Annotated in this window: 70 protein-coding genes, 1 tRNA gene and 1 pseudogene; 60 read left to right on the top strand and 12 right to left on the bottom strand. The window is 29.8% G+C overall.

Features of this window, described 5'->3' with window-relative positions:
- Positions 1 to 24: 24 nt before the first annotated feature.
- Both FGQ49_RS02645 and FGQ49_RS02640 read right to left on the bottom strand, forming a co-directional pair.
- A complete protein-coding gene (locus FGQ49_RS02645; RefSeq protein WP_138268362.1) occupies positions 25 to 1,515 on the bottom strand; it encodes a DUF4041 domain-containing protein in 1,491 nt (496 codons plus the stop codon).
- A 35-nt stretch (positions 1,516 to 1,550) separates the two neighbouring features.
- Positions 1,551 to 2,159, bottom strand: coding sequence for a LexA family protein (locus FGQ49_RS02640; RefSeq protein WP_138268361.1), 609 nt, complete (start codon positions 2,157 to 2,159; stop codon positions 1,551 to 1,553).
- Positions 2,160 to 2,351: 192 nt separating this feature from the next.
- Between FGQ49_RS02640 and FGQ49_RS02635 the strand changes: the two genes are divergently transcribed.
- Entirely contained in the window at positions 2,352 to 2,546 is a 195-nt protein-coding gene (locus FGQ49_RS02635; protein ID WP_243112209.1) for a helix-turn-helix domain-containing protein, read from the top strand.
- A gap of 147 nt (positions 2,547 to 2,693) precedes the next feature.
- Here FGQ49_RS02635 and FGQ49_RS02630 read toward each other — a convergent pair whose 3' ends face one another.
- A complete protein-coding gene (locus FGQ49_RS02630) occupies positions 2,694 to 3,059 on the bottom strand; it encodes a hypothetical protein (RefSeq protein ID WP_138268360.1) in 366 nt (121 codons plus the stop codon).
- A 114-nt stretch (positions 3,060 to 3,173) separates the two neighbouring features.
- Here FGQ49_RS02630 and FGQ49_RS02625 point away from each other — a divergent pair, with 114 nt between their 5' ends.
- The 42 genes from FGQ49_RS02625 to FGQ49_RS02435 all read left to right on the top strand — a co-directional run bounded on the left by FGQ49_RS02625 (position 3,174) and on the right by FGQ49_RS02435 (position 30,061).
- On the top strand, positions 3,174 to 3,362 hold the full coding sequence (locus FGQ49_RS02625) for a helix-turn-helix transcriptional regulator (RefSeq protein WP_138268359.1): 189 nt from the start codon (positions 3,174 to 3,176) through the stop codon (positions 3,360 to 3,362).
- A 134-nt stretch (positions 3,363 to 3,496) separates the two neighbouring features.
- Positions 3,497 to 3,775, top strand: a complete 279-nt coding sequence (locus tag FGQ49_RS02620; protein WP_138268358.1) for a helix-turn-helix domain-containing protein — start codon at positions 3,497 to 3,499, stop codon at positions 3,773 to 3,775.
- Between the two features lie 59 nt (positions 3,776 to 3,834).
- Positions 3,835 to 4,047, top strand: a complete 213-nt coding sequence (locus FGQ49_RS02615) for a hypothetical protein (RefSeq protein ID WP_138268357.1) — start codon at positions 3,835 to 3,837, stop codon at positions 4,045 to 4,047.
- Between the two features lie 202 nt (positions 4,048 to 4,249).
- A complete protein-coding gene (locus tag FGQ49_RS02610) occupies positions 4,250 to 4,498 on the top strand; it encodes a hypothetical protein (protein ID WP_138268356.1) in 249 nt (82 codons plus the stop codon).
- A gap of 162 nt (positions 4,499 to 4,660) precedes the next feature.
- On the top strand, positions 4,661 to 5,425 hold the full coding sequence (locus FGQ49_RS02605; RefSeq protein WP_171020565.1) for a DUF4373 domain-containing protein: 765 nt from the start codon (positions 4,661 to 4,663) through the stop codon (positions 5,423 to 5,425).
- Between the two features lie 17 nt (positions 5,426 to 5,442).
- Complete coding sequence (locus FGQ49_RS02600; protein WP_138268354.1) at positions 5,443 to 5,646, top strand: hypothetical protein; 204 nt, start codon at positions 5,443 to 5,445, stop codon at positions 5,644 to 5,646.
- Positions 5,646 to 5,816 carry a hypothetical protein gene (locus FGQ49_RS10500; RefSeq protein ID WP_195323102.1) on the top strand — a complete coding sequence of 57 codons (171 nt, stop codon included), beginning with the start codon at positions 5,646 to 5,648 and terminating at the stop codon, positions 5,814 to 5,816. Before FGQ49_RS02600 ends, FGQ49_RS10500 begins: the two co-directional genes overlap by 1 nt.
- A 1-nt stretch (position 5,817) precedes the next feature.
- Complete coding sequence (locus FGQ49_RS02595; protein WP_138268353.1) at positions 5,818 to 6,165, top strand: hypothetical protein; 348 nt, start codon at positions 5,818 to 5,820, stop codon at positions 6,163 to 6,165.
- A 178-nt stretch (positions 6,166 to 6,343) separates the two neighbouring features.
- A complete protein-coding gene (locus FGQ49_RS02590; RefSeq protein WP_138268352.1) occupies positions 6,344 to 6,760 on the top strand; it encodes a hypothetical protein in 417 nt (138 codons plus the stop codon).
- Between the two features lie 55 nt (positions 6,761 to 6,815).
- Positions 6,816 to 7,082, top strand: a complete 267-nt coding sequence (locus FGQ49_RS02585; protein WP_138268351.1) for a hypothetical protein — start codon at positions 6,816 to 6,818, stop codon at positions 7,080 to 7,082.
- Between the two features lie 54 nt (positions 7,083 to 7,136).
- Complete coding sequence (locus FGQ49_RS02580; protein WP_138268350.1) at positions 7,137 to 8,186, top strand: DNA cytosine methyltransferase; 1,050 nt, start codon at positions 7,137 to 7,139, stop codon at positions 8,184 to 8,186.
- Positions 8,173 to 10,152 (top strand): BbrUII/HgiDII family restriction enzyme, encoded by a 1,980-nt coding sequence (locus tag FGQ49_RS02575; RefSeq protein WP_138268349.1) that lies wholly within the window; start codon positions 8,173 to 8,175, stop codon positions 10,150 to 10,152. The genes FGQ49_RS02580 and FGQ49_RS02575 overlap by 14 nt, the downstream gene beginning before the upstream one ends.
- 200 nt (positions 10,153 to 10,352) lie before the next feature.
- Complete coding sequence (locus FGQ49_RS10285; protein ID WP_171020564.1) at positions 10,353 to 10,517, top strand: hypothetical protein; 165 nt, start codon at positions 10,353 to 10,355, stop codon at positions 10,515 to 10,517.
- Between the two features lie 369 nt (positions 10,518 to 10,886).
- On the top strand, positions 10,887 to 11,093 hold the full coding sequence (locus FGQ49_RS02570) for a hypothetical protein (protein ID WP_138268348.1): 207 nt from the start codon (positions 10,887 to 10,889) through the stop codon (positions 11,091 to 11,093).
- Positions 11,094 to 11,175: 82 nt separating this feature from the next.
- The gene (locus FGQ49_RS02565) at positions 11,176 to 11,553 is read left to right on the top strand and encodes a KGG domain-containing protein (RefSeq protein ID WP_138268347.1); all 378 of its coding nucleotides are present in this window, start codon (positions 11,176 to 11,178) and stop codon (positions 11,551 to 11,553) included.
- Positions 11,540 to 12,793, top strand: coding sequence for a PBSX family phage terminase large subunit (locus FGQ49_RS02560; RefSeq protein WP_138268346.1), 1,254 nt, complete (start codon positions 11,540 to 11,542; stop codon positions 12,791 to 12,793). Before FGQ49_RS02565 ends, FGQ49_RS02560 begins: the two co-directional genes overlap by 14 nt.
- Positions 12,793 to 14,145 (top strand): phage portal protein, encoded by a 1,353-nt coding sequence (locus FGQ49_RS02555; RefSeq protein WP_243112208.1) that lies wholly within the window; start codon positions 12,793 to 12,795, stop codon positions 14,143 to 14,145. Before FGQ49_RS02560 ends, FGQ49_RS02555 begins: the two co-directional genes overlap by 1 nt.
- Positions 14,126 to 15,703 (top strand): minor capsid protein, encoded by a 1,578-nt coding sequence (locus FGQ49_RS02550; RefSeq protein WP_138268345.1) that lies wholly within the window; start codon positions 14,126 to 14,128, stop codon positions 15,701 to 15,703. The genes FGQ49_RS02555 and FGQ49_RS02550 overlap by 20 nt, the downstream gene beginning before the upstream one ends.
- The gene (locus FGQ49_RS02545; RefSeq protein WP_138268344.1) at positions 15,700 to 16,008 is read left to right on the top strand and encodes a hypothetical protein; all 309 of its coding nucleotides are present in this window, start codon (positions 15,700 to 15,702) and stop codon (positions 16,006 to 16,008) included. Before FGQ49_RS02550 ends, FGQ49_RS02545 begins: the two co-directional genes overlap by 4 nt.
- Before the next feature lie 21 nt (positions 16,009 to 16,029).
- On the top strand, positions 16,030 to 16,212 hold the full coding sequence (locus FGQ49_RS02540; protein ID WP_138268343.1) for a hypothetical protein: 183 nt from the start codon (positions 16,030 to 16,032) through the stop codon (positions 16,210 to 16,212).
- Positions 16,213 to 16,223: 11 nt separating this feature from the next.
- Entirely contained in the window at positions 16,224 to 16,481 is a 258-nt protein-coding gene (locus FGQ49_RS02535; RefSeq protein ID WP_138268342.1) for a thioredoxin family protein, read from the top strand.
- Entirely contained in the window at positions 16,462 to 16,680 is a 219-nt protein-coding gene (locus FGQ49_RS02530) for a ribosomal-processing cysteine protease Prp (RefSeq protein ID WP_138268341.1), read from the top strand. Before FGQ49_RS02535 ends, FGQ49_RS02530 begins: the two co-directional genes overlap by 20 nt.
- A gap of 124 nt (positions 16,681 to 16,804) precedes the next feature.
- Entirely contained in the window at positions 16,805 to 17,398 is a 594-nt protein-coding gene (locus FGQ49_RS02525; RefSeq protein ID WP_171020563.1) for a DUF4355 domain-containing protein, read from the top strand.
- Positions 17,399 to 17,402: 4 nt separating this feature from the next.
- The gene (locus FGQ49_RS02520) at positions 17,403 to 18,311 is read left to right on the top strand and encodes a hypothetical protein (protein WP_138268339.1); all 909 of its coding nucleotides are present in this window, start codon (positions 17,403 to 17,405) and stop codon (positions 18,309 to 18,311) included.
- A gap of 9 nt (positions 18,312 to 18,320) precedes the next feature.
- Positions 18,321 to 18,659 carry a phage head-tail connector protein gene (locus FGQ49_RS02515; protein ID WP_138268338.1) on the top strand — a complete coding sequence of 113 codons (339 nt, stop codon included), beginning with the start codon at positions 18,321 to 18,323 and terminating at the stop codon, positions 18,657 to 18,659.
- On the top strand, positions 18,656 to 18,970 hold the full coding sequence (locus FGQ49_RS02510) for a hypothetical protein (protein WP_138268337.1): 315 nt from the start codon (positions 18,656 to 18,658) through the stop codon (positions 18,968 to 18,970). Before FGQ49_RS02515 ends, FGQ49_RS02510 begins: the two co-directional genes overlap by 4 nt.
- Positions 18,957 to 19,169: a hypothetical protein gene (locus FGQ49_RS02505; protein WP_138268336.1), complete on the top strand. Its 213-nt coding sequence runs from the start codon at positions 18,957 to 18,959 to the stop codon at positions 19,167 to 19,169. The genes FGQ49_RS02510 and FGQ49_RS02505 overlap by 14 nt, the downstream gene beginning before the upstream one ends.
- A 117-nt stretch (positions 19,170 to 19,286) precedes the next feature.
- Positions 19,287 to 19,913 carry a hypothetical protein gene (locus FGQ49_RS02500; protein WP_138268335.1) on the top strand — a complete coding sequence of 209 codons (627 nt, stop codon included), beginning with the start codon at positions 19,287 to 19,289 and terminating at the stop codon, positions 19,911 to 19,913.
- Positions 19,914 to 20,127: 214 nt separating this feature from the next.
- A complete protein-coding gene (locus FGQ49_RS10280) occupies positions 20,128 to 20,280 on the top strand; it encodes a hypothetical protein (RefSeq protein ID WP_171020562.1) in 153 nt (50 codons plus the stop codon).
- A gap of 1 nt (position 20,281) precedes the next feature.
- The gene (locus FGQ49_RS02495) at positions 20,282 to 20,689 is read left to right on the top strand and encodes a DUF5072 family protein (RefSeq protein WP_138268334.1); all 408 of its coding nucleotides are present in this window, start codon (positions 20,282 to 20,284) and stop codon (positions 20,687 to 20,689) included.
- Between the two features lie 11 nt (positions 20,690 to 20,700).
- On the top strand, positions 20,701 to 21,501 hold the full coding sequence (locus FGQ49_RS02490; protein ID WP_138268333.1) for a phage major tail protein, TP901-1 family: 801 nt from the start codon (positions 20,701 to 20,703) through the stop codon (positions 21,499 to 21,501).
- 4 nt (positions 21,502 to 21,505) lie between these two features.
- A complete protein-coding gene (locus tag FGQ49_RS02485; protein ID WP_138268332.1) occupies positions 21,506 to 21,814 on the top strand; it encodes a hypothetical protein in 309 nt (102 codons plus the stop codon).
- Between the two features lie 212 nt (positions 21,815 to 22,026).
- A complete protein-coding gene (locus tag FGQ49_RS10590; RefSeq protein ID WP_207734404.1) occupies positions 22,027 to 22,236 on the top strand; it encodes a hypothetical protein in 210 nt (69 codons plus the stop codon).
- Between the two features lies 1 nt (position 22,237).
- Positions 22,238 to 24,874, top strand: a complete 2,637-nt coding sequence (locus FGQ49_RS02475) for a tape measure protein (RefSeq protein ID WP_138268330.1) — start codon at positions 22,238 to 22,240, stop codon at positions 24,872 to 24,874.
- Position 24,875: 1 nt separating this feature from the next.
- The gene (locus FGQ49_RS02470; protein WP_138268329.1) at positions 24,876 to 25,733 is read left to right on the top strand and encodes a hypothetical protein; all 858 of its coding nucleotides are present in this window, start codon (positions 24,876 to 24,878) and stop codon (positions 25,731 to 25,733) included.
- Positions 25,727 to 26,716: a siphovirus ReqiPepy6 Gp37-like family protein gene (locus tag FGQ49_RS02465; RefSeq protein ID WP_243112207.1), complete on the top strand. Its 990-nt coding sequence runs from the start codon at positions 25,727 to 25,729 to the stop codon at positions 26,714 to 26,716. The genes FGQ49_RS02470 and FGQ49_RS02465 overlap by 7 nt, the downstream gene beginning before the upstream one ends.
- Positions 26,717 to 27,595 (top strand): hypothetical protein, encoded by an 879-nt coding sequence (locus FGQ49_RS02460; RefSeq protein WP_138268328.1) that lies wholly within the window; start codon positions 26,717 to 26,719, stop codon positions 27,593 to 27,595.
- The gene (locus FGQ49_RS02455; protein ID WP_171020561.1) at positions 27,595 to 27,879 is read left to right on the top strand and encodes a DUF2977 domain-containing protein; all 285 of its coding nucleotides are present in this window, start codon (positions 27,595 to 27,597) and stop codon (positions 27,877 to 27,879) included. The genes FGQ49_RS02460 and FGQ49_RS02455 overlap by 1 nt, the downstream gene beginning before the upstream one ends.
- Positions 27,869 to 28,318, top strand: coding sequence for a hypothetical protein (locus tag FGQ49_RS02450; protein ID WP_138268326.1), 450 nt, complete (start codon positions 27,869 to 27,871; stop codon positions 28,316 to 28,318). The genes FGQ49_RS02455 and FGQ49_RS02450 overlap by 11 nt, the downstream gene beginning before the upstream one ends.
- Positions 28,319 to 28,773: 455 nt before the next feature.
- On the top strand, positions 28,774 to 29,052 hold the full coding sequence (locus tag FGQ49_RS02445; protein WP_138268325.1) for a hypothetical protein: 279 nt from the start codon (positions 28,774 to 28,776) through the stop codon (positions 29,050 to 29,052).
- The gene (locus FGQ49_RS02440; protein ID WP_138268324.1) at positions 29,052 to 29,777 is read left to right on the top strand and encodes a peptidoglycan-binding protein; all 726 of its coding nucleotides are present in this window, start codon (positions 29,052 to 29,054) and stop codon (positions 29,775 to 29,777) included. Before FGQ49_RS02445 ends, FGQ49_RS02440 begins: the two co-directional genes overlap by 1 nt.
- Before the next feature lie 17 nt (positions 29,778 to 29,794).
- Positions 29,795 to 30,061, top strand: a complete 267-nt coding sequence (locus tag FGQ49_RS02435) for a phage holin (RefSeq protein ID WP_138268323.1) — start codon at positions 29,795 to 29,797, stop codon at positions 30,059 to 30,061.
- 174 nt (positions 30,062 to 30,235) lie between these two features.
- On the opposite strand, the gene FGQ49_RS02430 is transcribed toward FGQ49_RS02435, so the two are convergent.
- Positions 30,236 to 30,321, bottom strand: a tRNA-Leu gene (locus FGQ49_RS02430).
- Between the two features lie 111 nt (positions 30,322 to 30,432).
- Here FGQ49_RS02430 and FGQ49_RS02425 point away from each other — a divergent pair.
- The 6 genes from FGQ49_RS02425 to FGQ49_RS02400 all read left to right on the top strand — a co-directional run bounded on the left by FGQ49_RS02425 (position 30,433) and on the right by FGQ49_RS02400 (position 37,104).
- Positions 30,433 to 31,176, top strand: coding sequence for a murein hydrolase activator EnvC family protein (locus FGQ49_RS02425; protein ID WP_138268322.1), 744 nt, complete (start codon positions 30,433 to 30,435; stop codon positions 31,174 to 31,176).
- A gap of 19 nt (positions 31,177 to 31,195) precedes the next feature.
- Entirely contained in the window at positions 31,196 to 31,864 is a 669-nt protein-coding gene (locus FGQ49_RS02420) for a site-2 protease family protein (protein ID WP_171020560.1), read from the top strand.
- Between the two features lie 67 nt (positions 31,865 to 31,931).
- A complete protein-coding gene (locus FGQ49_RS02415; protein WP_138268320.1) occupies positions 31,932 to 32,936 on the top strand; it encodes a deoxyguanosinetriphosphate triphosphohydrolase in 1,005 nt (334 codons plus the stop codon).
- 8 nt (positions 32,937 to 32,944) lie between these two features.
- Positions 32,945 to 34,762, top strand: a complete 1,818-nt coding sequence (dnaG, locus tag FGQ49_RS02410; protein ID WP_138268319.1) for a DNA primase — start codon at positions 32,945 to 32,947, stop codon at positions 34,760 to 34,762.
- The gene (rpoD, locus tag FGQ49_RS02405) at positions 34,762 to 35,946 is read left to right on the top strand and encodes an RNA polymerase sigma factor RpoD (RefSeq protein WP_138268318.1); all 1,185 of its coding nucleotides are present in this window, start codon (positions 34,762 to 34,764) and stop codon (positions 35,944 to 35,946) included. Before dnaG ends, rpoD begins: the two co-directional genes overlap by 1 nt.
- A 111-nt stretch (positions 35,947 to 36,057) precedes the next feature.
- Entirely contained in the window at positions 36,058 to 37,104 is a 1,047-nt protein-coding gene (locus tag FGQ49_RS02400; RefSeq protein WP_138268317.1) for an NADH:flavin oxidoreductase, read from the top strand.
- Positions 37,105 to 37,127: 23 nt separating this feature from the next.
- Here the strand turns inward: FGQ49_RS02400 and FGQ49_RS02395 are convergent, their stop codons facing one another.
- Positions 37,128 to 37,499: a hypothetical protein gene (locus FGQ49_RS02395; protein WP_138268316.1), complete on the bottom strand. Its 372-nt coding sequence runs from the start codon at positions 37,497 to 37,499 to the stop codon at positions 37,128 to 37,130.
- A 132-nt stretch (positions 37,500 to 37,631) separates the two neighbouring features.
- On the opposite strand from FGQ49_RS02395, the gene FGQ49_RS02390 reads away from it, so the two are divergent.
- Entirely contained in the window at positions 37,632 to 38,984 is a 1,353-nt protein-coding gene (locus FGQ49_RS02390; protein WP_138268315.1) for an ATP-dependent metallopeptidase FtsH/Yme1/Tma family protein, read from the top strand.
- A 25-nt stretch (positions 38,985 to 39,009) separates the two neighbouring features.
- On the opposite strand, the gene ehuA is transcribed toward FGQ49_RS02390, so the two are convergent.
- From ehuA to rsmG, 5 genes are all read right to left on the bottom strand, one after another.
- The gene (gene ehuA / locus FGQ49_RS02385; RefSeq protein ID WP_138268314.1) at positions 39,010 to 39,771 is read right to left on the bottom strand and encodes an ectoine/hydroxyectoine ABC transporter ATP-binding protein EhuA; all 762 of its coding nucleotides are present in this window, start codon (positions 39,769 to 39,771) and stop codon (positions 39,010 to 39,012) included.
- Between the two features lie 9 nt (positions 39,772 to 39,780).
- A complete protein-coding gene (locus FGQ49_RS02380; RefSeq protein ID WP_138268313.1) occupies positions 39,781 to 40,434 on the bottom strand; it encodes an amino acid ABC transporter permease in 654 nt (217 codons plus the stop codon).
- An 80-nt stretch (positions 40,435 to 40,514) separates the two neighbouring features.
- Complete coding sequence (locus FGQ49_RS02375) at positions 40,515 to 41,351, bottom strand: substrate-binding periplasmic protein (protein ID WP_138268312.1); 837 nt, start codon at positions 41,349 to 41,351, stop codon at positions 40,515 to 40,517.
- A 174-nt stretch (positions 41,352 to 41,525) separates the two neighbouring features.
- On the bottom strand, positions 41,526 to 42,371 hold the full coding sequence (locus FGQ49_RS02370) for a transporter substrate-binding domain-containing protein (protein ID WP_138268311.1): 846 nt from the start codon (positions 42,369 to 42,371) through the stop codon (positions 41,526 to 41,528).
- A 124-nt stretch (positions 42,372 to 42,495) separates the two neighbouring features.
- Complete coding sequence (rsmG, locus tag FGQ49_RS02365; RefSeq protein ID WP_243112206.1) at positions 42,496 to 43,206, bottom strand: 16S rRNA (guanine(527)-N(7))-methyltransferase RsmG; 711 nt, start codon at positions 43,204 to 43,206, stop codon at positions 42,496 to 42,498.
- Between the two features lie 131 nt (positions 43,207 to 43,337).
- Between rsmG and polA the strand changes: the two genes are divergently transcribed.
- From polA to FGQ49_RS02330, 7 genes are all read left to right on the top strand, one after another.
- Positions 43,338 to 45,989, top strand: coding sequence for a DNA polymerase I (polA, locus tag FGQ49_RS02360; RefSeq protein WP_138268309.1), 2,652 nt, complete (start codon positions 43,338 to 43,340; stop codon positions 45,987 to 45,989).
- Positions 45,989 to 46,612 carry a dephospho-CoA kinase gene (coaE, locus tag FGQ49_RS02355; protein WP_138268308.1) on the top strand — a complete coding sequence of 208 codons (624 nt, stop codon included), beginning with the start codon at positions 45,989 to 45,991 and terminating at the stop codon, positions 46,610 to 46,612. Before polA ends, coaE begins: the two co-directional genes overlap by 1 nt.
- 34 nt (positions 46,613 to 46,646) lie before the next feature.
- Positions 46,647 to 47,684, top strand: a complete 1,038-nt coding sequence (argC, locus tag FGQ49_RS02350; protein WP_138268386.1) for an N-acetyl-gamma-glutamyl-phosphate reductase — start codon at positions 46,647 to 46,649, stop codon at positions 47,682 to 47,684.
- Between the two features lie 59 nt (positions 47,685 to 47,743).
- Entirely contained in the window at positions 47,744 to 48,964 is a 1,221-nt protein-coding gene (argJ, locus tag FGQ49_RS02345) for a bifunctional ornithine acetyltransferase/N-acetylglutamate synthase (protein ID WP_138268307.1), read from the top strand.
- A complete protein-coding gene (argB, locus tag FGQ49_RS02340) occupies positions 48,964 to 49,818 on the top strand; it encodes an acetylglutamate kinase (RefSeq protein ID WP_138268306.1) in 855 nt (284 codons plus the stop codon). The genes argJ and argB overlap by 1 nt, the downstream gene beginning before the upstream one ends.
- 6 nt (positions 49,819 to 49,824) lie before the next feature.
- Positions 49,825 to 51,006, top strand: a complete 1,182-nt coding sequence (locus tag FGQ49_RS02335) for an aspartate aminotransferase family protein (RefSeq protein WP_138268305.1) — start codon at positions 49,825 to 49,827, stop codon at positions 51,004 to 51,006.
- A 147-nt stretch (positions 51,007 to 51,153) separates the two neighbouring features.
- Positions 51,154 to 51,690, top strand: coding sequence for a cell division protein ZapA (locus tag FGQ49_RS02330; RefSeq protein ID WP_138268304.1), 537 nt, complete (start codon positions 51,154 to 51,156; stop codon positions 51,688 to 51,690).
- Positions 51,691 to 51,727: 37 nt separating this feature from the next.
- On the opposite strand, the gene FGQ49_RS10275 is transcribed toward FGQ49_RS02330, so the two are convergent.
- Together FGQ49_RS10275 and FGQ49_RS02325 are read right to left on the bottom strand one after the other, a co-directional pair.
- On the bottom strand, positions 51,728 to 51,904 hold the full coding sequence (locus FGQ49_RS10275; protein WP_171020559.1) for a hypothetical protein: 177 nt from the start codon (positions 51,902 to 51,904) through the stop codon (positions 51,728 to 51,730).
- Between the two features lie 147 nt (positions 51,905 to 52,051).
- Positions 52,052 to 53,416 carry a leucine-rich repeat domain-containing protein gene (locus FGQ49_RS02325; RefSeq protein WP_138268303.1) on the bottom strand — a complete coding sequence of 455 codons (1,365 nt, stop codon included), beginning with the start codon at positions 53,414 to 53,416 and terminating at the stop codon, positions 52,052 to 52,054.
- Positions 53,417 to 53,611: 195 nt separating this feature from the next.
- Here FGQ49_RS02325 and FGQ49_RS02320 point away from each other — a divergent pair, with 195 nt between their 5' ends.
- From FGQ49_RS02320 to FGQ49_RS02310, 3 genes and pseudogenes are all read left to right on the top strand, one after another.
- Entirely contained in the window at positions 53,612 to 53,986 is a 375-nt protein-coding gene (locus FGQ49_RS02320) for a GntR family transcriptional regulator (RefSeq protein WP_138268302.1), read from the top strand.
- Positions 53,979 to 54,676, top strand: a pseudogene (locus FGQ49_RS02315) (ABC transporter ATP-binding protein). Before FGQ49_RS02320 ends, FGQ49_RS02315 begins: the two are co-directional and overlap by 8 nt.
- Positions 54,670 to 55,494, top strand: coding sequence for a hypothetical protein (locus tag FGQ49_RS02310; RefSeq protein WP_138268301.1), 825 nt, complete (start codon positions 54,670 to 54,672; stop codon positions 55,492 to 55,494). Before FGQ49_RS02315 ends, FGQ49_RS02310 begins: the two are co-directional and overlap by 7 nt.
- The last annotated feature ends 82 nt before the right edge of the window (positions 55,495 to 55,576 follow it).

The following is a 55,576-nucleotide window of genomic DNA, read 5'->3' as shown; positions in this document are numbered from 1 at the left end:
CGTTGCTATATTTCATTCCATCTTTTACTTAATACGAATTGATTGTCTGTATTGCTCCGCCTGTGCAATTTCCGTAAATTCAACGGTTTTATCATAATTTTCTTTTACTACTTTTTCTATTTCTTCAAGTTTTGTTTTATAAAATTCTTTTCTGTTGTTTAATTTGTTTATTCTGTCATTAAAGAAATGTTCATGTAGTTTGCTTTCAAGTTTTGGTGCATCTTCTGAGAATATTAGAGCATGAACATCAAAGGAAAATGGAACGGATGCGTCCCCAAGTTCTTTTATTCTATCCATTGGTTCGAGTCTTCTTGTCATTCCTATTTTGTATACATCTTCTCCAAAAGCACCTATATTTGAAATTATATAAACATATCCTGCTTTGGCGTTCTTTTCTCTGTAATCTATTACTTTTTCTTCACTGTCAATATTCTTTAGCTGTTGTTCAAGTTCTTTTATTTTATCTAAAAGTCCTGTTCGTTCATCTTCGTCTAATGTTAGCTCAAGTTGTTTTTGTGCCTCTTTTATGGCATTGTTAAAATGTTTCTTTTCTTTCAATATTTTATTTCTTGCTTCTCTTATTTCTTTTTCAAGTTTTTGTTGTTCTCTTAAAGCTTCTCTTCTTTCTCTTTCTTCTTCTTTCTCTTGTTGTTTTTTTACTTGATATTCATAAGCAAGAGTTAATTCATCGAATTTTAATTTTAAATATGCAGGTGTAAGTTTGATTTGCACAGAAGCATTCATTTTATTTAGCTGTTCATATGATTTCTCAATTCTTTGTTTGATTTTATCAATATTATTAAACTTAGCTTTTTCAATTAATGTATCACATTCGTTGTTGAAGGTACGAAGTATTTGTTTTATATTGCTGTTTGTCATTTTTCTGCCTTCAGCTTTGCTTCCGTTAACCGTCCAGCCGTCATAATATTCAACTGCCGTTTTGTTTCTTACCATTTCTTTTTGTTTGTTTCTTATCTTATTAAGTTCTTCTTTGTATTCTATTGATAAAGCAAAGTCATATGTAGGTTCATATAAACCGAAATTTTGAAGTAAAATTGTGTCATCCAATGTAAAAACTTCTTTTTCTTTTATTATTATTTCTTGATTTAAAGATGTTAATTTTTTCTCACAAATACTTATTTCTTCTTTTAATGTTAAAAGAGTTTCATTTTCTTTATCAATTTGAATTAAAGATTTTAATTTATCTTCTTTTTCTGTTATTTCTTGTTTTATTTTGGAAAGGGTTATGTTTTCTTTTTCAATTTCATTTGTTAAATATTCAAGATTATTGTATTCTGGAAGAAGGGCATTTTTTAATTGTTTTATTTCGCATGCTTGACATACCCCATATTCATTTAAAACAACATTTCTGCTGCCACATAAATTACATTTATTGAATATTGAAGTTTTTTCCTTTTTTTGTTTTTGTAATGCTTTATATTCTTCTTTTGATTTTTTAATCTCTTCTTTTAATTGTTTTTCTCTTTGCTTTGTTAATTTGAAGTTATCGAACATGGCATTGTATCCTTTCTTGATATTTGCTTCTTGTTCTACAAATTTCCATGAAATTGAACAACTCGTCCTTTGATTTCAACGGGTAAACTTTCGATTTCTTCATTGCTGTAAAATATAGGTTCATAAGCAGGGTTAAATGGTATAAGAGTAATACCGCTTTCGCTTTTTTTGATTTTCTTTATAGTGTATTCATCGCCGTTTACACATACAATGGCAATTTGTCCGCTTTCAACATCTGCCTGCTCTTTTACCACTACAATATCTCTCTCTTGTAATCTTGGCTGCATACTGTCTCCCTTTACTTCAAGAGCGAAGAAGTTACCTGTTTTGGCAAGATTTTCGTTTATTTGTATCTTTCCTATAACATCTTCCACCGCTTCAACGGGAACTCCTGCAATTACTTTACCAAGAATTGGTATATAAGGGTGGGGGCTTTGTGTAATAGTTGTTCTTTCTTCTCCTGTCATTAAATATTCTATGCTTACTCCAAAGTAATCTGCTATTCTTTGTAACTTATCCTGTTTAGGATTACTTTTACCCTTTTTCCACTCAGAAAATACAGACGGAGCAATTTTTGTATTTCTTGCAACTTCAGCATCTTTTACTCCTTTTTTATCTCTGAGCTGACAATAAATTTTATACATTGTATTTCTCCTAAAATATAAAATTAGAAAATTCTAATAAAATATATTGACAATTAGGAAAATCTAATATATAATCTTACTGTAAGTTAGAAAATCCTAATAATCACATTTAATCTTTTATATATTATATAGAATTTTCTAACTAATTGCAATATAAATTTGATTAAAAATATAGAAAGGAGGTATTAATTGATGGACATGTATGAAAAATTTGAAAAATTATTAGAAAAACAAAATATTTCGGCTTATAGAGTAGCAAAAGAAACAGGACTGTATCCAACATTATTTTCAGAATGGAAACATGGTAAAAGTAAACCTAAAATTGACAAAATAAAAAAAGTCGCAGATTATTTCGGCGTGGATATTAATTATTTTTTAGAGGAGTAGAAAAAGATGGATTGGTTTTTTGTGGCTATAACATTGTTTTGTATTATAGCAATAATAATAAACGCAACCGTATTACAAAAATATGAGGGTGCATTAAATCCTATTTTATGCGCAGTTATTGTATTTATTATGTGGGGAATATGGGCATTATTTTATATCTATCAATTTAGATAGTTCAGTTGATAATTCTTCTAATAATGGTTTAGCTTCTTCATATTTATCATTGAGAATAAGTTGGTTTAATTTAACTATTTGTGATTGTAGATTTTTGTCTGGAATGTACATAAGAACACGGTCTTTATACAGCTTAAATTCATCATGATAATATTTATTAATTCTTAATGCTGCATTTTTAATGTATTTATCAATTACTTCTATTCGTTTAGGTTGAAATAATTCAATTTTTTTGATTTTTAATTGATATCTTGAATTAATTAATGGACCAGATATTGTTGATGTAACAGAAATAATTAAAGCTATACCTGAAATAATTTCGCTTATGTTTAATGTCATAGTAGTTTCACCACCTTTCTAAAGTATTTACATTTTAGAACATACGTTCTATATATATTATAAAAAACTCATTAAACAAAGTCAATTAAAAAAAGATTAAAAAGGAGAAAAGTAATGTCAATAGGAAAGAAAATAAGAGAACTTCGAGAAAAAAACGGTATTTCAACCTTAACTTTGGCAAAGGAAATAGGTGTAAGTCAAAGGGCGATAGAGTACTGGGAGAGGGAAAAGAGGGTGCCTAGAATAGAAAGCATTAAAGCTATTGCCGACTATTTCAATATAAGTTTAGATTCATTTTTCTAAACTTAACGATTAAATTCCTTAAAGGCTAAAGCCCCGATCACAAAAGAACTGCGTCCTACTGCTTTTGTATCCTCCAAATTTACATATATATATTTGCGGTCGGGATTTTAGTCTTTAAGAGAAAGGAGAAGAAAATGTCAATGAGAAAAACCAAGTTCCCTGAGCTTAAGTACTGGCTTAGACGATGTGATATTACAATGTCTGGTGATTTGCCGGAAATGATTGGCAAGACTAAAAGCTATGTTATAAAGCGAATGAGGGGAGAGTATGAGTGGTCAAGAGATGATATGTTTAAACTTCTTGATGTTATAGGAATGTCATACTCGGCAATGCCTTATATATTTTCACAAGAAGAAAAACAAGGAGATTACACTGACGGTTTACATGAGTATCTTATTAAATTAAAAAAATAAATATTGTGGGATAGCATAAGGACCATGAACCATAGTGTACTTAAAATTTAGGAGGAAAAATGGAAGATATAATTTGCATTAAAAAGGATTTTAAAAGTAGAGATATGGCAATGGAAATTTCAAAGGAGATAAGCTTTTTTGATATGGTTTTTTCATTAAAACTTATTATTGATAATCTTAAAGGAATGCTTAATATTTCCGATGAAGAGGTAAAAAAGATTGTTAACGGAATAGTTGATGTATCTATACAAATGGAAGAAAAAAAGGGGTAAAGATATGAAAAAGATAAATAAAAATCCCGTGCTTGCTGGGAAACAAAGACACGAGATTAAACATATGTTACTATTACAAATTTTATCATTTATAAAACTTAATTTCAAGTACATATTTTTTACTGCCTTATTTTCTATTATTTCAATGTGTATTGCAGAAATTATTGGCAGATATATTGCCTATATTGTATGGGGGTAAAAGATGAAAAAAGATGTTTATGATGAATATTTGGTACTTGTAAACGGGCTTTACAAAGGACAGGTAAGTTACATATTTGAAGAGATGATAAACGCACTTAAAAATAATAATAAGGTTATGCTTTTCACTCTAGATATGGAAAGGCTTATGGATCATGTACTTGAGTTAAATAATAATATACAGGCTTTGGAGCTTGAAAAGAAACAATTTATTTATAACTTAAAGAAAAAGTATCCATACATAAATTTATAGATTAATAAGTTTTAAGCACGAAGAGGGGACGTGTTTATATAAATAAAAATTTAAGGAGGTTTCTCCTTGTGGACTTATTCCCCTCAAATTAAAAGAATATTATAAGGTGGTATTGCTGTTCAAATAAGGGTTGCAATGCTGTCTTTTAAAAAGGAGTACATCATGAAAAATGGCGTTAACTATTTTCCTCTTGATGTATACCTGGACGATAATTTTAAACTCTTGGAGGCAGAATTTGGCTTAAAAGGCTTTGGTGTAATAATAAAACTTTATCAAAAGATTTATGCTGAAGGTTATTTCTGTCACTGGAACTCGGAGGTTATGCTGTTGTTTTCTCACGATATAGGAGTTGGTTGCGGTGTTGTTTCCGAGATAATCAATAAAGCTCTTAAAAGGGGTATTTTTAACAAAGAATTATACGACAAATATTCTATCTTAACTTCAAAGGGAATACAAAAAAGATATTTTACCATAGTTAAGAGAAGAAAGGTCGTTGAAGTTAAAAAAGAATACCTTCTTATTAATGGTATACAAAATTATCAAAATGCAGGCGAAGAAGAGGAATTTGCATACATAAATGATAAAAATGTATGCAAAGAAGAACAAAGTAAAGTAAAGGAAAGTAAAGTAAATAAAAGTAAAGAAAATATATATAAGCAGCGTAAGTTTGTTAAACCTACTATTGCCGAAGTAGAGGAGTATTGCCAAAAGAGAAAAAATAATATAAACCCTCTACAGTTCTATAACTTTTATGAAAGTAAAAACTGGTATGTAGGTAAGAATAAAATGACAGACTGGAAAGCAAGTATAAAATCATGGGAACAAAACGAAAAAGTCAAGAAAATTAATAGCACAAAAGAAACAATTAAAGCTGATATTGATTATGAATATTACGATGAAAAAGACATTATAAAAATGATGCAGTAATAAAGAAAGGTATAAGTATGATTGATTTTTTAATATACAAAACAAAATATCATCGATTAAAAAACAAACATGATGAGTTAAAGGAAGAGAACAAAGAACTAAAGCAAATTATTAAAGGTTTAAAGGCAGAAGTAAAGAGACTTGAAGAGTTCACCTTTGATGAATACATAGAAAACAACGAAGTTAAAGAGGAGTTAAAGATTATGAAAGGAGATTACTAATGCAAATTAAATGCGAAAACTGTAAGCACAAGAAAAATACAGATAAGATAAATTACATATATTGCTATAAAAACAAGAGTACAAAATATAAAAATGATTACTGTAAGAGTTTTAAAGGTATTTTATTAAATAACGACGAAACAACTGTGAGGATAAGTTTGGAGAAATAAAATGGGACGTTGGAGTGAAATAGAGATAGATTTTTTTAAGAATAATTACGGTATACTTTCCGCAACCGAAATTGGAAGGAGAATTAATAAAAGAGAAAGCACCGTAAGAGCTATGGCATCAAGACTTAAAATATCAAAGCAGAATGAAGAAAATCTTTTAAAAGGCTGTAGTGGTTGTATCTTTTTAGGCAGATTTGGCAACGGAACTAATTATTGTAATTATTTATGCATAATGGGTAAGCGTAGAGGATGTAATATTAAAGGCTGCAAAAAGAAGCTTACTAAAAAAGAAGTAGATGAAGTGTTTTTAAAAAAAGTTAAAGAAGCAAAGGAAAGGGCTGAAGATTAAAAGTTAAAGATAAGTTTGTTTAATATGAATTATGAAAATGAAAGGAGGTAAGGAGGAATGTGAAGAAAGTAATTTTTATTATATTGATGTTTCTAATATCAGTATTTTTAATAGTAGCTACTTTTTACATAAAAGGAATGATTTTACTTTTTTATCTATTTTTAATCGGAGGTATGGGTTGAACACAAAAGACATCGAAAGGGTACTTTACTTATATCCTTTAAGGAAAAAACAAATAGAAACCGACAAATTAAAATTAAAAGAATTAAGGCTTACGGGAGATATTTTTTCCGTAAGTTTTGATGATGTGAAAGTAAATACCTCTAATATAAATAACATCACCGAAAACAAGGTAATAAGTTATCTTGAAAAAAGAGAAAGAATAGAAAAAAGGATAAGGCTTAATGAGATATTTTGTGAAAGGGTGGAAAAAGGTTTAGAGCTGCTTGACGATACTGGAAGAAAGATTATTGAAGGGAAGTATTTTTTTAGGTGTAGGGATTATGAGGTTTATATGGAGCTGGGAATTAGTAAAAGTAATTATTATGTGATGCGTAAGAAAGTATTATCTTTAATTTGTTATATTTTTTTATAAAATAATTTTTTTTATTGCATATACTATTATAATAATTATTAAAAGGAGAATTGTTATGTATTATACCATTGCTGAATGTATAAAAGATTTGATGCTTAGTAAAGATATTGAATATATATGGAAAGGGACACCTTTTATATTTGAGGAATGTGCAAGCAAGCTAAATTTAAAAAGATCACATCCTTTAAATAATATCGATTCAATATTAAATTCATTAGATAAATCTGATATTTTTGAAAAAACGTATATTAAAGGAAATTGTTGTGGTAGAGAAGTATGGTATAGATGTTTCAAAATAAAAGATTATTATTTGAACAAATAATTAAAATATGGTAAAATAATTAATTATTATAATATTAAAAGAAAAGGAAAAAAAATGGATATTAGGGCAATAGATTTATTTTGTGGAGCAGGTGGTCTTACCTGTGGATTAAAGGAATCTGGTATTAATGTTGTTGCAGGAATTGATTTTAATGAATATTGTAAGTTCCCATTTGAATTTAATAATAAGGCTAAATTTATTCATTCTAAAATTGAAGATATAAATGCAGAAGAGTTAATGCCATTTTATAAAAATGCTGATATTAAAGTTTTAGTTGGATGTGCTCCATGTCAACCTTTTTCAAAACATACAACAAAAATTAGAAATAAAAAAAATAAAAAGGATGAGAAATGGTATTTAATTAATCATTTTAAAAGACTTATTAATGAACTAAAGCCAGATATTATTTCAATGGAGAATGTCCCTCTTTTATCACAACAACAAATTTTTAAATCTTTTATTAATAATTTAAAAAAAGAAGGTTTTTTTATTTCGTGGGATAAAGTGTATTGTCCTGATTATGGTATTCCACAAAGTAGAACTAGATTAGTCTTACTAGCATCAAAAATTGGTAAAATTGAATTAATGCCAAAAACGAGAGATAAAGATAATTATATTACGGTAAGAGAAATTATAGGAGATTTAGAGCCTTTAGAAGCCGGCGCAATTTCTAGAAAAGATCCTTTACATAGAGCTAGAAACTTTTCCAAAAAAAATTTAGAAAGAATAAAACAATCTAAACCTGGAGGTACATGGAAAGATTGGGATGAAGATTTAATTTGTGAATGTCATAAAAAAGATAGTGGAAAGAGTTATTCTTCTGTTTATGCTAGAATGGAATGGGATAAACCTTCTCCAACAATTACAACTCAGTTTACGTCATATGGAACAGGACGTTTTGGTCATCCTGAACAAAATAGAGCACTATCATTTAGAGAAGGAGCCTTGTTACAGACATTTCCTAAAAAATATAAATTTTTTAAAGATGAAATTCCATTAGATGAAGTAGGGAAAATGATAGGTAATGCAGTCCCTGTTACGTTAGGTAAAGTTATAGGTGAATCAATAATATCGCATTTGGAGGTATATTATGATAAAAAATAATATTGAAGATAAATACACAATGTCATTAAGCTTAAATGTACTGAATCATTTAGGAATTAATTTGTATAGTAATATACCTTCGGTTATTTCTGAAATTGTAGCAAATGCATGGGATGCTGATGCAAGTGAAGTTCATATTCATATAACAGATAATAATGATATTATTATTCAAGACAATGGGAGTGGAATGGACATAGATGATATAAACAATAAATTTTTAAATGTTGGTTATCAGAGAAGAGAACATAATGAAGCTATAACAGCAAAGTATAGTAGACCTGTTATGGGAAGAAAAGGTATAGGTAAACTTTCTATGTTTTCCATTGCAAATGATATAGATATTTATACATCAAAAAACGGTAGTATTAATGGTTTTAATATGAATTTAGAAAAAATAAAAGATGCGATAAAGTATGATGGTGATAATGTTTGTTATCATCCTGATAGTATTATCTATGAAGGTGATAATTTTATAGGTACAAAAATTATTTTAAAAGATTTAAAAAAACGTATATCATCTATTACTCCCCAATTTTTAATAAAACGTATAGCAAGACGTTTTAGTGTCTTAGGTAATAAATATAAATTTAAAGTTTACGTAAATGATCAAGAAGTACAAATTAAAGATCGTGATTATTTTCATAAGGTAGAATATGTTTGGTATATTGGATGTAAAGAAGATGATAATGAATATAAGCCTTATTTTGAAAATGTAAAAAAAGAAAAGTATTTAAGTGGAGAAGTTGAAAAAAATAAAAATTATTATGTATCTGGATGGATAGGAACTGTAAAAGAAGCAGGTGCATTAAAAGATGGTGATGAAAATTTAAATAAAATTATTTTAATTGTTAGAGGAAAATTAGGTCAAGAAAATATTTTAGATATATATAATGAAGGTGGATTATATTCTAAATATTTAATAGGGGAAATACATGCTGATTTTTTTGAAGATGATAATTGTGAAGATATGGCAACAAGTAGTAGACAAGAATATAATGTGGAAGATGAACGATTTGAATTTTTAAAGAACTTTATAAAAAACGTTTTAAAAGAAATACAAAAAGAAGGGACTTCATTAAGAAATGAAATGGGGGTTGAAGAGGCTATAAGTATTTATCCTTCAATTAAAAAATGGATGGATGAACTTAAAGGGGATGATAAAAAATATGCAAAAAGTATTTTAGGTAATGTTAATCAAATTATAGTTGATGAAGATAAAAAGAAGGAGATATTAAAATATAGCATATTAGCATTTGAAAAATTAAAATATAATAATAACTTAAGTAAAATTGATGATTTGAATTTAGAGAGTTTAGATAATTTAATGGTTATTTTAAATGATATAGATGATATAGAAGCAACATTATATTATCAAATAATAAATGAAAGAATAAATGTTATAAAAAAATTTCAAGAAATTACTGAAGTTGATGTTTTAGAAAATGTTATCCAACAATATTTATTTGAGCATTTATGGTTATTGGATCCAGCATGGGAAAGAGCTAGTTCTACAGAATATATGGAAAAAAGAGTAAAAAATGCTTTATCTATAGAAAATATAAATGGTTTAACTGATGAAGAAATAAAAGGAAGATTAGATATAGGGTATAAAACATCGGCAGGGAAGCATATCATAATTGAATTGAAAAGATATAGTAGAAGAGTTTCAAGGAACGATATATATAGCCAAATTACTAAATATCATGATGCAATAAGAAAGCTTTTATCAAATACAGGACAAGAAAATGTACCTTTTGAAATTGTTGTTGTTTTAGGTAAACTTGTTGAAGATTTAAGTCAAACTGAATTAGAGAAATTTTATAATTCTATAGCATCATATAATACTAGGGTAGTTTATTATGATAATTTAATTGAAAATGCTAATAAAGCGTATAAAGATTATATTGAGGCAAATAAGAAAGTAGCTCCTTTAATTGATATGTTTGATGAAATAAGTAAAGAGTAAAATAAAATTATTTATTTTGTTTATTAAACAATTCTTGGACAATATAAGGACTTCATTATAATAAAAACGTTATATAATAATATAAACAAAAGAAGGCAAAGATAAATTCTTTGTCTTTTTTATTTACGGAGAATATCGGGAAACGACATCACGGTTAAGGTTTTGGGGTTTTGAGTGATGAAAAAGAATGGAGATATAGTATGAAAGTTATTGAATTAAATGATGATGATATATTAATTTTAAAAGCTACAGATGTAATGAGCTATGAAGCCATTAGTGGCTTTAATAATAAATTTAAAGAATGCAATTTAAAAATCATTTTAATTCCTAACCATATTGAAATAATTGGGATTAAGCATACATAATGAGGATAAATAAAAAAAGAATAATTAAATTGAATAAATATATTGACATACTGTACAGTATGTAGTATAATATAAACATAGAAAGGAGGTAGTTATGGATGAAAAAATAAAAGAGCTAATCAAGATAGTGGTGCTACTTGAAAAGCTCTTGGTAAAATTAATATCACTGGTCGGGTGGATATTGATTTTATTAAAACTTATAGGTTAGGGCTTAGCCCTTTCCTATAAGAAATTATATCAAACCATAACGATAAAAGCAAATGAAAAAAGATGTATTAAGATTAATCGGTCATGTAATTGTCTTAGTTGGGTTGTTGGCATTTCTATATTTTGTAATTAAATTGTTATTTAATGGAGGTATTTAATAACATGGATAGAGAAAAAGAATCAAAAAGAAAAACCTTCACCAGTACGGAAGTAAAGAATAGATATAATAAGAAAACTTATGAAAGATATTCCATTACTTTGAGAAAAGATAATATTACAGATAAAGAAATAATTGACAAAATAGAAAAGCTTAAAAGTGAAGGACTTAGTGCAAGTGAAGCAATAAAAAAATTAATAATTAAAGGATAGGCTTAGGTCTGTCCTTTTTTAGTTAAAAGGAGAAAATAAGACTATATGAACCATAAAAATAGAAAGGAGCGAAAAAAATGAAATGTCAAAAGAAAATAACTTAATACCTTTAAATGAAAGAACAAAGGAAGAACAAAGAGAAATTGCAAGAAAAGGCGGTATTGCATCGGGAAAGGCTAGAAGAAAAAAGAAGCTTTTAAGACAGATATTAGATGAAATCGGAGAAAGCAGGTTAAATACCAATGAAGCAAAAGACATTGCAAAGGCTCTTTCAATAAATAAAAGAGATGTTACCTATGATGTTGCCATAATGTTTAAGGGCGTAAGTGAAGCACTTGGTGGAAATATTAAGGCAATGGAATTTATAAGAGATACAAGAGGACAAAATAATAAAAACGACAACGGAGTAAATATAGATATAACAATTCCCGTATTTAAAGGAGAGGATGACCTTGAATAAAAGGGATGTTTATCTTCCCGATATTATCGGCAAAGGGTACGGTGAGTTCTTTAGATTTAAGGGAAGATACCTTGTGGTAAAAGGTTCGAGGGCAAGTAAGAAATCAAAGACAAGTGCCATAAAGATAATATACAACATGATGAAGTATAAGGGAGCAAATACCCTTGTTGTAAGAAAGACATACAGAACCTTGAAAGATTCATGCTTTATGGAGCTTAAATGGGCTGTAAAAAGGCTTGGAGTTGAGTATCTATGGGAGGAAAAATTATCTCCCCTTGAGATGACTTATAAACCAACGGGTCAGAAGATTTATTTTAGGGGGCTTGATGATCCACTGAAAGTTACTTCCATAACCGTAGAAAAAGGTGCTTTGTGTTTTGGTTGGCTTGAAGAAGCATATGAAGTAACAAAGGAAGAGGATTTTAACATACTGGATGAATCTATAAGAGGAAAACTGCCAAAGGGACTATTTAAACAATGGATAATAACCTTTAACCCCTGGAATGAGCACCACTGGTTAAAAAAGAGGTTTTTTGATATTAAAGATGATGATGATATTTTACCTCTTACAACTACTTATAAATGTAATGAATGGCTGGACAGTAGCGATATAAAACTCTTTGAAGACATGAAAAAGAACAACCCAAGAAGATACCAAGTGGCAGGGCTTGGAAACTGGGGGATTATTGACGGACTAATTTATGAAAACTTTGAAGAAAAAGCTTTTGAACTTAAAGACATAATAAACTTTGATACCATAAGCGGACTGGATTTTGGTTATACAAACGACCCCACCGCTTTTTTTATTGGCTTTATTGATAAAAAGGACAAGAGAATATTCATATGGGATGAATTATATAAAAAAGGGCTTTCAAACAAGATGATATATGAAAGGATAAGAGATATGGGGTATAAAAAAGAAAAGATAACAGCTGACAGTGCAGAGCCTAAAAGCATTGACGAGCTTAGAAACTACGGTCTTAAAGTAAGAGCTTCTTTAAAAGGAAAAGACAGCATAATGCACGGCATACAGTTTTTACAAAATTACAAAATAATAATTCATCCAAGATGTGTAAACTTTCTAATGGAAATATCAAACTACACCTGGGATAAGGATAAGTTTGGAAATAAAATAAACAGACCCGTTGATGATTTCAATCATTTAATGGATGCTCTTCGCTATGCGGTGGAAAAATATCATAAAAAGGTAACATATAAAGAAATAAAAGGAGGGATTTAATGAGTAAGATTCAAAATTATGTTAAGTTCATGGAGCCTAAAGGAACGGCTGTAACAATAGATTTAATCAGTGAATATATAAATAAACATCAAGAACTTGCTAAAAGCAGATATGAAATATTAAAAAATGCATACCTAAACGATTATAAAATATATAATATGAAAAAAAAGGAGCCCTGGAAGCCTGATAACAGAATATCCGTAAACTTTGCAAAATATATTACAGATACAATGAACGGCTTTTTTATGGGTATTCCGGTAAAGACTATATCTAGTGATGAAAAGGTTAATGAATACATCAAAACCCTTGAAAGTTACAATAATCAAGAGGACCAAAACAGCGAACTGAGTAAAATATGCGATATATACGGACACGGTTATGAAATATATTATATTGATGACTTTGGTAAAATGGCAATATCATTCTTCTCTCCCTTAGAGGGATTTATGATATACGATGATGATATAAACTCTTCAGCCATATGCTTTGTAAGGTACTATAAAGACAGCGATGAGAACATAGTCGGAGATGTTTATACCAATAATCATAAAATAAGCTTTACCAGTGAAGGAGGATACAGATTTTTAGATGAAGGCAGTATTCATGGATTTTCAACCATACCCGTAAACGAGTTTTTGGAAAACGAAGAAAGACAGGGAATATTTGAAAATGTTCTTCCTATGATTGATGCGTATAATAAAGCATTATCGGAAAAGGCAAACGATGTTGATTATTTCGCAGATGCATATATAAAGGTTTTGGGGGCTGAGCTTGACGAAAAGAGCATAAAACATATAAGAAGCAACAGGGTTATAAACTTTGAAGGTGACAGCTCTGATTTAACAGTGGAATTTATGCAAAAACCAAGCGGAGACACTACACAGGAAAATCTCATTAATAGGTTAGAAAGATTAATTTACCAAATATCAATGGTGGCAAACATAAGCGACGAGAATTTTGGAACAAGCTCCGGGATTGCTCTTAAATATAAACTTCTTGCCATGAGCAACCTTGCAAAGACAAAAGAGAGAAAGTTTATTGCCGGAATGAACAGAAGATATAATATTATATTTTCAAATGTGAGTGTTACGGGACTTCCAAAGGATGCAGAACTTACTCTTTCTTATGAATTTCATTTTAATTATCCCGCAAACCTTGAAAGCGAAGCAACAATAGCAGGTCAGCTTAGTGGAATAACATCAAAGGAAACACAGTTAAAAGTATTAAGCATTGTGGATAATGTGGATGATGAAATAAAGAAAATGGAAGAAGAAAACGACAGTATTTCTTATAATACCGATTATCCCACAAACAGAACCTTAGAGGAAACAGATGAATTACTGGCAGAATAGATATGAAAATCTAAAAAAGAATATGGAAAAGGATGAAGACAAACTTAAAAAGAAGTTGTCTTTTTTTTATGACAAAGAAAGGGTAAGTTTGGAAAAGGAAATAGCTTCCTTTTATCAAAGATACGGAGAAAATAACATAATAGAATACAGAAACCTTCTTCAAAGTCTATCTATGGAAGAAAAGGATATGCTAATAAAAAGGGCTGATGAATTTATAGAGAAATATCCAAAGTATAAAAATATCCTGCCCGTTAGAGAAAACATATATAAACTAAACAGGTTGGAGGGACTAGAGTATTCCATTCTTTTAAAGCAGTATGAAATAGGAGCTATTGAACAAGAAGAAATAGAAAAGCATTTAAAAAAGTATACATTAAATGGTGCAAACATAACATACGAAACCTTGGGGTTTGGAAAGAACTTTCTTTCAATAAACAGCAACGTAATAAGTAAAATCCTTAATAATTCTTATGCGGGAGAAGAAAACTTTTCCGATAGGATTTGGAGCAACAAAAAGAAACTTGCGGATTATTTAAATAAAGATTTCGCTCAGGCAGTAGCAAGAGGCGACAGTTATGATAAATGCGTTAAGGCCTTAAAGGAAAGATTTTCAAAGGTAACGAGAAATGACTGTTACAGGCTGATATTTACGGAAGGCACATATGTTTTAAACGAAAGCACCATAACACCCTTTGAAGAAGATTTTGAAAGTTATGAGATTTCTACTGTGGGAGACGGTAGAGTATGTAGCATATGCAAAGGTATAAAAGGAAAAGTATTTGACATAGCGGAAAGAACTCCCGGAATAAATTTTCCGCCCTTTCACCCTTGGTGCAGGTGCAGTTTTGAAGTAGTTGTTGATAATTGGGATAAGTGGCTTGATGATTATGAAAGTAAACATAGCAAAAGCGGGGATATAATTAAAAACAGGCTTGATAACTATGATAATATTTCAAATAGAGATTATAAAGAAGTTTCTTTTGATGAGTTTAAAAATATGCATCATTCTATAAGTAAAGAAGAACGTAAAATTTTGTACGGACGTAGTCATTTTTCAGGTTATATTAATTCAAGTAATGCCAAAGATATAAATGATATAATCAGAAAGGGTAAGACTTTAGGATACGATTTTCAAAAAATTTCAGATACTTTATCTTCAGTTATACGAAAAAATAAAATAAATAGTGATATAATTGTTTATAGACATATAAAAGAAGATGGGTTCGAAAGCATAACAGGGATTAAATTCCCTAAAATGTCTTTGCTTAAAAATAAGAAAGAAACATGGGAAGAACTTCAACAGGTGGTTTCAGATGTTGAGATTGGTAGAATTTACCAAGAAAAGGCTTTTATGAGTACTTCAGCTGTTAAAGATAAAAATGTAATGCAGAAAAAAAGAATCCATATGAAAATAAAAGTTCCAAAGGAACGATATGGATATATTACAACAAATAAAAAAGAATCTGAAATAATTTTTGATAGACCTCAAATAAAAATTGAAAATGTAATATTAAATGATGATTGGTCAATTACAATAAAAGGAGTTATGATTGGATGAAAAAAGAGAGAAAAAAAGAATTAGATAATCTTTGGAATAAAACAAGAATATGGCTTCTTATGGAAGACTGTTCTCTCGAAAAAGAAAAAGAATTGTTTTCCGGTATAGAAGAATATAAAGGAACAGGCTTAGAAATACCTGTGAATGCAGAAAGCTATGAAATGGAAAAAGTCGCTGAGATTTTAGGTAAAGCACTAAATTCAAAAGATGAATGCTATGAGTATTTAGAGAGTTTTAACGAAAAATTTATGGATGCTATTTATAAGACGTCATTTGACAGTATGATATTTAAATATTTTAATTAAAAAATTAAAAAGGAACTAAACATGATAATAAACAAGGAACTTTTAGATAAATATAAAGAACTTTTTAAAGAAGATTTTCCTACTTTTCCTTTTAGAAGCATGGGGATAGAAAAAATAGAAGAAATTTTAAAGCATTGTATAAAGGAAGAAAAAGATGTGTATATTCTTGGATATTTATCTAATGAAGAAGATGTATATTACTAAAAAGGAGCAAAATGAAAGAAGATTTAAATATTATTATTTTAACCACAAATTGGTGCCCGCACTGCAGGAAAATGGAAAGGGTGCTTGATAATTTAGGAGTAAAATATAAAAACTATGACATATATAAAAACAGTGAAATAACAAATAAATATCCTTTGTTAAAACTGCCGACTACCTACTTTTTAAAAGGGGAAGAGGTAGTTTTTTTAATTAAGGGAACAAAGGAAGAAAAGGAGGTAAAAAGTCTTATTGATAAGTATTTTGTTTGATGATGAAAGCTTAGAGATAAAAGCAAAGGGACACGCTAATTATTCCATTAAAGGATATGATATTGTGTGTGCGGGAGTATCCAGTTTAATAGAAAATTATAAACTTTATGAAAAGAACAAAGATGTATATGATTTTTTGAAGTTTTCTTTATGTAACTTAGAAGAGAGTTATCCAAATAATGTAGAAATTATTAGGTAGCTCTTTTTTATTGTCCAAGCATTTAAGACATAAAAAGGTATGGAAAGTCCAAGCATTTATGACTTAAAAAGATATGGGGTCCAAGCATTTAAGACTAAAAAAAGAATATGGAAAGGAGAAAATAATGTATTTTATTAATTTACAAAGATTTTCAGGAGAGGGCGAAAATTTAGAGCAAAACCAAAATGAAAGCACAAAAGAAGAAAAAAACGAGGAGGTAAAAGAAAGTAAGGCAAAATATACCGACGAAGATTTAGACAGGATTATAAACAAGAAATTTGAAAAATGGCAGAGGGGAAAGGACAAGGAGATTGACGAAGCAAAGAAACTTGCACAGATGAACGAAAGAGAAAAAGCCGAATATGAAAGGGATGAACTTAAAAAAGAACTTGAAGAATATAAAAACAAGGAAAAGTTATCTCAAATGAAAAAAACAACAAGAGAAATCCTTGAACAAAAGAGTATAAATATATCTGATAATCTTCTTAGTATGTTTGTTTCAACCGATGCCGAAGGAACAAAAAAAGCCGTGGAAGATTTTTCAAAAATGTTTACTTCTACGGTTGAAGAAGAAGTGACAAAAAGACTAAAAGGGAATACTCCAAAAGCAGGAAGTGTTCCCGGAATAACTAAAGAGGACATTTTTAAGATTAAAGACAGAAATTTAAGACAGAAAAAAATTAGAGAAAATATAAATTTATTTGAAAAGGAGAGATAAAAATATGAATAAAATTAATTTACAAAAATATGCAGCAGAAACTAATACGACTTTAACAACTGATTTAGAACCTGCTATTTCTATTGATTTTACATCGAGAATAGTATCTAACATTAAGGAATTACAGGAGGTTTTAGGTGTAAGTGAGCTTGTTCCAATGAGTGCGGGAACGGATATTAAAATCTATAAAATGACAAAAACAAATACACCTTCACAGGTTGGAGAAGGGGAAGACATCCCTCTTACTAAAATCGAAAGAAAGCTTGCAAATACAATTTCTTTAACACTTAACAAATATAGAAAAAATACTACTGCGGAAGCCATTCAAAAGGTCGGCAGAGATATGGCCATAAACAAAACAGATGAAAAAATGATATTTGAAATTCAAAAGGATATTAAAAAGTCCTTTTACGATACTTTAAAAACAGGAAGCGGAAGTGCAAGCGGTACAAATTTACAAACAGCCCTTGCAGCTTTATGGGCAAAACTTCAAGAATACTATGAAGATATGGATATTGACCCTATTTATTTTGTAAACCCGACAGATGTTTCAGATTATTTGGGGACTTCTCAAATTACTATGCAAAACGCATTCGGCTTTACTTATATTGAGAACTTCTTAGGACTTGGTACTGCCATGATTACACCTAAAGCAGAAAAATTAAAACCTATCGCAACAGCAAAACAAAACTTAAACGGTGCGTATGTTCCAATGTCGGGAGATCTTGGACAGACTTTCAATTTAACATCAGACGAAACGGGGCTTGTTGGTATGACACATCAAAACGTATTAAAAAATGCGTCAGTTGATACTCTGTTACTTTCAAGTGTTAAGTTCTACCCTGAATTTGTTGACGGAGTATTTAAGGCAACTATTACTCCTGTAAGTGAAGCAAGTGAAGCAAGTGAATAATAGATAGTTATGGACGATATTTTAAATAGAGTAAAGCTAAGGATTAATAATGTTTCCCTTAGTGATGAAGTAATAAGTGAATATGTTAAGACTGTTTACGACAGGCTTTGTTTAAGATTAAAAGAGGATATTCTGCCTGATATTTTTTATTCTGTCTGCGTTGATGCAGTGGTTAAAATGTATAACCGTATTTACTATGAGGGAATAAGTTCTGAAAGCGGGGGAAATATTTCCACTTCTTTTGTTGAAGATATATTAAACGAATATAACTCAGAGATAGAAAGTTATTTGAATCAAAAGAAGAATAACAACGAAGACGGAACGAGAAAGGTTGTAAGATTTTTATGAAATGGGAAGAAATAGAAGTCTTGGAGAAAGTAAAAAATGGGGAAGATAAGCTTTTAAATCCTACCTATGAACTTAATATAAAAGGTAAAACAAAAGGAAGATTATCAAACTGGACATTGGAAGAGACTAATACCTATGGATATGATTACACTAAAAAGACTTTAAAAGCCTTAATAATTCCAAGCATAAACATAAATTTAGATAATTTAATAAGATTTGAAAATAAGGAACATGAAATCTTGTATATCATAAATTCTTCCCCTCGCTTTAATATTCTTCATTTAAAAAGGTTGAAAGATGATACATATTAAATTTGAAGGAATAGAAGAGCTTGAAAGAGAGCTTAAAAGGTTAAATGAAGTTAGGTTTGAAGGAATTGTAACAAAGAATCTTACCCAGATGTTTAACAGGGCAAAAAGCCTTACTCCCGTAAAAAGCAGTCAATTAAAACAGTCTATATCAAAAGGTAAGGAAGAAATAGGATATACAAAGGATTATGCGCTTCAGTAAATGTGACGCATGTAAAATCGGGCAAAAACGGTGGACACTAAACTTATAAAGTGATAAACACATGTAGAATATGGACATGTAAATTTATGTATGCTATAATAAAAAAAAGGTGATATTATGGCAAAATTTAAAGATTTAACAGGATGTAAATTTACAAAATTGACAGTGGTTAAATTAGCGAGAAAAGAAAAAAAAGGTAATCGATATCGCTATTATTGGCAATGTAGATGTGAATGTGGCAATTTAAAAGAAGTAAGAACGGACTGTCTGACGCAGGGGATGGTGCAGTCTTGTGGATGTTTGAAAAAAGAACAAGATAAAATTAATCTTGTTAAAAATCATAAACATAAATTAAGTCATACAAAACTTTGGGATACATATTATAGTATGAAGTCAAGATGTTATAATCAAAATGATAAAAGATATAATGATTATGGAGGCAGGGGGATAAAAATATGTAATGAGTGGCTTCAAAGTTTTGATAATTTCGTTCAATGGGCTGTTTTAAACGGATTTAAAAAAGAATTGCAAATTGATAGAATAGACAATAATTTAGATTATTCTCCTGAAAATTGCAGGTGGGTTAGTGCAAAGGAAAATTGTCGTAACAGAAGAAGTAATATTCTTATAGAATATAATAATAAATGGATTACTTTAGTTGAATTTGCAGAAATATTAAATATTCCATATAAAACAGCTTATAATCTATATAGAAAAAAATGTATAAAGAGAGAAGATTTATAAGCATGTCAACACCGTGGTAAATCAGTAGATTGCGAAAGGCTATTGATCACCGTAGAGCGTACCGAATGAATAAATATAATTTCGGCAAGAGTGCCCGAAACAATGGAAGAATCTTATACAGATTCTTTTTTTGTTATGATGTACGCCGAACCGAGAATGAATTGACATTCTGTAATGCGAGGAAACTCCCGGAAATAAAGGATAAAAAGCCTTTATGATAACACAAGCACATGTTGAATACGGACACAGGGTAGTAATACACGGCAAACAGGTTGGATATGTACAAGGTCAGTATTTCTTAAAAAAGAACGTAGATATTCAAAGGGATATTTATAAAAAGGATTTGATAAAAGGTTTAGGAAAATAAAATGTTAAAACAATTAAACTATACGGATTTAATATCTGCTATTCAAAAGAGAATAGAAGAAAATACAGGGATAAGGTGTTACGATATGGTCCCCATAAATGCACCGAGTCCCTTTTATTATGTTGAAATAACAGGAAAAAGAAAAAGCGACACAAAGACTATGTTTTGTGAAACTTATAATGTGATGATTCATGCACTTAGTAAGGCTTCATCTTCAAGTGTTGGTATATTTGATTTAATAAACAAGCTTGAAGAGGCAATGACGGAGGATATAGTCTTACCTGAAGGGTTTAACCTTATTATGCAGACACAAATTTCAATGAATAACTTAATAACAGAAGAAACAAAAGAAAAACACGCAATATTTCAGTATGATTTTAAAATTTCATACGGTTTTAAGTGTAAATAATAGGAGGTAGTATGAAAAAAATAAATTTACAAAAATATGCTTTAGAGTTTGACGGTGGAGAATATTGTGATTTCTCCGCTGCAGCATCAAGAGCGATTGCAGGTAAAGACATTTTACTTGCAATTTTTAATTTGGACGGTTCAAAGTTACTGGCAATAAGCGGACAACAAAGTTTAACAATAAACAGGACAAAAGACAGCATAGAAATAACTTCAAAGGATACAGTGGGAGGCTGGAAGTCAAAGATTGCAGGAATGAAAGAATGGAGTATTGATAATGACGGGATTTATATTGCCGATGATGAAAGTCATAAAATCTTATCAAAAGCTTTTGAAGACGATACACCCCTTTGTATTAAAATTGTTAATTTAAAAACACAAAAAGGTTTATTCGGCGGGCTTGCAACCCTTACGGATTATTCACTGGAAGCCCCATACGATGATTCAATGACCTATTCTACTTCACTGGATGGTATGGGAGCTTTGGTTGATTTAAGCGAAAATCCACCTGTTCCCGATACCATGCCAAGCGGTGAAAATTCTCTTGAAGGTTTAACTGTTGTATCCGTTGCGGGAACAAGCGGTAAAACAAAAATATACGTTAATCCTATAAAAGAGGGAAGCAATGCTTATAAATATCAAACAGGCGAAAGCGTTACTTTACCAAAGTATGATGATGACGTATCAACGCTTACTGACTGGAACGGGGAAGATGAGATTACAGCAGTAAATGGAAATAAGATATTAATTGTAGAATGTGAAAATAATAAAGCAAGAAAGGTTGGAACTGCCACCGTAACGGCAGGGGAATAATTATATGTTAGAGATAAACGGAAAAATTTACGAACTTAAATACACTGTTGGAAGAATAAGAATAATAGAGGATACTCTTGGAATTTCTTTAATGGAAACAATGGTTAATTCAAAGGGAATGCTCAGTATTTCAAAACTTTGTAACTTTATCGCTTTTGGACTTAAAGAAAAGGGTAAAGACGGATATGTTGATTTTAACGAAGGCATAAAAATTGCCGATGAACTTTTAGAGGAAAAGGGATATGCCAATATTACTACAACAGTAATTGAAGCAATTCAAAGAGACTGTCCTTTTTTCTTCCAAGCCGATTAGTCGATTTTGAATATCTTTTAAATGATGGAGAAGATAAAGAGTATGAAAAAGAAGCAAAGCCTTATCAAAGAGATATAGACTTTGCTTTTTTTGCTGTCAATTTAGGTTATTCAAAGGAAGAATACGAAAGCCTTACATATAAAGAAATCGCCTTTATAAAAAAAGAATGGGAAAACAAAGTCATTACCGATAACTTCCTATTATATAAGGCTGTGCTTACTGCTTTTTACAATGTAAACAGACCAAAAGGGAAAAGTCCGTTAAAACTTTGGAAGAAGAAACCTAAAAAAGTAAAAAAAGAAGAATATCAAAACAATATAAAAATTATAGAAGATATGGAAAAAAGAGAAGGAAAAAGCTGGGTTTACAAGATATATAAGGCTAACGGTTTTGATAAAAGAATGAAAAAGAAAGGAGGATAATATGGCTGATTATACACTTAGTGCAAAAATTACGGCAGATAGTAGTAATTTCCAAAAAGCAATATCAAAAGTTCAAGCATCTTCTGAAGCATTTGAAAAGAAAATTCCATCATCTTTAAAAAATGTAAATCAACAATTTGGAAAAAGCTTATCTCAAATTGCTGAAGAAAGTGGAAAGACAGTTAATGAGTTAAGAAGTGATGTAATGAAATCTGCAGCAGAATATCAAAAAGCGGGTATGACTAAATCAGAAGCAATGAAGAAAGCTTATGCTGATATTGGATATTCTTCAAAACAATCTTCAAATCAGCAAGTGGAAGATCTTAATAAAGTTTCTGCAAAATTAGATTATATATCAAAGAAGTTTTCAAGTGTAGGTTCCGGACTTGAAAAAGTAGGAGATAAGCTTACAAACTCTATTACTAAACCGGCAATGATAGCAACAAGTGCTTTATCCGGTATTACCCTTGTAAAAGGATTTGACAGGCTTGTCGGCATTGATAATGCTAAGGCAAAGTTAAAAGGGTTAGGTCATGATGCTAAAACAGTTGAAGAGATTATGAACTCTGCTACCATATCGGTAAAAGGAACTGCATTTGGACTTGATGAAGCTGCAACTACTGCGGCAAATGCTGTGGCAGCAGGTATAAAACCAGGTAAAGAACTTACCAAATATTTAAGTATGACTGCAGATGCGGCTGCTATTGCAGGTGTTTCTATGTCTGAAATGGGTTCTATTTTAAACAAAGTACAGACAGGACAGACAGTTTATACTGAAGATTTAGAACAGCTTGCAGACAGAGGACTGCCTGTATATCAATGGCTTGCAGATGAGGCAGGAATTGCTGCGTCAGAAGTAAAACAGCTTGCGAGCGAAGGTGGAATATCTTCTGAAATGTTATATTCTGCTATTGAAAAAAATATAGGCGGAGCAGCAAAGATAATGGGAGAGGCTTCTTTTTCTGCTTCTCTTGCAAATATAGGAGCATCTCTTTCCAGAATAGGTGCAAACTTTTTAGATGCAGGCGGCAAAGGCGGAGGTTTTTTCTCTCAGTTAAAACCACTAATGAGTGAGTTTACTTCTTATCTTTCTACATTGGAAGTTAAGGCAAGTGAACTTGGTGTAAAATTTGGAGAAAGCTTTTCAAATGTAGTAAATAAAGTAAAGGGTATAATAACATGGTTTAACTCTTTAACTCCTGTAATGCAGGCTGTTGTAGGAAAAACTGCAGCTTTTGGGACTGTTTTTATAGTATCTATTGGTCCTATTCTATCAATATTAGGGAAAGTATTTTCTTTTATTGGTTCTGCTACTGGTGCATTTGGAGCTTTAAGTGCAAAAATAGCTGCCGTGGGTGGTCTTAAGGCGGCACTTGCGGGAGTATTCACCGCCATAACGGGACCTGTGGCAATAGCTATTGCAGCAATAACTGCAATTATCGGTGTTATTACATATTTAATGAAAACAAACGAAAGTTTTAGAAATAGTGTTATGAGTGTTATAAATTCCGTTATGACTTCCGTTCAGTCTGTTTTATCTGCTTTAATGCCGATACTTTCAAATATTGCAAATACTGTTGGTTCTGTCATAGGCTCGACTCTTCAAAAACTTGCCCCTGTTATATCAAATATAATTAGCATGATTGGAGGGTTTATTACAAGTGCGGCACCTGTTATCATAAAATTTTTAAATACCATTGTTCCTAAAATTCAAACGATTATAAGTGCCATAGCAAAAGTCGCTATGACTGTGACAAGTGCACTTATGCCTATTATTCAAACAATAATAAGTATTATAGGTTCAACTGTTATTCCTATTATTTTAAAAATTTTAACGATTGCTACATCGGTTATAGGGGGAATAATAAGTGTTGTAACGCCTATAATTTCCTTTATTGCAACGGTTATAACAAACATAATAACGGTTGTTTCATCTGTTATATCGGCTGTAAGCACTATATTTAATACGGTTAAAAGCATTATTACAACAGTATGGAACGGTATAAAAACGGTAATAGGCGGAGCTATTAATCTTATTATAAGCGTAATTAAAAAAGTTATATCTCCTGTTACAAGCACGTTTAATAAAGTAAAAACAATTATTACAAATGTGTTTAATAAAATAAAAACTTCATGGAAAGGGTTAACAGGAGTTGTAAGCGGGGTGTTTAATTCAATTTCAGGAGCAGTATCCAGAGTTGTTGGAAAAATAAAAGGAGTTATAAACTCTGTTATAGGAAAGGTAAATACTGCCATAGGAGTTATTAATGATATAGGAAGTATTGTAGGAATAAGCATAAGTACTATCCCTTATTTAAAGAGAGGAACTGATAACTGGCAAGGCGGTTTTGCTTATATGAATGAAGCAGGAAGAGGAGAGCTTACTTATCTTCCAAACGGTTCACAGGTAATCCCTCACGACTTAAGCGTTAAATATGCCAAAGAATCCGCAAGGCTTAATAACAATACTTCTTCTTTTGATGTTTATGCTTTAGGGGAATATATAGTAAGTGCAGTATCAAATCAAGGAAGTCAGATTGCAAACTCTCTTGAAAGAGGGGTTGGCAACATAAGAATGGTGACAGATAACAGAGAAGTGGCAAGAATGGTTTCTAATCTTGGATTTAGGAGGGGATAGGATGAATTTTTATTATGTAAATTCCAATAATGAAAAGATAGATTTTACCGATTATCCTTATGTTTTTCAGGAGGGGGACCTGCTTGATTATTCCTGGAGTTATGAAACACAGGAAAATACCGATTCAAATAAGATAACTTCTTTTAAAAAAGGTATAACGCAAAAAAGCATAAAAATTGCCGTTATTCCTCCCTTTGATATGACAAAAGAAGAAAGAGAAGAAAAAATAAAAGAATACTTTAACCATATATTTGAAGTGTTTGAGTATGACATTATAAATGACAGTGACGGTAAGTTATACACTGATACGGGATATTATCTGCCCTGCAGAATATATGAATCGGTAAAGTCCGACTGGAACATGGGGCTACCTTTTATGTTTAATGACTTTAAGGTGGTAAGTGCAAATCCATACTGGATAAAAGAACAGCAAAGAGATTTTACAGGGGGAGGAACTTCAAGTGTTAATGGACTAAACTATCCTTATAATTATCCATACAATTACACTCCTGTAAAAAGAGGTATAAGTTATTGGCAGACAGATAACTTTTCATATAGTGATTTCGAGCTTATTATATACGGGCCTTGTGTCAATCCGAGAATACTAATAAATAATTATCCTTATGAAGTATTTGATACCCTTGAAAATTATGAATATTTAATAATAAAAAGCGTAAATGAAGAAAAAAGCGTAATAAAATACAGAAACAACGGAACAACACTTAATATCTTTGATTTAAGGGGAAAAGAAAACAGTGTATTTAACAAAATACCTCCCGGAAGACTTACTTTTAACTGGAGGGGAGATTTTAAGTTTACTCTAAAATTATATGAAAAAAGGAGCGAGCCGAAGTGGTAATAATAGCAGACAGTAATGGAAGGGAAATAAAATATCTTAAGTATTCAAAATTTGATTTTGACCTTGGGGATACGATGGATTTTACTATTACTATTTCTCCCATAGATTATGATGAAAGTATTAGGTACGGTAATATTATTTTTATTCCAAACAGTGAATATGCGGGAATAATCGGAGGTATTGAAACAAATACAAGTGATAACACCGTTATAATAAAGGGTTATTGTCTTAGGGGAATATTAAATAAAAAAATTATAGTTCCACCAAAAAATCAAGCATATAAACAGGTAAGCGGGGAGATTAATTCCATAATAAAATCACTTATTGATGAAGAGGGCATAGGCTCTTTTTTTAGTGTCTCTGAAGTTGATACGGGAATAAACATAAGTAATTTTAAGTTTGACCGATACTGTACTTTACTTAAGGGAATTGAAAAGATGCTAAAAAGTGTAAATTATAAATTAAGCATTAAATACATTCAAGGGCAAAAGGGAGAAAGGGGGTATGCTCTTCTTTCTTCTACTCCCATTATAGATTATTCTGGCACTTTTGAACTTTCACAGGATAATTTGCTGGACTTTATATTTAAAGAAAATAACAACGGAGTAAACCACCTTGTATGTTTAGGTAAGGGAGAACTTACTGACAGGGTGGTAATAGATTTATATGTAGGGGAAAACGGAGAAATAACCGAAAATAAATACTATAAAGGTCTTGAAGAGATAGCAGAAGTTTATGAAGATACAAACTCGGAAAGCGACGAATTAAAGGAAAGAGGAATTGAAAAACTTAATGAAATAAAAAACACAAAGACTTTTAGTATGGATATAAATACTTTAAATATAGATATTGAAATTGGGGATATAATCGGCGGAAGAGACTATATAACGGGAAACAGTTTAAAAAGCCCGGTAGTAAACAAGATATATACAGTGGATAACGGGCAGGAAAGCATAGAATATAAAATTGAAGGAGATGATTAAATGGAATTAATAACAGGCTACCAAGAAGAAGATCATGTGACATCCATGCAGGATGCAATGTGGCACCGTGGGATTTGGAAAGATGACTGCATTATTTCTGTGGGAGAGAATTTAAAAGCAGAGGTTATAAGTAACAATGAAATAAGAGTAAGAAGTGGAATATTAAACATGCAGGGCAAGTTTTGCTCTATTGATATGAACACCTACGACAGCCTAACAATAAACAACGGAACCGCAGGAGAAAATAGAATAGATTTAATTGTTGCAAGGTATGAAAAAAATAGCGAAACACAGGTTGAAAATGTAAGCTTAAAGGTAATACAAGGTACCCCTTCAACAACTACCCCAGCTGTTCCAAGTTATACAGAAGGTAATATTGATAACGGAGATTTGGTTGCGGAACTACCCGTATTTCAAGTTAATTTAAACGGTATTAATATCGAAAGTGTGGATACTCTTTTAAATGTTGAGTCTGCTTTTACGGAAGCTATTCAAGTTAAAAGAGTAAAGCTGTTTGACGGAGCGGTTAAAACAGGTTCTTTAACTTTAAATGATAATGTTCAAAATTACAGGACACTTTGCTTTTTAATTAGTTCAGGTCAGACGGGTATTCCGTTTGGATATGGCTCATACGTGACCATTGACCCGTCATTGTTGAGTGATTACGGAGGACAGTCTCCTTTATGTACTGATGCCGTAGCCCATACTCAATGGAATACAAATGCCATAGTTCTATACTCGGGGAGAATGATATTTGACCCGTCACAGCCAAACAAAATTACAATCGATAATCCGTTTCATAACGTTATAATCAGAGCGGGGCAGTCTATTGGAGGAGCCACTGAATATTATATCAGAAATGTATGGGGGGTAAAATAATGAAAATAAGTTTAGATGAAAATAAATATATTGTTGCTTTTGCAACTGTCGGAGACGTTGAAAACAGTATTGAAACTGATTTAAGTGTTGAAGATTTTAATGATTTACCATGTTTTGTTTACAAATACGAAAACGGAATATTGACACTTGATGAAGAAAAGAAAAAGGAATGGGAGGATGAACAAAATGAGCCTGAGCCAGAACCTGAACCAACAGGGGACTATGTAACTTATGATGAGCTGGCAAATGCTATAAAAGAGGGGGTAAACAGTTATGGAATCTAAAGAATATGTACTAAGTAAAATGAGAGAGGTAGGATTAAATTCAGCAACCTTGTTTCAAGAAAAAGCCCCAGAGTTAGACGGAACGGCGATAATCGACAGGGAAGATGATATTCCAGATTTTAACCCTAATTTACATCAGTATTTAAACTGGACAAAGGGGCAGGTAGTAAAAGATAACGGACAAGTATGGCAGTTATTACAACCTTATGACAGTACAGTTTACAAAGACCACCCCGAAAATTTAAGGGCACAGTGGAGCTTATGCCACACAAAAGACCCATTAAAAGCAAAGCCTTATGTTACACCTCTTGGAACAAGCGGTATGTACATGAAAGATGAGTGCTGTACAGAAAACGGAAAGGTGTATCGTTCAAAGATAGATAATAACGTATGGACACCGACAGCGTATCCGACAGGTTGGGAAGAAGTAACACTTTAAGGGATTCTCCCTTAACAACCCTTATTTAAGGGGTGTTACCCCTTAAGAACCCCACCATATTTTTGCCAAAGCCCAAAAATATGGGAAAAAGGCTTTCACTCAAACGCCGTGAAGGCTTATAACGCATTCCGAAGCTTTCTAAAAATATTACCCATATTTTTAGAGCTGGAATGCTACCACCGCCCTAAATTATTATTGGAGAGGGTAGTATTTAACCATATTTTCATTCATTTGGGCTTGGGGTAGCTTTTCTGCCAGCAAAACTCGTGTAGAGTTTTACGCAGGTATCGAAAAGCGTTGTAAGGCACTTCGCCGAGAAGTGTCCTTTTTACCTCTTTTTTTGGACAAGCAAAAAAAGAGAGGTTTTTGGTTTAAAAATAAAAAACCTTAGAAAGGCTTACATAAAGCCTTTTTTTAGTGATTTTAATAAAAATTTGAAGGAGTGATTTTATGAGATGACAGAGGGACAAATTACAATAATCATTGCACTTGTTGGTTTGATTTTAACGGTGATTATCAACATAACAAAGTTTGCTGGAGCTGTAAGCAAGATAGAATCTTCTCTGAATCATCTAAATGATGTATTAAAAGAATTGAAAGAGGAATTTAAAGAAAACAGAGAAGAGCTTGCAATGAAGAGAAAAAGACTTTGGGAATATAACGAAAAACAAGATAAGATACTTGATGAACATGAATTAAGAATAATAAAACTTGAAAATAAGGAGGGACATTAGTGTTAAGCATAAAAAATTATCAATCTAATTTAAAATACTATTATGGATTTTATACCGGAAGTGTTGACGGAAAAGTCGGAAGCAAGACAAAATCAGCTGTGAAGAGTTATCAAAAGTTTAAAGGATTGACACAAGACGGAATTTATGGAAGTAAGACAGATTCAGCCTTAATAAAAGACATTAAAAATTTACAAACTTTACTTAATAAACAAGGAAATAAACTTAGTGTTGACGGAATAATTGGAACGGCTACAATTTCAGCTATTAAGTCATTTCAAAGGAAGAAAGGTTTATCTCAGGACGGTATTGCAGGAAGTAATACTATTAAGGCTTTGAAGAATACATCTTCTTCAAGTTCTTCATCTTCAAAAGTGAATTGGGATAAGGTTAAGTATTTCAAAAAATCAGAGTTTAAATGTCAGTGCAGAGGAAAATATTGTAATGGTTACCCCGCAGAGATGAGTTCAAAGCTTATTGATATTTTAGAAAAATTAAGGGCATATTTTGGCAAGCCAATAACAATTACATCAGGGCTTAGATGTAAAAAACATAATGCAGAAGTCGGATGTGTTAGCAATTCACAACACCAATATGGTAAAGCAGCAGATATTTATATTGCCGGAGTTGATAAGGCTAAAATTAAGGCAAAAGCTTATGAATACGGAGCTAAATATTGTTATTATGGCACTGCTGGAATGGGTGAAGCCGTTCATATAAATGTATAATTTAGGGAGGTAACAGAATGAAAAATATTGATTTAAAAAATGTTTCAAGCGGTACTATTACAAGGACGCTTTTTTTATTTGTAAGTTTGATAAATGGAGCTTGTGGTATATTTGGACTTACTGAGTTAAATATTGATGAAAACACAATTTACACAGTTGTAACTGGAGTAACTACAATTGTTTCGGCTGTTCTTGCATTTTGGAAAAACAACTCTTTTACAAAAGAAGCTATTGAGGCTGATAAGTATAGAGAGAATCTTTTAACAGATGAAAAAATTAAATAATAACAAAAGGGGCTTAAAGCCCCTTATTTTTTGTTTATATTTGACCGCACTTTTGACCGCACTTTTTTATATTTGACCGCATATTTTTAATATTTGTACAAATATTATTATTCTGTAAAACCCTTTATTTATGCGTGTTTACGTGGTTTTTGTATTTCTACAAATTTAAAAAACTGGTGCGAGTGATGGGACTTGAACCCATACGTCCTTGGGACACACGGCCCTCAACCGTGCCTGTCTGCCTATTCCAGCACACTCGCATTATTCTTATACATTATATACAAATCTTTTTTTCTTTTCAAGTTAAATATTATGAATAATTTTTACTTTGATTAATATACTTAAGTGAGATAAATATAAGAGGTGTTATTATGTATAGTAAATATAGCAGAAATTCAAAAACAAATAAAAAAAGAAAAAATTATTATAATTATAATCAAAGTCGATATAACAGCAAAAAGAATACAAAAGTAAAAAAAGACAGGTTTTTAAATATAATGATATTTTTAGTTATTATTGCTATTTCTTATGTTTCAATGGACATGTTTGATGTAAAATTACCGTCTTCTTTAACTTCAAAGATTTCAGAAGTCTTTAACAGTGAATTTTTGTCTTTTGGTGAAACGAAAGATAAAGTTGTTTCTTTTGTAAATAATACGGCAAGTGTTTTTAATGGAGAAAAGAGCAGTGTTAATAGCTCATCAAATACTTTAAAATTGGAAATGCCTGTAAATGGAGAAGTTATAACAACTTTTGAGGATACAACTCACCCTGTTTTTAATACAACAGTAAAGCCAAGGGGAATTGAAATTCAAACAAGTAAGAGCGAGGAGGTTTTTGCAAGTATAGGGGGAGTAGTTTCTAATATTGTATCTAGTTCTTACGGTGGCAGCAGGGTTGTATTTGATGTTGGAAATGATACTACGGTCGTATATGATGGTGTAAAAAGTACCTTTGTAAAAGTAGGCGATAATGTAAAAACCGGAGATTTGATAGGCTCTATGGGTAGTGAAGAAAGTGGTGACATATTAGGTTTTGAAGTGTGGGTTGATAATACTGCTGTTGATCCTATTTCTTATATGGATATAGATGATAATAAGGAAAACGAAAAATAATTTTTGAAAAAGGAGTATTATGTTTGATAAGTTTAAGCCTTTTTTGAGTAAATTTACACTAACTTCTCTTAGTTTATTTGCTCTTTTAATTATTTATTCTCAAAGTGGATTTGTAAATTTTTTGATTTTTTTGTTTACTATTTTAATTCATGAGGCATCGCATCTTATTTGTGCAAAGGTATTTGATGTTAAGATAAATAACATAAAATTTTTACCTTTTGGTGCAAAAATTTCATATAGTTGTGATGCCTTACGTGCAGATAAAGCACTTTGTCTTTATTTATCCGGTCCGATGTCAAATTTTATTTTTGCAGGTATAATTGTCTTTTCATCTTATTATTTGTATATACCTTCTTATGATTTTTTTATTTTCTATAATATTCTTATAGGTTCTATAAATTTAATTCCTACAATACCTTTGGATGCTTCAAAGTGTCTTTTTACGCTTTTGAATTTAAAATTAAATAAGCTAGATTCATTTAAATATATAAAGCTGATAAGTATAATAATCGATATGGGTATTTTAATGCTTGGAATTTATGTATTACTTCTTGGAAGTAAGAATGTTTTGCTGATTTTTTTATCTGTTTTTCTTTTGAATAATATAAAGAGTGAAAAAGAAAAAAATTATTTTTCATATATAAACGAAAATAAGAATAAAATATTAAATAATGGTTATTTAAAATAATTATCAATACTAAAAAATAAAACATATGTGCTATAATATAAAGTAGTTTGTTATATTAGGAGTAATAATGAATATAAGGAAACAAAAAGAACAAGAAGAATTAAAAAGATTAAATAAATATGCTTTTAAAGTTGTAAATACAAAAGGAAGAAAAAAAGAAATAACACCATGTGAGATAAGGACAGATTTTGAAAGAGATAGAGACAGAATAATTCATTCAAAATCTTTTAGAAGGTTAAAGCATAAAACTCAGGTGTTTATTTCACCTGAAACAGATCATAACAGAACAAGGCTAACTCATACTCTTGAGGTATCTCAAATATCAAGAAGTATTGCAAGAGCTCTTTGTTTAAATGAAGATTTAACTGAAGCAATTGCACTTGGTCATGATTTGGGACATACTCCTTTTGGTCATAGCGGGGAACAGATTTTAAATGAGATTTGCCCCTTTGAATTTAAACATAATTTACAAAGTGTAAGAGTAGTTGAAGAAATTGAATCAGATGGGAAAGGACTTAATCTTACTTACGAAGTTATTGACGGAATAAAGAATCATTGTCATGGTTTTAAGCCTAGTACATTAGAAGGTGAAATAGTTTTCTTTTCCGATAAAATTGCATATATCAATCATGATATTGATGATGCAATCCGTTTTGGTGTCTTAAAACCTTCAGATATTCCAAAAGAATATACTGATATTTTGGGAGAAACAAACTCCAAAAGAATAAACACAATGATTTTGGATATTATTAAGAACAGCTATGATAAAAATAAAATAAAAATGAGCGATGAGATATTTGAAGCAACTATGGGACTTAGAAGTTTCTTATTTAAAAATGTATATCATTCTAAAAGAGCTATGGAAGAGGGCGATAAAGGTAAAACCATAGTAAAAAGACTTTATGAGTATTTTATGAAGCATCCTGATAAAATGTTAGAAGAATTTTATGTAAGAGTTAATTGTGATAATTTAGACAGAGTTGTTTGCGATTATGTAGCTTGTATGTCTGATATATATGCAATTAATATGTATAAAGAGTTATTTATTCCAAATGCTTATTGGGGAATGTAAGGAGTTTTATGAAAGGATATTTTAAAAAAGATTTTATTAGAAGATTAGTTGATGATGCAGATATTGTAGGTATAATAAATCAGTACGTTCCTCTTACCAGAAGCGGAAACAGATATAAGGCAAGGTGTCCATTCCATACGGAAAAGACTCCTTCTTTTATAGTTACTCCGGATATGAATAGATATCACTGCTTTGGGTGTGGTGCAAACGGAGATGTACTGGATTTCTTGATGGAAATTAATAAGCTGGATTTCTCTTCTGCAGTTGAAATGTTAGCCGATTTGGAAGGTGTAAATGTTCAATATGAAGAAAACGGCAATTATACAAGAAGCAGTGAAAATTCCATAAGCTATAATCAAAAACAGGAACTTTACAATTGTATAAAAGATACTGCAAATTATTTTTATAAAAATTTAATTCATAATAAAGTTACATTAAATTATTTATTAAATAGAGGGCTTAGTAAAGAGACCATAAAAAAATTTGGACTTGGATATTCTTTGAATAGTTTTGACGGGTTATATAATTATTTGGTAAAAGAAAAAAAATATTCTGTTAATGTTCTAATAAAAGCTGGGCTTGTAAGAACTAAAGAAGATGGGGGAGTTTATGATTATTTTAGAGATAGAATAATGTTTCCTATTCAAGATGTAAATGGAAAACTTATAGCTTTTGGGGGAAGAATATATAAAGATGTAAAAAATGCTCCCAAATACTTAAATTCACCTGAAACCATTGTATTTAAGAAGAACTCCACATTATATAATTTAAATAATGCAAGAAAAGAACTTCCTCAAAAACCTCTTATTTTGGTAGAGGGGTATATGGATGTTATTTCTCTTGTAAATAATGGAATAAACAATTCTGTAGCCACACTTGGAACAGCGTTTAATATAAATCATGCAAAGTTAATAAATAGATATACAAAAAATGTTGTTGTTATGTACGATTCTGATACGGCAGGATTAAATGCAACAATTAAAGCTTGTGAAATACTTGAAAGTGCAAATATTTATCCTAAGGTTGTAAGACTCCCTGAGGGTGATGATCCTGATAGTTATATTCTAAATAATAGCATAGAGAAGTTTAATAATTTGGTGGAAAATGGAATTGACAGTATTGAATTTAGAATAAAATTATTAGAAAAAAATCATAACTTACTTGATAATTGGGAAAAGGTTGATTTTATTAAAAAAGCATGCGTTATTATAGGTAAAGTTGATGATAATGTAAGAAAAGAATTCTATATAAAATATTTACATCACAAGACAGGGGCCGAAATTTCAACTATTGAAAGTGAAGTAAATACAAATAGTTATATAACACCTAATCATTTAATTGGAAAAAATAAAAATGAAACTGCAAACAAAAAAAACCAAATAATGAAAAAGATTATAAATGCACAAGAAATTATTTTAAGATATATGGTAGAAAATGCTTTAGATATTGATAAAATAAAAGATATTAATATTGATGAAAATGTATTTGTGGGAGATGATTATAAAAAAATATATGAAAAAATTGTTTTTTGTATAAATAATGCAAAAAAGGTTGACTTTATAGAGTTGTTTGATTATAATGATAAATTGGCTACAACCATGTCAAGAATCGTGTCTTTAGATCAAAATATAACTTGGGATGATGTAATAAAAGCGAGACAAACACTCATAATAAATAATATTAACAGAAAAATTATGAATGTTAAAAATGCAATTAAAGATATTCAGGATTCTGAAGATAAAGAAATGTTAGATGTTTTGATAGCCGAATTTTATAAATTAAAATCTGATCTTTTAAAAGCAAAAAATGGAGGTACTCTAATATAATGAGTCAAGAAAATACAAGTAATGTTACTATTGAAGTAGTGGGTAAAAATTCAAAAAAGAAGACATCTAAAAAAGACGCAGTTAGAAAAGAGGTTAAAAAGTTAAAATCTATTGATGATATAAAAGAATGGGCAAAAAAAGAAAGTGTAGTAAATCAAAGTGAAATGAATCAACATTTTACAGATTTAAATCTAAGCAGTGATGAAATAGACCAAATTTTAGAATTTTTCTTTAAAGAAGGAATTGTTCTTCAAGATGATGATATTGATAAAGATGTTGATGAGCTTTTGGATGATGATTTAAAAGATGATGATATAGATATAAAAAAGACAGATATAAAAGGATATGAGCCTTCTGTACATATAAATGACCCTGTTAGAATGTATCTAAAAGAAATCGGTAAAGTTGATTTATTGCATGCCGAAGAAGAAATGGAACTTGCAAAAAGAATAGAAAATGGCGATGTTGAAGCAAGAAAAAAATTGTGTGAAGCCAATTTAAGACTTGTTGTAAGTATTGCAAAAAGATATGTTAACAGAGGTATGTCTTTCCTTGATTTAATTCAAGAAGGTAATTTGGGGCTTTTAAAAGCTGTTGAAAAATTTGATTACACAAAAGGATTTAAGTTTTCTACATATGCTACATGGTGGATTAGACAAGCTATAACAAGAGCTATTGCAGACCAAGCAAGAACAATTAGAATACCTGTTCATATGGTTGAAACTATAAATAAATTAAAAAGAGTTCAAAGAATGCTTATTCAAGATTTGGGAAGAGATCCAAATGCTGCAGAAATAGCTAAAGAAATGGGACTACCGGAAGAAAAAGTCAGAGATATTATGAAGATATCACAAGATCCGGTATCTTTAGAAACACCTATAGGTGAAGAAGAAGATTCTCATTTAGGTGATTTTATTCCTGATGATGATGCAGTTGCTCCTGAAGAAGCTGCAAGTTATATGCTTCTTAGATCTCAACTTTTTGAAGTATTAAAAACTTTAACAGATAGAGAAGCAAAAGTTCTTATTTTAAGATTTGGTTTAGAAGATGGAAGACCAAGAACTCTTGAAGAAGTAGGGGATATATTCTGCGTAACAAGAGAAAGAATAAGACAAATTGAAGCAAAAGCTCTTAGAAAATTAAGACACCCAACCAGAAGTAAAAAATTAAGAGATTTCTTATAGAAAAAAGCCATTTTAAATGGCTTTTTTTATTTTGATTTACTACATTTGATTTAATAATTAAAAAATATTATATGTATAGTGGTATAATGATATAAATTGGAGGTGTGTAGTATGTTGTTTGATAGTTATTTGCTAAAAGGTAACCTAATAAAAAATAGAGTTGTTATGCCACCTATGGTTACTTTTTCTTTGGTTAGGGAAGATGGTTTTATAGATGAAAAACATATAAGTTATTATGAAAAAAGAGCAAAGAAAGAAGTAGGCACAATCATTGTTGAAGCAAGCGGCGTTGATGGGAGTCAAAAAGCTTGGAATCAAATAGGTGTTTGGGATGATAAGTTTATAGATGATCTTTCTAAACTTGCAGCAGCCTTAAATTCTAATGGAGCTTTCAGTGTTATACAGCTTCATAATGCAGGACTAAAAGCAAAGTTAAGTGAATGTCCTTATGGTCCCAGTGTAATTGATGGTTTTGGAAGAGAAATGACAAAAGAAGATATTGAAAAATCAATTGATGATTTTAAAAATGCTGCTTTAAGAGCAAAAAAAGCAGGTTTTAAAGCTGTTGAAATTCATGGAGCTCACGGATACTTACTTTGTGAATTTACTTTAAAAAAATATAATAAACGAAATGATGAATATGGGTTTGATAATATAGAAGATAGATATAGATTTCCTTTAGAAGTTGTAAGAGCCGTAAGAGAAGCTGTAGGAGAGGATTATCCTATTTATTACAGACTTGGAGTTAATATGGATGATATAGAAGATGTAAAAAAGGGTGCTAAAATGCTTGAGATGGCAGGGGTAGACGTTCTTGATATTTCTTCTGCCTTTGATGCATCTTCATCTTTAGAGGATAAAGAACATGAATTTAATGAAGTAGTTACAAGTGCAAAAATAATAAAAGAAAATGTAAACATTCCTGTAATAGCCGTTAATAGAATCTCAACACCTGAAAGAGCGGAAAAACTTTTAGAAGAAGAATATTGTGACTTTACAGCGATAGGAAGAGAGTTATTATCTGATTATCAGTGGGCATATAAAGCTAAAAATAATATTCCTATAAATTATTGTTATCATTGTAAACCTAAATGTAAACTTAACGGTGGCGATAATAAATGTCCAAATTTAATAAAAAACAATGAAACACTATATTAAAAAAAGACGCTTATGCGTCTTTTTTATTCGTCTTCTTCTTCGATATCAACGTTGATTTCATGAATGATATCTTCTTTTTCTTCTTCTGAAATATCAGCATCTTCACCTAATTTGATTGCAATGATTTGATCAAATAATGCATTGATTTCTTCACATAATTCGTCTGCAACATGGTCATACGTTCCTTCTTCTTCATATGCTGCATAAATTAATTTACCAATTTCTCTGTATTTTCTTGAAATTTGATAATCAAGTTTTTCTGCTTTAATTGTTTTTTTAGCAGATTCTGCAAAGTTTTTTGATGCTTCTATTACTTCAGATGAAATTTGTTTTGTTTTTTCTGTTGCTTCTCCGATAAATTCACTGGCTTTGTTAATTAATTCGTCTTTGTTCATTTTGTAACCTCCTGTATTTCCATCATTATAACATATTTTATAAATAAAAAATATTTTTATTTTTAGTATTTGTATAAATTTTCAAATTAAAAGCAATAATATCAATTGCATAAACAAATTGGGAGATAGATAATGAGACATTCGTATATTAATTTTTTTAATAATAAATCAGAAGAATCGGGCGTAATAAAATCTGATATAGATTTTTCATCGGTTGCCGGACTTGATGAGATTAAAGAAGAATTATTGGAAATAAGCGACTTTTTGGATAAACCTCAAAAATATAAAAGCTTTGGTGCGAAAATTCCAAGGGGTGTTTTACTGTATGGTCCTCCCGGAACGGGAAAAACCTTAATAGCAAAGGCCTTAGCCGGGCAGTGTAAGGCAACATTTATTTATGCTTCAGGAAGTGAATTTATAGAAAAATTTGTAGGAATCGGTGCAAGCAGGATAAGAGCCTTATTTGAAAAAGCAAGAAAAAAAGCTCCCGCAATTATTTTTATAGATGAGCTTGATGCAATAGGAGTTAGTAGGAACACTGATAATAACTCTGAAAGAGATCAAACATTAAATCAGTTTTTGATTGAATTAGATGGATTTAGTGATAACAGCGGTGTTGTTGTTATGGGAGCAACAAACAGAATAGATATGCTTGATAAGGCTTTGCTTAGACCGGGAAGGTTTGACAGGCATATTTTTGTAGGAAATCCTTCTGCTATTACAAGAAGAGAAATTTTAAAATACCATATTAAAAATAAACCTATTGCAAAGAATTTTAAAATCGACAGTGTTGTTGAAAAAACAAATGGTTTAAGCGGTGCTCATCTTGCTAATATCGTTAACGAATCTGCACTCCTCGCAATTAGAAAAGGTAAGAAGGCTATAAATAACGAAGATTTTGATAAGGCAATAATAAAAACAACTGCAGGACTTAAAAATAAAAGTATGGTCTTAAGCAATAAGGAAAAAAGAATAGTTTCTTTTCATGAAGCAGGGCATACGCTTATAAGTTTTTTGTTAAATGGAATTTTACCGGATAAAGTAACAATTGTTCCTTATGGTATTTCTCTTGGATTTGTGTTATCTTCTTTTGGGGAGGATAAAATGATATTGACAAAAAATGAGTTGGAAGATAAAATATGTATTTTACTTTCCGGAAGAGCAAGTGAAGAAATAATATTTGGTGAAATAAGTACAGGAGCGCAAAATGATATTTTAAAGGCAAATGAACTTGCTTATTCTATGGTATGTGATTATGGAATGAGTAAATACAAAAATAAAATTTTTTCGGGGGACAAAAATAATTTTTTAAAAGAAGATATAGAACATGAAATAAGCAATATATTAGATAATGCATATGAAAAGGCTATAGGTTTATTAAACGAAAATAGTAATGTTTTAAATTTAATAGCTAAAACTTTATATAAAAAAGAAGATTTGAATGCTTCAGATCTTGAAAAAATCTTTCATATGGCTCTTATATAAAAAAAAGACTGTATTAACAGTCTTTTTATAATACTTTCTTTAAGAATTTTTTTGTTCTGTCATGTTGAGGATTATTGATAATATCTTTTGCGCTACCTTGTTCAACAATTACACCGTCAGCCATAAATACAACTCTATCAGCAACTTCTCTTGCAAATCCCATTTCATGAGTTACAACGATCATTGTAATATTATGTTTCTTTGCAAGATTTTTCATTACTTCTAATACTTCTCCAACAAGTTCAGGGTCTAATGCTGATGTTGCTTCGTCAAAAAGCATAATTTCCGGTTCCATTGCAAGAGCTCTGGCTATGGCAACCCTTTGTTGTTGTCCTCCTGATAGTCTGCTTGGATATTCGTCTGCTTTATCTTTAAGACCTACCATATCAAGTAATTCAAGAGCTTTATCTTTAATAGCATCTTTATCTACTTTTTTTACTACCATTGGTGCTAATGTTACATTTTCAAGGGCAGTTTTATGAGGGAAAAGATTAAATCTTTGAAAAACCATACCAACTTTTGTACGTAGTTTCACAAGTTTATCTTTGTCTGTTTTTATTAAACTTTTATTATCTTTTCTGTCAAAGATTAATTCATCATCTATATATATTTTTCCTGAAGTCATTTTTTCAAGGTGGTTTAAACATCTTAAAAATGTACTCTTACCTGAACCTGAAGGCCCTATTATACATACTACTTCACCTTTTTCAACTTCAAGGTTAATATCTTTTAATACACTTAATGTTCCAAAATCTTTTTTTAAATTTTCTACTTTTAAAGTACTCATTATAACCTCCTATAGGTATTTGCTTGATTTCTTTTCAAGATGTCTGAAGAATACGATACATACTGATGTTAATACCAAATATATACCGCCGGCTACAAAATAGTAACTCCAATCTCCGCTTGCAGCAAATTGTTTTGATACTCTCATTAAATCAGCCATACCTATTGTAGATACAAGGGAAGTATCTTTTAAAATCATGATAAATTCATTTGCAAAAGGTGGGATGACTCTTGCATATGTTTGTGGAATAATAACTTTAAACATAGCTTGTGAATAGGTCATTCCAAGAGCTTTTGCTGCTTCAAGTTGCCCCTTGTCAATTGACTGAATCCCTGCTCTGAATATTTCTGCGGTATATGCTGCAGTATTCAATGTAAGTGAAATAATAGCAGCTGTAAAAGGTTCAAAGTTTAAAGGTTCTCCTGTTACTTCTTTAAACATTAATGGAATTGCAAAGTATACAACCATAATTTGAAGTAGCAAAGGGGTTCCTCTGAATACCCATGTATATAACCATGCTATACCTTTTAAAATTTTATTTTTTCCTATGCTCATAAAAGCTAAGATTAAAGCAAGTATCATTCCAAGAATTATACTTATTATTGTAAGCTCTATTGTTGATATTGTACCTTCAACCAGCTTTTCGATTTGTATACTAGTCATATTAAATCTCCTAAATTTTTATTTATAAAATGAAGAAAACCTATATTATACAATATAGGTTTTCTTTTTATGCTGACATATTATTCGTCGTAACCTTTTATTGTTGTATCTATATTACTTGTTAAATCTTTACCGAATATATCTTTTGATATATTTGCTAACGTTCCGTCATTTTTAAATTCTTCGATAATTTTGTTTACTTCGTCTATTAATGGTTGATTTGATTTTTTTGCGGCAACAGCAATTGGTTCATTTGTTAATTTATCACATGTTTTTATAAATTTATCAGGACTGTTATGTACATAATATTCACCAACAACCAAATCTGTAACAACACAATCAACGCTTCCGCCTTCAAGAGCAACGAATGCTTCTGTCATTCCATCGAATTGACGCAAATCAAATTCATTTCCTTGAGATAAATAATATTGACATGTATCATCTGAAGTTGTGCTTACTTGAACAGCAACTTTTTTACCATTTAATTCATCCGTTGATTTTATTTGTGCACCATTTTTTGAAGAGATGATAACTTGTTGATTTGCAAGGTATGCATCTGAAAGAGCAAGCTGTTCTTGTCTATCCTTGTTAATTCCAACTGAAGAAATTACAAGGTCATATTTGTCTGAATCAAGTCCTGCAAATATTCCATCCCAAGCTACATTTACAAACTCAACTTTTCTTCCCATTTTTTCAGCGATTGCTTTTGCAAATTCAATATCAAATCCTACTGTTTTACCATTATCATCAACATATTCCATTGGAGGGTAAGTATTGTCTATTCCAACAACCAAAGTACCTTCTTTTACAAATTGTGGAGTTGTTGAAACTTCTTCACTTGAACCACATCCTGTAAGTAAACAAATAGTTAATATTGATGTAATGATCAAAGCAGTAATTTTTTTTGCTTTTTTCATTTTTTTCCTCCGTTCCAAATAACAAAAATACTTTATAAATATACTATATATATAGAAAAAATGCAATAGGTTTAATTAATTTTTATAAATAAATATGCATATTTATACTTTTTAACAAAATAAAAAATAAAAAAGCCTAAAACAGGCTTTTTTATTTTTATAAAATTAAATTATTTATTGTTCATCATAATTTTTTAAGTTTGAGTCAATGTTTTTAGTTAAATCTTCACCAAATAATTCTTTTGAGATTTCAGCAGTTTTTCCGCTGTCAATTAAAGATTTTAAAGATTCATTTACAGCATTGATAACAGCTGTATTACCTTTTTTAGCAGCAATTGCGATAGGTTCGTTTGTTAAGTTATCACAAGATTTTACATAATCATTTGGATTGTTATTTACATAATAATCTCCAACAACTAAATCTGTAACTACGCAGTCAACACTTCCGCTTTTTAAAGCAAGGAATGCAGCTGTCATATCGTCAAATTGTTGTAAGTCAAATTCCATTGCTTTGTCATTTTGATAATATTGACAAGCTTCATCTGCAGTTGTTCCAACTTGAACGGCAACTTTTTTACCTGTTAATTGATCTACAGATGTAATTTGATTTCCGTCTTTTGCTGAAATTATTACTTGTTGATTTGCTAAATATGTATCAGAAAGTTCTAATGTTTCTTGTCTTTCTTCTGTAACACTTATTGCAGAAATAACAACATCATATTTATCTGCATCAAGACCGGCAAAAATTGCATCAAATCCAACTTGAACAAATTCAACTTCTAATCCCATATCAGCTGCGATTGCTTTTGCAAGTTCAATATCAAATCCTGCAAGTTCTCCAGTTTCTTCATCAATATATTCCATTGGTGGATATGTAGCTTCAAGTCCAACTGTTAAAGTTCCATCTTTAACAAGTTTCATTTCTCCGTTATCTGCTGTTTCTTTACTTCCACATCCCGTAAACATTGCAAGACTCATTATTGCAACTGTTGATAATGCAATTATTTTTTTCAATTTCATAATAAAAATAATCCTCCTCTTTACCTATAACTTTATTAAAGTTTACTATGATTTTAAAAAAAAATCAACATGTTTTTTATTTTTATGCATATTTATTTATATTTATGCTTTTTATTTCTTCTGTTTATAGAGGGATTTTTTTTATTTTAGCTTGTTTCCTTGGATATTTTTTATTAGTTAATTCCATTTTCTTTATCTCTATGATATTTCTGTTTGAAAGAGAATAGGGGAGTTTTTCTTTATGGTTTTTTATGATTTTACAAGAAAGAAGATTCAATGCATTTTTGCTTTGTTCTATTTCTTCTTCCCCTTTACTGCCTTTTAAAGCTATAAAACTGCCTTCTTTTTTTATAAAAGGAATTGTATATTCTAAAAGAACATTTAATGAAGCAACCGCTCTTGCAGTTACATAATCAAATTGTTCTCTATATTCTTCATCATGTGAAAGTTCTTCTGCTCTTTGATGTATTGCTTCTATATTATTAAGTTTTAATTCTTTTATTGTATTATTTAGGTAGTTCACTCTTTTATTTAAACTGTCAAGAAGAAGAATATCTAAATCTTCTCTAAGTATTTTTATTACAATTCCAGGCATACCGGCTCCAGAACCTATATCTATAAGTTTTCCTTCATTTTTAATATATTTTATGGAAAGGGCGCTGTCGATGATGTGTTTTTCAATAAATTCTTTTTCATCGGTTATTGCCGTAAGATTAAATTTTTTATTTTCTCTTAAAACTATATCCATAAATAAAAGTAGTTTCTCTGTTTGTTCGTTAGTTATTTGTATATTACATTTATTAAGTCCCTCAGTTAAATATTCTTTTAAATTCATCATATTCTCCTTATTGTTTGTAAAAAATAGTATAGCAGAATTACTTAATAAGAAAAAGAGGTAATATATTTATTTTTTTTACCTTTTATGTTATTCTTTAATAATAGAATTTTTTTGATTGTGAGGAAAAAATGAAGAAAAAATTAGTTATTATAGATGCATATTCGATTATTTATAAATGTTTCTACGGAGTAAGACCAATGCACTCTCCAAAAGGCGTTTCAACCAATGCTATTTTTGGGTTTTTAAATATAATTTTAAAGCTTATAGAACAGGAAAAACCTAATTATTTATATGCTGCTTTTGATAAAGGACATAAAAATTTCAGACATGAAAAATACAGTGAATATAAAGCAGGAAGACAAAGTATGCCTGAAGAATTAAGAGAACAGCTTCCTTATATTGATGAACTTTTAGATGCTGCAAATATTATCTCTTTAAAAGTAGATAATTATGAAGCAGACGATATTATAGGTAGCGTAAGTGAGATAGCAGACTCAAAGGGGATTGATACTGTTGTTATAACCGGAGACAGGGATTCATTTCAATTGGTTTCTGAACATACAAAGATTCTTTATTCAAAAAGAGGAATAAGTGATATTGAAGTAATAGACGAAGCTTATATTATGGATAAATATTCTCTTACACCAAAACAAATGATAGATTTAAAAGCTTTAATGGGTGATAAATCTGATAATATCCCGGGTGTTAAAGGGGTAGGAGAAAAGACGGCTTTAGGTTTACTTGAAAAATATAAGACACTTGAAGGTGTGTATGAAAATATAGATGAAGTAAAAGGAAAATTAAAAGAAAAGTTAATAAATGATAAAGACAATGCATTTTTGAGTAAGGAACTTGGAAGTATTGTCGTAGATATGGATGTTGATATAAATCTTGAAGAAGAATGCGATTTTAACTTTAATAATGAAAAGTTTATTTCAATACTATCAAGTCTTGATTTGAAATCAATAATGAAGAAACTTGGTGTAGAAAATAATGCAGATAAAGAAGAAAAAAATGATGATTTTTCTAATTTAAAAGAAGAATATTTAAACATAGGTAATGACATAAAACCCGATGAACTTTGCAAAGTATTAGAGAAAAAAGACTATATTAGCATTTATTTTGTTTTAAATGATGAAAACAATAAATTAAAAGAAGCTATGATATTTGACGGGGAAAAGTTCTATCTTTTTGATTTAACTGTTTTACCTGTTTCGGATATGGCAGCAATAATGAATAAAAATAATAATATAATTACTCATGACTTTAAAAATGTATATAAATGTTTTAAACGTGAAGGATATGATGTTGAATGTTCATTTGATACTTATATTGGAGGATATGTTTTAAATCCAAGTGATGAAAGATACTCCCTTGAAGTAATGGGTAAAAAATATCTTGATGTAGATTTAAAAGAAGACAAAGGTGAAGCTGTTCAACAAAGTTTTCTTGATATTGAGGATAAAGAAAAGTATCTAACATATATTAAAAAGGCAAAATGTATATATTCATTATATAAACTTCTAAATGAAAAAATAAAAGAAGAGGGAATGGAAGAATTATATAATAATATTGAACATAAACTTATGTATGTTCTTGCGGATATGGAAATAGAAGGCTTTAAGGTTGATGTGAATATGCTGGAAGTTTTAGGAGAAGACTTTGATAAACGAGTTGAAAATTTAACGAAACAAATAAGAGAACTTGCAGGAGAAGATGAAAGCTTTAATGTTAATTCTACAAAACAACTAGGACATGTTCTTTTTGAAAAACTTAATCTTCCTGTAATAAAGAAAACAAAAACAGGATATTCAACAAATATAGAAGTACTTGAAAAATTAAAAGATCATCATCCTATAATTCCTCTTATAATCGAATTAAGACAGGTAAGTAAACTTAATTCAACATATGTAAAAGGATTTGTTACTTTAATTGATAGGAAAGAAGATAAAATTCATTCTACTTTTAATCAAACAATTACTACAACAGGAAGAATATCTTCTTCAAATCCAAACTTACAAAATATTCCTGTTAGAACGAATGAAGGAAGAATAATAAGAAAAGTATTTATACCTAGTAAAGAAGGTAATGTTTTAGTTGATGCGGATTATTCTCAAATAGAGCTTAGAGTTTTGGCACATATTTCTTCAGATGAAAAGTTAATTAATGCATTTAAAAATAATGAAGATATACATGCAAGAACTGCAAGTGAAGTATTTGGTGTTAATATAGAAGATGTTACAAGCGAAATGCGTAGTAGAGCAAAAGCGGTTAATTTTGGTATTGTATATGGAATAAGTGACTTTGGTCTATCAAAAGATTTGAACATTTCAAGAAAAAATGCGAAAGAATATATTGATACGTATCTTGCTAAATATCCAAATGTAAGCAAATATATGAAGGATATTGTTGAATTTGCAAAAGAAAATGGATATGTAACCACAATGTTTAACAGACGTAGATATATTAATGAAATTCATTCAAAGAATTTTAATGTAAGATCTTTTGGAGAGAGAACAGCTCTTAATACTCCTATTCAAGGAAGTGCAGCTGATATAATAAAACTTGCAATGATAAATGTTGAAAGTGAGATTAAGAAAAGAAATCTTAAATCAAAACTTATTTTACAGGTACACGATGAACTAATAATAGATGCACCTGAAAATGAAGTTATGGAAGTAAAAGAAATTTTAAAAGATAAAATGGAAAATGCAGTTAAGATGGATTGTCCATTAAAAGCCGATATAAATGTAGGTAAAAATTGGTTTGAGGCGAAATAATGAAAGTAATAGGGTTAACAGGTTCAATCGGAACAGGTAAAAGTTCCGTTTCAAAAATTTTAAATGAATATTATAATATACCAATTATTGATGCTGATAAAATAAGTAAAGAAGCTGTTCAAAAAGGAAGCAGAGGGTTAAATAAAATAAAAGATGTTTTTGGCAGTGATTATATTTTAGATAATGGTGAACTTAATCGTCCTAAAATGGCAAGTCTTGTTTTTAATGATGAAAAAGCAAGGCTTGCTTTAAATAATATTATCCATCCGGAAGTAACAGATAAATATAATTATCTTGTGAACAAATATAAACAAAGAGATGAAAAATATGTAATATACGATTGTCCTCTTTTAATAGAAGAAAAGCTTACCAATATGGTTGATGTTGTAATGCTAGTATATACTTCACAAGATATTCAAATTGAAAGGATAATGTTAAGAGATAAGGTAAAAAAAGAACAAGCCCTAATGCGTATAAAAGCTCAAATGTCCACAGAAGATAAAATGAGGTATGCGGATATAATAATAGACAACAGTTCTGATTTTAATGATTTAAAAAATAATATAAATAAAATATACAATAGTGAATTTTCTAAAAATAATACTTGCATAAATATACATTAATATGTATAATATATCATATTATGGAGGTATTGGAATGATTGATGTAGGTATTTTGGGTGCTACGGGATATACCGGGGCAATTTTAGTAAGTATATTAAAAAAACATAAAGAAGTTAGAAATATAAAACTAGGTTCTCACAGTTATGTGGGTAAAGAATTTAGCGATGTTTATGAAGCATTTAGAAATATAGAAGATGGACCATGTTTGGAAAGCGACATTAATGAATTTGCAAATGACTGCGATGTTGTATTTATGGCTCTTCCCCATGGAGTTGCATCAAAGGTTGTTACGAAAGAAGTTTTGGAAAAAACAAAGATAATAGATCTTGGTGCTGATTTTAGATTAAAAGATAAGGCTACATATGAAAAATGGTATAAGACAGAACATTTTGCAGAGGATTTACTTAAAGAAAGCGTATACGGTCTTTGTGAAATTGAAAGAGAAAGTATAAAAAATACAAGACTTTTAGCAAATCCGGGATGTTATACAACTTGTTCTATTTTATCACTATATCCATTGGTAAAGGAAAATATTATTGATGTGAATTCAATAATAATAGATGCCAAATCGGGCGTAAGTGGTTCAGGAAGAAAAGCAAATGTTGGTTCTTTATTCTGTGAATGCAATGAATCCATTAAAGCATACGGAGTAGGTACACACAGACATACTCCTGAAATTGAACAACAACTTTCAAAATATGGACATGATATTAAACTTTCTTTTACTCCTCATTTGGTTCCAATGAATAAAGGAATTCTTACAACTATTTATGCAAATGTGGATGAAAGCATAACGAAGGAAAAAATAAAAGAAGTTTATGAAGAGTATTATAATGATGAATATTTTATAAGACTTAGAGAGTCTGGTAATTTGCCTTCAACAAACTATGTAAAAGGCACTAATATTTTTGATACATCTTTTGTTCTTGATAAAAGGGTAAACAGAATTATCGTTTCAAGTGCAATAGATAATTTAATGAAAGGGGCTTCATCTCAAGCAGTTCAAAATATGAATATAATGTTTGGGTTTAGCGAAAAGGAAGGCATTGATTTTCTTCCTTTATATATATAAAAATATTTTAATTTAAAAGATTTATATATTTTATTTTAGTTATTAAGGAGTTTTGATAGATGAAGATAGTAAAAGGTTGTGTTGTTGCACCAAAAGGTTTTTATGCATCAGGAAAGTCAACAGGACTAAAAAGAAAAAGAAAGGATATGTCACTTATTTATTCTGAAAAACCTTGTAATGTTGCAGCAGTATTTACAACAAATAAAGTAAAAGCAAGCAGTGTGTTACATAATATGGCTTTATATGAAAAAGGTTTAAAAGCAAGAGCTATTATAGTAAATAGCGGTAATGCAAATGCATGCACAGGCGAACAAGGATTAAAAAACACAGATGAAATGGCAGCAGAAACAGCAAGATGTCTTGCTTTAAAGCCTGATGATGTTTATGTTAATTCAACAGGTGTTATAGGGGTACAGCTTCCTATGGATAAAATAATAAACGGAATAAGGGAAGTTTCTCTTGCTCTTGACGATGACATTGTTTCAGGTGTAAATTGTGCTGAAGGTATTCTTACAACCGATACTTTTATAAAAGATAAATCAGTTGAAATTATAATAGATGATAAAAAAGTAAGAATAGGCGGTATTGCAAAAGGTTCAGGAATGATTCATCCTAATATGGCTACAATGCTTTCATTCATTACAACAGATGTAAATATTGATGACAAAACTTTTAAAGATTTACTAAAAGAAATTGCAGATGATACTTATAATATGATTTCTGTTGATGGAGATACCTCTACAAACGACAGTGTAATTGCTTTTGCAAACGGTATGGCAGGTAATGAAGTTCTTACTAAAGACCATAAAGATTATAATGTATTCAAAGATGCCTTAATGTTTGTTTGCAAACACCTTGCAACTCAAATTGTAAAAGACGGAGAAGGTGCTACAAAATTCTTAGCCGTAAATGTATTAAATGCAAAAACAAAAGATGATGCAAAGAAGATTGCAAAGAGTATTATAGGTTCTTCTTTGGTTAAGACAGCATTCTTTGGCGAAGATGCAAACTGGGGAAGGGTTTTATGTGCGGCAGGATATTCAGGAGTTGATTTTGATCCTGCAATAGTTACACTTTCATTTAAAAGTGTTAAGGGTGAAATTGAGTTATATAAAGACGGAATAGCTCTTGAATTTGATGAAGATAAAGCTCTTGAAATTTTACAGCAGGTTGAAGTGGAAATTGATATAAACATGAACTGTGGAGAAGAAAATGCAACAGCATGGGGATGCGATTTAAGTTATGAATATGTAAAAATAAATGGAGAGTATAGAAGCTAATGGATGATAAATATTTTAAACAAGCCAGTGTATTAATAGAAGCTCTTCCTTATATAAAAGAATTTAACGGACAAATAGTAGTTATTAAATATGGCGGAGCTGCTTTAGTAGATAAAAAAATGGAGCAAAGTGTAATAAATGATATTGCTCTAATGAAATTAGTTGGTATTTTACCTGTAATTGTTCATGGTGGCGGTAAAGATATAAATAAAATGCTTGATAGAGTAGGAAAAGAACATAAATTTGTAAATGGACTTAGATTTACAGACAGCGATACAATGAATATTGTTCAAATGGTTCTTGCAGGTGGAGTAAATAAAGATTTAGTTTCTCTATTTACAAAACAGGGAATGAATGCAATTGGTATTACAGGGCAGGACGGAAAACTTTTAGAAGTTGAAAAACATACTCCTGGTGGAGATGATATAGGTTTTGTTGGAAAAATTAAAGGTGTAAATCCAATGCTTATTGCAAAACTTTTGGATGATGATTTTATCCCTATTATTGCACCTATTGGTGTTGACGAAACAGGACAAAGCTATAATATTAATGCTGATTATGTTGCTTGCCATGTTGCAAGCGCTCTTCATGCAAAAAAACTTCTTTTCATGTCTGATATTGAAGGAGTTATGGACAAAGAAAAAAATCTAATTAAACAAATTAATATAGATGAAATTCAAGGTTTAATTGATGATGGTACAATTAATGGGGGAATGATTCCAAAGATTAGAGGCGCAAAAGAAAGTGTTGAAAACGGAGTAAGTGGTGTTCATATCATTGACGGAAGAGTTGAACATAGTTTATTAATAGAATTATTTACAAACTGTGGAATAGGAACTATGATAAAGGAGTAGGCAGCAATGGAAGATATAGTTAAAACAGGTGAAAAAGTATTAATGCATACATACTCAAGATTTCCTTTAGTTTTTGAAAAAGGAGAAGGTGTGTATCTTTATGATGAAAACGGAAAAAAATATTTAGATTTTGTGGCAGGTATTGCTGTAAATGATTTGGGATACAATGATGAAGGTTTAAATAAAGCATTAGAAGAACAAATGCATAAGTTATATCATGTATCAAATTTATATTATACTAAAGCGAATGTAGAGGCTGCAAAAACTTTGGTTGATAATAGTGCTTTAGACAGAGTTTTCTTTTGTAATTCAGGAGCTGAAGCAACTGAAGCAGCTTTAAAATTATCAAGATTATATGCATATAAATTTAGAAATAAAGAAACAAAAATTATTGCTATGAATAATTCTTTTCATGGAAGAACTTTCGGTTCTATAACAGCTACAGGACAACTTAAATATCAAAAAGGTCTTGGTCCTATTTTACCTGATGTTGTTCATGTTCCTTTTATGGATTTCGAAGCAATTGAAAAAGAAGCAAGATGTGGCGCTTGTGGAATTATAATAGAACCTGTTCAAGGAGAAGGCGGTATAAGACCTGCAAGTAAAGAATTTTTGAAAAAGGTAAGAGCTTTATGTGATGAACTTGATATATTATTAATATTTGATGAAGTTCAATGTGGTATAGGAAGAAGCGGATATTTATTTGCATATGAATATTTTGATGTTGTTCCTGATGTAGTTTGCATGGCAAAAGGTTTAGGAGGAGGTTTCCCAATAGGTGCAATTCTTGTTAAAGAAGAAAAGGCAAAAGGTTTTGAACCTGGAAACCATGCTTCAACTTTTGGAGGAAATGCACTTGCTTCTACTGCAAGTAAATATGTTTTAAATAAGATAATAAATGAAAATATTTTAGATAACGTAAAAGAACAAGGAATTTATTTAAAATCTAAACTTGAACAGTTAAAAGAAAAATATGATTTTATTAATGATGTAAGAGGTATTGGTTTAATGCTTGGAATGGAATTTGAATTCCCTGTTTCTGACATTATTAATAAGGCTATTGATAAAGGACTTTTACTTTTAAATTCGGGACAAAACATTATAAGATTTGTGCCTCCATTGATTATTTCAAAGGATGAAATAGACGAAGGTATTACAATCTTAGACAGTATTTTACAAGAAATATAACATATTTTGTAAAATATTTCGTATTAGTATAAAAAAAAGAAAAAATTATGTATTTTTCTAATTTTTTCTTTTTTTTAATGTAAAGTTTGTGGTATTATATATTTATATATTGATATTTTATATTTTATAAAAGAATGGGTGATACATATGGAAGAAAAGAGTACAGCAAAAAACAGAGTGGTCGTTAATATTTTAGGGTCAAATTATACAATCATTACAGATAATGATGAAGAACAATTAAAAAAAGTTGCCGGTTTTGTTGACGAATTAATCAGACAAGTTAAGAAAAATAATCCTTATATGAATCCTTATACCGCTGCAGTCTTGTCTTCTTTAAATTTATGTGAAGAACTTTTCGAACTAAAAGATGAAGTTGAAGATCTTAGAAAAGATAAAGAGGAATATGAAATTCTGACTGATTATAAAGAAAAGTTAATGTCTGCACTTGAAGAAGCAGAAGCTAATGAAGCAAAAAGACTTTCTATGCAATATAAATATGAAAAAATGGAAATAGAAAACGAAGAGTTAAAAGATCTGCTTGAAGAGTACAAGGAAAAATTTACTTCAATGAGAAGTGAGATAGAACTTAACAGAAGATCTATAAGTGAACTTCAAAATAAACTTTTAGAAAATCAAATAGAGCTTGTTAAAGCAAGAAAGAATATTTTGGATTATTCAAGCTAGAATATAAAAAATAAAAAGATGCAGTTTTGCATCTTTTTTATTTGCTCATTATAACTGTAACTTTACTGGCTCTTTGGTATTTGTTTTCTCTTCCGTCTTTTATATCTTCCTCAGATACAAATACATCAACAAGGGTATAACCTTCTTCAGCTTTTTCATTAAGATAATTTTGCAATTTACTCATGAATAAATCTCGCTCAACAATATACTTCAACTCTTTTCCCTCCTGTAATTCCAGCTTGTTTTATTATAAAATACTATAACATAATTACATAGATAAGTAAATAAACATAATTATTATTTTTAACAAACTTCATTACAAAATCATTACAAAAAAAGAAGAGTTTTATCTCTTCTTTTTCTATATTGATTCATTATTTATTTTATTTTCTTCTGCAAATGTTAATGCATAAGAACCATAAGGTGCATATATTTTTATGTTTTTACTTCCATCAAATGCTGTAGAATCTATTGTTGAAAGACTATATGTTGCTTCTATTTTGGTAAGTTTTGGGCAGTTGCTGAAAGCTTTTTGATTAATGTTTGTTACTCCCTCATTTAAAGTTACTTCTTGTAAATTAGAGCAATCAGCAAATACATAATCTCTTAAATAGTTTACGTAAATTGGAAGACTTACTTTTGTTAAACTTGAACATCCTCTGAATACTTCTTTACCTATTGTATGAAGAGAATCAGGGAAAGAAATGTTATTTAGTTTTGAACAATTTTTAAATGCACCGCCTTCTAATTTTTGGAGTGTGTTAGGGAATTTAACCGTTGTAAGATTTTCGCATTCTCTAAAAGCATTGCTGCCTATGGTTATAACCCCATCTTTAAATGTTACACTTGTTAAACTTACACTTCCTAAAAATGTTTCTTCTTTTATTTCTTCTACATTTTCCGGTATTTCTATGTTTGTTAGGCTTCTGGTGTTGTAAAATGCATATTTACCTATTGATTTAAGTTTATTTGGAAGTGTGATGTTTTTTAAATATTTATTAGAATAAAATGCACTTTCTTTTATTGATGTCGTTTTTTCATTTACTGTGAAACCTTCATCTTCTTTGCTTATTGGGTAAGATATTAAAGTTTTCATGTTTTTTGAATATAATACACCATTTTCTGCCGTAAATTTTTTATTTTCTTTTGCTACTGTAAAGCTTTTTAAATTAGTACAATTTGTAAAAGCATTAGAGCCTATTTTTTTTACTGATGCAGGAATAGATACTTCTTTCATACCACAATTTAAAAATGCATTTTCTGCAATATTTTCAATTCCTTCTTCTAAAGTAATATCTTTTAAACTTATACAGTTTGCAAAGGCATATTCATTTATATTTTTGCATCCGTTTATTGTTACAGATTCCAATTTATTACAATTATAGAAAGCATAATCACCTATAGTTTCTACGCTGCTTGGAATTGTAAGATTGATTATTGAAGTATTTTTAAATGCATTATCTCTGATTTCTATAACAGGATAGTTATTAATTTTTTCAGGTATTGTAAGATTTTTTATTTCTTCTTCCTTTGTAGTATAAGAAATAATATAAGCTTTTGAATCTTTTATCATATAAGTAAAGCCATTTTGATTACCTTGAATTGTGTTAGCAAGATTTTGAGTTATTTCCGTTTCTGTTTCTATATCTGCATTTATATAATTAAATGTTGGTATTATAAAAAATGTTAATAATAGAATAAGTATTAATGTTTTTTTATTTCTCATAATTTAAACCTCTTTTCCATTGCTAATTATTCTATCATAAATACATTCATTTTTAAACTTTTAAAATTATATATTTGTTTTAAATTAAAAAATAATTAAAATTTTAAAGTTATATTGACAAATGCAAGTTATGATTGTATTATTGTATTAGTTGATTAATACAATAATACAAATTAAAAGAAAGGCAGGATTAATATGGGATGGGAATTTGAAAATGATAGACCAATATATTTACAAATAGCCTCATTTATTGAAAGAGATATATTAAAAGGAAAATATAAAGTAGGGGATAAGCTTCCTTCGGTTCGTGAATTTGCCTCTGTTGCTGATGTTAATCCAAATACAATGCAAAAGGCCTTTAGTGAACTTGAAAAAAATAATATAGTTTTTTCTTCAAGAACAAGCGGAAGATTTGTAACGGATGACGAAGAGATTATTCAAAGGAGGAGAGTATTGCTGGCTGAAGAATATGTTGATGATTTTTTAATTAAGATGAAAGAAATTGGATTTGATGAAAAAGAAATAACTTTAATTATGGAAGAATCAATGAAGGGGGAAGAAAATGAATAACTTAATTGAAATAAAAAACTTGTTTAAAGAATTTGACGGAAAGTTTGCTCTTAATAATGTAAATTTAAACATTGAAAGTGGAAAAATCGTTGGATTGTTAGGACCTAACGGAAGCGGTAAAACAACTCTTATTAAACTTTTGAATAAACTTCTTGTTCCATCTGGCGGAGAACTTTATATTGACGGTTTAGCTCCGGGAATAGAAACAAAAAAATAGTTTCATATTTACCTGATAAAAGTTATTTGAATGAGTGGATGGATGCAAAAGAACTTATCAATTTCTTTAGTGATTTTTATGAAGATTTTGATAGTAAAAAGGCATATCAAATGTTAGAAAGCTTAAATATTTCTCCAAATGATAAACTTAAGAATATGTCTAAAGGAACAAAAGAAAAAGTTCAGCTTATTTTAGTAATGAGCAGAAAGGCAAAATTATATCTTTTGGATGAACCTATAGGGGGTGTTGATCCTGCAAGCAGAGATTATATTCTTAAAACCATAATAAATAATTATTCTGACGATTCAACTGTGATTATATCTACTCATTTAATTTCTGATATTGAAAAAGTTTTAGATCAAGTAATATTTATAAAAAACGGTAGCATTGTATTAAACGGGGATGCTGATGAAATAAGAGAAGAAAAAGGTATGTCTATTGATAAATTGTTTAGGGAGGAATTCAGATGTTAAGTAAATTAATAAAGTACGAAATTAAAGCAACTAAAAGAATTATGATACCGGCTATAATTGCTTTAATATGTGTATCTGTACTTAATGGTGTTTTAGTTGGAATATCTACTAATAATATACTTCATGATAGTATTATATATAATATCTTTTCGGCAGTAAGCGGTTCAGTATATATGTTAGGAATTATGGCAATATTAATCTTGGCAGCAGTTTTAAGTATAATTAGATTTTATAAGGCAGATTTATCTAATGAAGGTTATCTTACTCATACTCTTCCAATCAATATTGGAAAAGAGATTTTAAGCAAAGTCATTGTTGGTACTTTATGGGTAATTTTAACGGGATTAGCAATAATTATTTCGGTACTTTGTTTAGTCATGTTTTCAAGTATTTTTGATTTTGCAAGTTTGGATATAAATGATGTAATTAATATAAAACGAGCCTTTACGATTTACGGAGGTGATATAGCAAAAGTATTGTTAGTAATGTTTTATTTATTGCTTATTATTATTTTAGGATGCTCAAATAAAATCTTGGCTGTTTATTCTGCTATGGCTGTTGGTTTCAGTTTTAATAAAAATAAAATTTTATTATCGTTTGTGTCTTACATTGCAATATCTGTATTAACTACAATTCTAACAATTATTTTAGGAGTAATATTTGTAAGTCCATTGTATAACTTTTTAAATAATACATTATCTCCAATAGCTATGGCTCATTTGGTATTTGTAGGATTAATTGCTTTCTTGTTAATTTTAAATATTATATATTTCTTTATTGTTAAATTTTTCTTTGAAAGGAAATTGAATTTGGAGTAAAAAAGAAGAGTATAAAATACTCTTCTTTTAAAATTTTCTATATTCAGGTTGTTCTAAATCTTCAAGTGTAGCAGATTCTATT

This window comes from Anaerofustis stercorihominis, from assembly GCF_005844425.1.
Classification (GTDB): Bacteria; Bacillota; Clostridia; order Eubacteriales; family Anaerofustaceae; genus Anaerofustis; species Anaerofustis butyriciformans.
The sequence above is the reverse complement of the archived record's forward strand: the minus strand, read 5'-3'. Positions and strand labels throughout refer to the sequence as shown.

Excerpts from the sequence above, each read along its gene's own strand:
- FGQ49_RS02645 (WP_138268362.1), bottom strand. The coding sequence starts at position 1,515 with ATGTTCGATAACTTCAAATTAACAAAGCAAAGAGAAAAACAATTAAAA.
- FGQ49_RS02640 (WP_138268361.1), bottom strand. The coding sequence starts at position 2,159 with ATGTATAAAATTTATTGTCAGCTCAGAGATAAAAAAGGAGTAAAAGAT.
- FGQ49_RS02635 (WP_243112209.1), top strand. The coding sequence starts at position 2,352 with ATGGACATGTATGAAAAATTTGAAAAATTATTAGAAAAACAAAATATT.
- FGQ49_RS02630 (WP_138268360.1), bottom strand. The coding sequence starts at position 3,059 with ATGACATTAAACATAAGCGAAATTATTTCAGGTATAGCTTTAATTATT.
- FGQ49_RS02625 (WP_138268359.1), top strand. The coding sequence starts at position 3,174 with ATGTCAATAGGAAAGAAAATAAGAGAACTTCGAGAAAAAAACGGTATT.
- FGQ49_RS02620 (WP_138268358.1), top strand. The coding sequence starts at position 3,497 with ATGTCAATGAGAAAAACCAAGTTCCCTGAGCTTAAGTACTGGCTTAGA.
- FGQ49_RS02615 (WP_138268357.1), top strand. The coding sequence starts at position 3,835 with ATGGAAGATATAATTTGCATTAAAAAGGATTTTAAAAGTAGAGATATG.
- FGQ49_RS02610 (WP_138268356.1), top strand. The coding sequence starts at position 4,250 with ATGAAAAAAGATGTTTATGATGAATATTTGGTACTTGTAAACGGGCTT.
- FGQ49_RS02605 (WP_171020565.1), top strand. The coding sequence starts at position 4,661 with ATGAAAAATGGCGTTAACTATTTTCCTCTTGATGTATACCTGGACGAT.
- FGQ49_RS02600 (WP_138268354.1), top strand. The coding sequence starts at position 5,443 with ATGATTGATTTTTTAATATACAAAACAAAATATCATCGATTAAAAAAC.
- FGQ49_RS10500 (WP_195323102.1), top strand. The coding sequence starts at position 5,646 with ATGCAAATTAAATGCGAAAACTGTAAGCACAAGAAAAATACAGATAAG.
- FGQ49_RS02595 (WP_138268353.1), top strand. The coding sequence starts at position 5,818 with ATGGGACGTTGGAGTGAAATAGAGATAGATTTTTTTAAGAATAATTAC.
- FGQ49_RS02585 (WP_138268351.1), top strand. The coding sequence starts at position 6,816 with ATGTATTATACCATTGCTGAATGTATAAAAGATTTGATGCTTAGTAAA.
- FGQ49_RS02580 (WP_138268350.1), top strand. The coding sequence starts at position 7,137 with ATGGATATTAGGGCAATAGATTTATTTTGTGGAGCAGGTGGTCTTACC.
- FGQ49_RS02575 (WP_138268349.1), top strand. The coding sequence starts at position 8,173 with ATGATAAAAAATAATATTGAAGATAAATACACAATGTCATTAAGCTTA.
- FGQ49_RS10285 (WP_171020564.1), top strand. The coding sequence starts at position 10,353 with ATGAAAGTTATTGAATTAAATGATGATGATATATTAATTTTAAAAGCT.
- FGQ49_RS02570 (WP_138268348.1), top strand. The coding sequence starts at position 10,887 with ATGGATAGAGAAAAAGAATCAAAAAGAAAAACCTTCACCAGTACGGAA.
- FGQ49_RS02565 (WP_138268347.1), top strand. The coding sequence starts at position 11,176 with ATGTCAAAAGAAAATAACTTAATACCTTTAAATGAAAGAACAAAGGAA.
- FGQ49_RS02560 (WP_138268346.1), top strand. The coding sequence starts at position 11,540 with ATGACCTTGAATAAAAGGGATGTTTATCTTCCCGATATTATCGGCAAA.
- FGQ49_RS02555 (WP_243112208.1), top strand. The coding sequence starts at position 12,793 with ATGAGTAAGATTCAAAATTATGTTAAGTTCATGGAGCCTAAAGGAACG.
- FGQ49_RS02550 (WP_138268345.1), top strand. The coding sequence starts at position 14,126 with ATGAATTACTGGCAGAATAGATATGAAAATCTAAAAAAGAATATGGAA.
- FGQ49_RS02545 (WP_138268344.1), top strand. The coding sequence starts at position 15,700 with ATGAAAAAAGAGAGAAAAAAAGAATTAGATAATCTTTGGAATAAAACA.
- FGQ49_RS02540 (WP_138268343.1), top strand. The coding sequence starts at position 16,030 with ATGATAATAAACAAGGAACTTTTAGATAAATATAAAGAACTTTTTAAA.
- FGQ49_RS02535 (WP_138268342.1), top strand. The coding sequence starts at position 16,224 with ATGAAAGAAGATTTAAATATTATTATTTTAACCACAAATTGGTGCCCG.
- FGQ49_RS02525 (WP_171020563.1), top strand. The coding sequence starts at position 16,805 with ATGTATTTTATTAATTTACAAAGATTTTCAGGAGAGGGCGAAAATTTA.
- FGQ49_RS02520 (WP_138268339.1), top strand. The coding sequence starts at position 17,403 with ATGAATAAAATTAATTTACAAAAATATGCAGCAGAAACTAATACGACT.
- FGQ49_RS02515 (WP_138268338.1), top strand. The coding sequence starts at position 18,321 with ATGGACGATATTTTAAATAGAGTAAAGCTAAGGATTAATAATGTTTCC.
- FGQ49_RS02510 (WP_138268337.1), top strand. The coding sequence starts at position 18,656 with ATGAAATGGGAAGAAATAGAAGTCTTGGAGAAAGTAAAAAATGGGGAA.
- FGQ49_RS02505 (WP_138268336.1), top strand. The coding sequence starts at position 18,957 with ATGATACATATTAAATTTGAAGGAATAGAAGAGCTTGAAAGAGAGCTT.
- FGQ49_RS02500 (WP_138268335.1), top strand. The coding sequence starts at position 19,287 with ATGGCAAAATTTAAAGATTTAACAGGATGTAAATTTACAAAATTGACA.
- FGQ49_RS10280 (WP_171020562.1), top strand. The coding sequence starts at position 20,128 with ATGATAACACAAGCACATGTTGAATACGGACACAGGGTAGTAATACAC.
- FGQ49_RS02495 (WP_138268334.1), top strand. The coding sequence starts at position 20,282 with ATGTTAAAACAATTAAACTATACGGATTTAATATCTGCTATTCAAAAG.
- FGQ49_RS02490 (WP_138268333.1), top strand. The coding sequence starts at position 20,701 with ATGAAAAAAATAAATTTACAAAAATATGCTTTAGAGTTTGACGGTGGA.
- FGQ49_RS02485 (WP_138268332.1), top strand. The coding sequence starts at position 21,506 with ATGTTAGAGATAAACGGAAAAATTTACGAACTTAAATACACTGTTGGA.
- FGQ49_RS02475 (WP_138268330.1), top strand. The coding sequence starts at position 22,238 with ATGGCTGATTATACACTTAGTGCAAAAATTACGGCAGATAGTAGTAAT.
- FGQ49_RS02470 (WP_138268329.1), top strand. The coding sequence starts at position 24,876 with ATGAATTTTTATTATGTAAATTCCAATAATGAAAAGATAGATTTTACC.
- FGQ49_RS02460 (WP_138268328.1), top strand. The coding sequence starts at position 26,717 with ATGGAATTAATAACAGGCTACCAAGAAGAAGATCATGTGACATCCATG.
- FGQ49_RS02455 (WP_171020561.1), top strand. The coding sequence starts at position 27,595 with ATGAAAATAAGTTTAGATGAAAATAAATATATTGTTGCTTTTGCAACT.
- FGQ49_RS02450 (WP_138268326.1), top strand. The coding sequence starts at position 27,869 with ATGGAATCTAAAGAATATGTACTAAGTAAAATGAGAGAGGTAGGATTA.
- FGQ49_RS02445 (WP_138268325.1), top strand. The coding sequence starts at position 28,774 with ATGACAGAGGGACAAATTACAATAATCATTGCACTTGTTGGTTTGATT.
- FGQ49_RS02435 (WP_138268323.1), top strand. The coding sequence starts at position 29,795 with ATGAAAAATATTGATTTAAAAAATGTTTCAAGCGGTACTATTACAAGG.
- FGQ49_RS02425 (WP_138268322.1), top strand. The coding sequence starts at position 30,433 with ATGTATAGTAAATATAGCAGAAATTCAAAAACAAATAAAAAAAGAAAA.
- FGQ49_RS02420 (WP_171020560.1), top strand. The coding sequence starts at position 31,196 with ATGTTTGATAAGTTTAAGCCTTTTTTGAGTAAATTTACACTAACTTCT.
- FGQ49_RS02415 (WP_138268320.1), top strand. The coding sequence starts at position 31,932 with ATGAATATAAGGAAACAAAAAGAACAAGAAGAATTAAAAAGATTAAAT.
- dnaG (WP_138268319.1), top strand. The coding sequence starts at position 32,945 with ATGAAAGGATATTTTAAAAAAGATTTTATTAGAAGATTAGTTGATGAT.
- rpoD (WP_138268318.1), top strand. The coding sequence starts at position 34,762 with ATGAGTCAAGAAAATACAAGTAATGTTACTATTGAAGTAGTGGGTAAA.
- FGQ49_RS02400 (WP_138268317.1), top strand. The coding sequence starts at position 36,058 with ATGTTGTTTGATAGTTATTTGCTAAAAGGTAACCTAATAAAAAATAGA.
- FGQ49_RS02395 (WP_138268316.1), bottom strand. The coding sequence starts at position 37,499 with ATGAACAAAGACGAATTAATTAACAAAGCCAGTGAATTTATCGGAGAA.
- FGQ49_RS02390 (WP_138268315.1), top strand. The coding sequence starts at position 37,632 with ATGAGACATTCGTATATTAATTTTTTTAATAATAAATCAGAAGAATCG.
- ehuA (WP_138268314.1), bottom strand. The coding sequence starts at position 39,771 with ATGAGTACTTTAAAAGTAGAAAATTTAAAAAAAGATTTTGGAACATTA.
- FGQ49_RS02380 (WP_138268313.1), bottom strand. The coding sequence starts at position 40,434 with ATGACTAGTATACAAATCGAAAAGCTGGTTGAAGGTACAATATCAACA.
- FGQ49_RS02375 (WP_138268312.1), bottom strand. The coding sequence starts at position 41,351 with ATGAAAAAAGCAAAAAAAATTACTGCTTTGATCATTACATCAATATTA.
- FGQ49_RS02370 (WP_138268311.1), bottom strand. The coding sequence starts at position 42,371 with ATGAAATTGAAAAAAATAATTGCATTATCAACAGTTGCAATAATGAGT.
- rsmG (WP_243112206.1), bottom strand. The coding sequence starts at position 43,206 with ATGAATTTAAAAGAATATTTAACTGAGGGACTTAATAAATGTAATATA.
- polA (WP_138268309.1), top strand. The coding sequence starts at position 43,338 with ATGAAGAAAAAATTAGTTATTATAGATGCATATTCGATTATTTATAAA.
- coaE (WP_138268308.1), top strand. The coding sequence starts at position 45,989 with ATGAAAGTAATAGGGTTAACAGGTTCAATCGGAACAGGTAAAAGTTCC.
- argC (WP_138268386.1), top strand. The coding sequence starts at position 46,647 with ATGATTGATGTAGGTATTTTGGGTGCTACGGGATATACCGGGGCAATT.
- argJ (WP_138268307.1), top strand. The coding sequence starts at position 47,744 with ATGAAGATAGTAAAAGGTTGTGTTGTTGCACCAAAAGGTTTTTATGCA.
- argB (WP_138268306.1), top strand. The coding sequence starts at position 48,964 with ATGGATGATAAATATTTTAAACAAGCCAGTGTATTAATAGAAGCTCTT.
- FGQ49_RS02335 (WP_138268305.1), top strand. The coding sequence starts at position 49,825 with ATGGAAGATATAGTTAAAACAGGTGAAAAAGTATTAATGCATACATAC.
- FGQ49_RS02330 (WP_138268304.1), top strand. The coding sequence starts at position 51,154 with ATGGAAGAAAAGAGTACAGCAAAAAACAGAGTGGTCGTTAATATTTTA.
- FGQ49_RS02325 (WP_138268303.1), bottom strand. The coding sequence starts at position 53,416 with ATGAGAAATAAAAAAACATTAATACTTATTCTATTATTAACATTTTTT.
- FGQ49_RS02320 (WP_138268302.1), top strand. The coding sequence starts at position 53,612 with ATGGGATGGGAATTTGAAAATGATAGACCAATATATTTACAAATAGCC.
- FGQ49_RS02310 (WP_138268301.1), top strand. The coding sequence starts at position 54,670 with ATGTTAAGTAAATTAATAAAGTACGAAATTAAAGCAACTAAAAGAATT.